The organism is Blautia sp. CGZ-1-C1, from assembly GCF_056504575.1.
Map to the genome: position 1 here is coordinate 1 of NZ_JBWLUT010000003.1, position 41,171 is coordinate 41,171.

A 41,171-nucleotide genomic window follows, 5' to 3' on the forward strand; every position below is an offset into this window, starting at 1 on the left:
CATAACATTACCAACCTGCATGGTTCCGTTGTCTACGGCATGGGCACCACTGTAAATAATGAGTACAGATACTCCGTTCATGATCAGCATCATAATGGGCATCATAAAAGTCATACATCTGTTGACAAACAGGTTTGTTTTTGTCAGATCCAGGTTTGCCTTCTCGAAGCGCTCTTCCTCATGTTTCTCACGGCTGAATGCACGGATAACAGGAATACCTGTAAGGATCTCACGGGATACCAGATTCAGTCTGTCGATCAGGGTCTGCAGGATAGTGAATTTGGGCATTGCCACCTGGAACAGCACAAAGATCACAACCAGGATCAGTGCAACTGCCACCCCAAGGATCCATGTCATAGAAGAATCTGTATTCAATACCTTGATCACGCCACCAATACCAAGGATTGGTGCGTACAGAACAATACGGAACATCATTGCCATAACCTGCTGTACTTGCTGCACATCATTGGTGCTTCGGGTGATCAGGGATGCTGTGGAGAATTTGTGATATTCTCTGCTGGAGAAACTCATAACCTTGCGGTAAATGCTGTTTCTCAGGTCATGACCAAGTCTGCCTGCCACTCTGGCTGAAATAAATGTAACACTGATGGCTGCCAGCATGATTACCAATGCCATAACAAGCATTCTGATACCTGACATCAGGATGTAACGCATCTGGATGGCATCCACATCTGTTCCCAGTGCTTCATATTCTGAAACAACAAAGGAAACACCAGCCTGTGTCACAATAGACTCCGGCATATCTTTCAGCTTCTCATCCACCTGACTCATGATCTGCTGTACTGCTTCTTCCGGCATCTGCGCCAGTGCTGTCAGTGGATCTGTTCCCTCTGGAAGACCCATCTGTGCAACCATTGCCTGCCCCTGCTCACTGTCTTCGGAAAAGGCAGATACCATCATCATTGCCTTGGAGAAATCCTCATTTAAATTCTCTCTGGTTTCTTTGGAAATATCATCATTTAATACCCAGGTATCATCTTTCTGTGTATAATTCTGTGAAACTTCCTTTTTCTGATCCTCATCCATAAAAATCTGAAGATTCTGCAAGGTTGAATCCCGAAGCTTATCCGGCACACTGTCTTCAATACCTTTCTGCTGGATACCTACATTAATGATCTTGGAGGTATAATCCGGCAGGGAAAGATCACAGTACGCCTGCAGAAACAGAAGTGCTATGATCAGGACAATGTATCCCGCTGATTTCTTCAGATATTTCATCAGTTTAATCATTGCTTGATTCCCTCTTTTCCTATTTTTAATGTATGTCTGTGTCAAACTCATAGGTCAGTTCTTTCACAGACAATATTTTTATCTGAACATGCTGATACAGTTTTCTCAATCTGCTCCATCATGTATTTTTCAGTTTCTACCTGTTGACAGGTGTCTCCGAAATATTATCCAGAATCTGCCCAAAAAACCTTCGTAAAAGACATAGCTCCGCTTCGCTGAAGTTGCTGAACATCACTTTCTCCACAGCTTTACTTTCCTGTTGGAGCTCCTCCACGATTTTTTTTCCGTTTTCTGTCAGATATACACGCATGATGCGCTGGTCTTTATCATCACGTCTCCTGCAGACAATGTCTCGCTTTCTCCAGACGCTGGATACTTACATTTACAGTGGGCGGCGTTACACCCATACATTCTGCGATTTTCTTCTGGCTGCAGCCGTTATTTCTGTATACGATCATAATGATCGGCATCTGTCCCTGCTGGATACCAATTTCCCGTATACGCTGCATACATCTCATACCATATTGGCGGTTGATCTCCATAAAAAGCGCAGGCATGCTCTTCTCTTCTCGTTTCTCTTTCTCATTCTTCTCCTCTTCCGGGCACCACATAACTTCACTCCCTTCCGGCCTCTGTCCTCTTTCAGGTCTGACATTGTTTTTTGATTAGCCTGACTAATCATATATAATATACTTTTAGACAAAAAATGCAAGTGTTTTTTGTGCAGTTTATAATTATTTTAGATTTAACTTTGATATTTCTAATTTGTAAACTTCAATTTTATTTTGTCCGGCTAATATTTTATATTTCTTTCTATCTCTGCATGACTTCTTTATAAAATTCTATAAACACATTAATTGCCGGAGACCGCCATTTATTTTTATGAAGCAGCAGCTGTGTCCATACAGTTACCGGGCAGCCGGCAACATCCAGTCTTTTAATCTGTCCGTCTTTCACATATTTCTCCGAAATGAAATCCGGAAGGAAGGAAAGCAGGCTGCTGTTTTTTACCAGTTCACATATCTGGAGCGGATTTCCGATTTCAAGAACCGGACGGATTTCCAGTGATTGGGATGCAAGGATTTCATTCAGTATTTTTCTGTAACTCATGGCTTGTTCTGTTAACACAAACTCATTCTGAGAGATTTCACTTAATTTCCATGAGCAGTCTGTAACAGAATTGTCAGCCGCTGCAATAAAATGAACCTGTTCTTCCTGTTCCGCGCAAATAATAAAATCCGAATCATAAATATGCCTGTCCAGAGTAAAAACCAGATCTGTTTCGTTCTTCCGCAATTTATCAAACATCTGCTCTGTACCGTTTTCTGTTATCTCCACTTTTATTTCCGGATACTGATGATGAAAACGCAGAAAATCATTTTTAAAATATCTGCTGCAGACAGAACTGGACATAGACAACCGGATCTCGCCTTCAATGCTTTCAGCCGAATTCAGCGAATCAAGCATTTTCGCCTGTGACTTCAGAATGTTTCGAGCCTGCTGCAAAACTAAAACTCCCTTTTCTGTAAGATTGATTTTATGATAATAACGGTCAAACAGCCTGACACCAAGTTCCTTTTCCAGTTGTTTAATCTGTGAAGAAACTGTAGACTGTGTATATCCCAGTTCTTTTGCAGCAGCCGAAAATCCGGAATATTCACATACTGCAATAAAAGTTTTTAACACATTTGTATCCATTTCTCGTTCCTTTCCCATATTTTTTTCAATGTTTCCCATCGAAACACAGAAGCGTTATTTTCCTTATATAAACGATATTTTCAATAATATACAACAAAACAATCAATTTTACAAATATTGTTTTTTATCTTATAATATCCCTTATATGAACTTCTGAAGGGAGCGTTATCTTATGAAACGTGAACAGCTTGGAAGCCGGCTTGGCTTCATTATGCTTTCCGCCGGCTGCGCCATTGGCTGCGGAAATGTGTGGAAATTCCCGTGGATGTGCGGGCAAAATGGCGGCGGCAGCTTTATGCTGATCTATCTTCTGTGTCTGGTCATCCTGGGAATCCCGGCTCTTGTGTTGGAATTTTCCATCGGAAGAGCGGCTCAGACAAGTCCCCTTTTCATGTACCGTAAGCTGGAAAAGCCAGGACAGAAATGGGGGATTTTCGGCTGGTTCTGTCTGCTTGGCAACATTGCCCTGATGGCATTTTACACTGTTGTCTGCGGCTGGATCATTTATTATTTTGTACAGTTTCTCAGAGGTAAAAATGGTTCACTGGGATTTTCAGCCATGATCTCCTCTCCCTCTGTGAATGTATTCTTCTTACTGGTCACTGTAGTCATTGCATTTTTCATCCTTTCCTTCAATCTTCAGGGAGGACTGGAGCGTGTGACAAAATATATGATGTCTGCACTGCTGGTGCTGATGCTTGCTCTCGCTGTGCACAGTTTTTTTCTGAAAGGCGCTGGTGAGGGAATGACCTTTTATCTGAAACCGGATTTCTCAAAGATTGATGGTTCGGTGATCGTAGGAGCAATGAACCAGGCATTCTTTACTTTGTCTACAGGTATGGGTGGCATGGCTATCTTTGGCAGCTATATTGGTAAAGAACATTCTCTGATGGGGGAAGCTATCCATGTGATCACACTGGACACACTGGTTGCTTTTCTGGCAGGAGTTATTATTTTCCCTGCATGCTTCACCTTTGATCTGGAAGTAAATGCAGGTCCAAGCCTTCTGTTTGATACAATGGCAGCAGTTTTTAACAACATGTCCGGAGGTCGCATCTGGGGTTCCTTATTCTTCCTGTTCATGGTATTTGCAGCTATGTCAACTGTCCTGGGTGTGTGCGAGAATATCCTGGCAATGATCCGTGAGCTTACCGGCTGGTCCCGTCCAAAAGGCAGCGTGGTCTGCGGCACAGGTGTCTTTCTTCTGGCACTTACCACAGCCCTTGGTTTCAGCGTATTCCACTTCCAACCATTTGCCGAAGGAACTACCTGGCTTGATTTCTGGGATTTCATTGTTTCCAACAATATTTTACCCCTTGGCTCTCTCATCCTTGCACTTTTCTGCTGTAATAAATTCGGATGGGGATGGGATAACTTTATCAGAGAGGCCAATACAGGTAAGGGCTTAAAGGTACAGAGCTGGATGAAACCGCTCTTCCGGTTTGTACTTCCGATTATGATTGCCTTTATCTATGTTTATGGAATGTTCACATTCAACTGGAAATAAAAAAGAAAAATAAGCTCCGTGGATCAAAACTTCTATCCACAGAGCTTATTTTTTATCCAACCATCATTTTTAATTTTAGTGAACCTTCTGATCCAACATTCTTTGGATCAGCTCAATGGTATCCTTCAGTCCATAGTTGGCACTGTTGATACACAAATCATAGTTCTCCGGTTTTCCCCATTTCTCACCGGTATAAAATTCATAATATTTCTTATGCTGCTTATCCATCTGCTTCAGAAAACGTACTGCCTGCTTCAGATTCATATTACGGATATCCATAACATGCTGCACACGAACCTGGAAGGGAGCACTGATAAACAGACTGATATGAGGAATATGATTATTCTTAAGAATCGCATCTGCGCAACGTCCCATGATCACGCAGTCTTCACTCTTTGCCAGTTCACAGATCAGATCACTCATATTGAAAAATACTGCGTCCTGCTTCGGAAGTCCATGATAACGATTGAATTCCCTGAACCAGGTTTTCAGATCTGTGTGTTTTTTCTTTCTGTATTTTATCAAATCCTTCAAAATTACCAGTATCACTGACTGCATTTTTGTCTGCCTGCAGACGCTTCATAACCTGATCAAAGATCTCTGCATCATAATAGTTGATCTGAAGCTGATCTGCCAGTTCAAATCCGATATCATTACCGCCACTTCCCTGTGTACGACTGATACAGATGATCAGATGGTCATTCTCTGAAATCTCGTTCTGGCGTCTTACGATCAGATTATTCAGACTGATACGCTCTTTATCTACAATATCTGTCTGTCCAAATGTATCCGGAAGACTTTCGATCTCTTTCAGAATACTGTCATACTCTATCATAAGGCGTCTTCTCTCGCTCTTATCCCTGATAGTACGGGCCATATTACTGATCAGCGCCAGCTCACTTCTGAGCAGATGTCCGTCCGGCTTGGTATACATCAGTGCTGCCAGATGACGGATAGTTGTTTCTTTCTGTCCTGTAAATGTACGTCCCAGAGAGGAACCCACACATTTATAAACTTCTTCATCCAGGTTATAAATGCGTATTGCAAGTTCTTTACATTTTTCCTGATTATCCTGCATAATGATCCTCCCTCCTTATAAAAAGAATACAAACATATCGATAATAAACACCGGAACCAGAAATGCAACAGACCACAGCATATATCCGAAGAATGACGGCATCTTCACACCATTCTCATCAGAGATTGCCTTTACCATAAAGTTCGGGGCATTTCCGATATAAGTGTTGGCACCCATGAATACTGCACCACAGGAAATGGCAGACAGAATCTTGGTAGGTACAGTTCCCAGTGTAGTTGTGATTCCATTGGTAAATGCCAGCGTTCCTGCTGTTGTAAGGAATACCAGATAAGTAGGTGTGTTATCCAGGAAACTGGAAAGCGCACCGGTTGCCCAGAACATCTCTGCCGGTTCAGTAACTCCCAGATTCGGTCCTACAGCTTTTAGAAGCATCAATGCGGGCTGCATGGTGATAAAAATACCGATGAATAAAACCGCAACCTCCTGGATCGCACCCCAGGTAAAATGGTTTCTGATACGAATCTGCTTATCTGTTGTCTTAAAGGAAAGAAAAGCAGCAAGCAATATGATTACAATTTCAATCAGTGCCGGGAATGTCAGGGTTACTTCTCCAAAAAGATGAATGCCTCTTACATTGCCTGCAGCATCCTGAAATGCGGACATTCCCGGAAGTACACCGCTTAAGATTACCGCGCCAACGATCATCACAAGAAAGATAATATTGTGCAGTCCATCCAGACGGAACTGAGTACCCGGTTTACGGATATCCGGTTTACGTCCATTTGCAATATCCTTTCTGTAGGAACGTTTATCAATCTGATAAAATACAAACAGCAAAATGACCATATTAAAGATCAACACAGGGAACAGATGCAGACTCCAGAAGAATGGAACGCCTCGCATAAATCCCATTAACAGCGGCGGATCTCCGATCGGGGTAAGACATCCACCCATATTGGAAACCATGAAGATAAAGAAGATCATAATATGTCCTTTTCTCTTTCTCCATGAATTCATTTTAATTACCGGACGTACCATCAGCATACTGGCACCCGTAGTGCCGATACAGCTTGCCAGAAGGGTTCCCAGTGCAAGCAGACCTACATTAACACGGGGGGAACCTGCGAAATCACCCTCCATGGTAATATTACCTGATACGCAGAACAGGCCGAATAACAGAATGATGAATGTAAGATAATCATTCACAATACAGTCCAGAACTGTCTCTGCAGTCTTTCCGGCTCCATAAACGAAAGCAAATGGAACGACCATCAGAATGATCCATAAGGCAACAACCAGTGGCTGATGAGACTCCCACCACTCCGCTTTTACCAGAGGCATCACTGCAATACATAACAAAAGCCCTGCAAAGGGAATGCAAAGCCATACAGGTACTGTAGATGGTGCTTTACTGCCCTCTGCCGCAAATACACTCAACGGACAAGCCAGAAGAACTGCAAAAAAAGCACCCAGTACGGTCACCAACTTTTTCAAAACTGCCACCTCCATATTTTATTTTTTCGCTCAATGCAGATATAGCAGTCAGAAAAATGGTTCGACTTGAAACAGGTGTTTCTTCCTATTATAAATGCATTCGATTTTTTACAGATGCAATTATATCATACAGCATGCAAAAATCAATTGTAGGGATATTGAATATTTATACTTTATTTCCTATTTTTTTATGCATTTTTAACATATTATCTGATAAATTTCGTTTATTTTTTAACAAGATAATCTGTTTTTCAGCTATTTTCCACTCCGTCTTATATATTTTTTAAAATTGTACTGATTTTGAAACACATAACCCAATAACAGCTCCACAGTTTATTACTTTTTTCGCAATTAGCGCAGTAAACTTTCTTATATAAGAAAGAATCCTGCTTGCAGGATTCTCCGCCTGCGACGGGTCGCTTCAGCGACATATTTCCTATAACACGAAAAATGCTCCCCGACAGCAATTCCCGCTGTCAGAGAGCATTTCGCATATTTCTTATATGAACTGATTGGTTGCCTCATCATACTCATAGTCGATGGAATGCATCTTCGCCACCAGTTCGTCTTTCTTCAATCCTCTGCATGTACAGAGTGCTTCCAGGGAATCATAGTAATCCCTGAGCTGAGTATTCACATAACTCAGCAGAATCATTGGATCTTTGGGTATCATTTAGTTTCCGTCCTTTACCGTAACAATGAATTCCCCATTCTGAACATCAAGCACCAGAGTATCACCTGCGTGAACATCTCCGGACAAAATCTTTCGTGCCGCAAGAGTCTCCACATATTTCTGCAGATAACGTTTCAGCGGACGTGCACCATATACCGGGTCATAGCCATTCTCGATAACCTGATCCTTGGCTGCTTCTGTCAGTTCCAGGGAAAGTTCCTGGTCTGCAAGACGTTTGTCAAGCTCGCTGACCATCAAATCTACTATCTTACCAATATTAGATTTTGTCAAGGGCTTAAACATAATTATTTCATCCAGACGGTTCAGAAATTCCGGACGGAAATGACCTCTCAGGTCATCCATAACCTGACTCTGTGCCTCAGGTTTGATCTCACCATTCTCATCAATACCATCCAACAGATACGGAGAACCGATGTTGGAGGTCATGATAAGAATTGTATTCTTAAAGTCAACTGTACGTCCCTGAGAATCTGTGATACGGCCATCATCCAGTACCTGCAACAGTACGTTAAACACATCCGGATGTGCTTTCTCAATCTCATCGAAAAGTACAACACTATATGGTTTACGGCGGACTGCCTCAGTAAGCTGACCGCCCTCCTCATATCCTACATATCCCGGAGGCGCTCCGATCAGTCTGGATACAGAATACTTCTCCATGTACTCACTCATATCAATTCTGACCATATTCTGCTCATCATCAAACAGATTCTCTGCTAAAGTCTTGGCAAGCTCTGTCTTACCTACACCTGTAGGACCAAGGAACAGGAAAGAACCGATAGGTTTGGTCGGATCCTTGATGCCGGCTTTGGAACGAAGGATCGCATCTGTAACCCTCTTCACACCTTCATCCTGGCCTACAACTCTCTTATGAAGCTGATCTTCCAGAGTAAGGAGTTTCGCTCTCTCGCCTTCTGTCAGTCTTGTTACAGGAATACCGGTCCATCTGGAAATGATCCTTGCAATCTCATCATCAGTAACTGCCTCATGTACCAGACTTCTGTCACTTTCTTTGACACTCTTTTCTTCGATTTCCAGCTGTTGCTGTAATTTCGGAAGTTCGCCGTACTGTAACTGTGCAGCCTTCTCCAGATCATAGTTCTGTTTTGCTTTCTGAATCTGCTTATTCACATCCTCAATCTGCTCACGAAGCTTCTGTAATTTCTCTACAGAATGCTTCTCATTATCCCACTGTGCTTTCTGTGTATTAAAGGTATCACGAAGCTCTGCCAGCTCCTTCTGAAGTGCTTCCAGACGTTCCTTACTCAGATTATCTGTCTCTTTCTTCAGTGCAGATTCCTCAATCTCCAGCTGCATGATCTTACGGCGCTGTTCATCCAGCTCTGAAGGCATGGAATCCAACTCTGTCTTAATCAGGGCACAGGCCTCATCCACCAGGTCAATGGCCTTATCAGGAAGAAAACGGTCTGTGATATATCTATGTGAAAGTGTAGCTGCTGCAACCAGCGCACTGTCTGTGATCTTAACACCATGGAAGACCTCATATCTCTCCTTCAGACCACGAAGGATGGAAATGGTATCCTCCACTGTAGGTTCATCTACCATAACAGGCTGGAAACGACGTTCCAGAGCGGCATCTTTCTCAATATACTGACGGTACTCATCCAGAGTTGTGGCACCGATACAGTGAAGCTCACCTCTGGCAAGCATAGGTTTCAGCATATTGCTGGCATCCATAGCTCCGTCTGTCTTACCTGCACCAACGATCAGATGTAACTCATCAATGAAAAGAATAATGTTTCCTTCACTCTTCTTTACTTCTTCAAGGACTGCTTTCAGACGTTCCTCAAACTCACCTCTGTATTTGGCACCTGCTACCAGAGCACCCATGTCTAGGGCAAAAATCTTCTTATCCTTCAGACCTTCCGGCACATCCTCTGCCACAATCCTCTGAGCAAGACCTTCGATTGCTGCAGTCTTACCTACACCAGGCTCACCGATAAGTACAGGATTATTCTTGGTCTTACGGGAAAGGATTCTGATGATATTACGGATTTCCTCATCACGTCCGATCACAGGATCCAGCTTCTGGTTACGTGCCTTTTCGACTAAATCCTCACCATATTTATTCAAAGTATCATAAGTAGCTTCCGGATTGTCACTGACTACACGCTGATTGCCTCGTACTGTAGAAAGTGCCTGCAGGAAACGTTCCTTAGTAATACCAAATTCCTGAAACAGCTTCTTCATGCTTGGACTTGGATATCTTAATAAAGCAAGGAAGAGATGCTCTACAGAGACATATTCATCTCCCATTGCCTTGGCTTCATCCTCTGCACTGACCAGAGCCTTGTTCAGATACTGTCCGAAACGAAGTTCACCGCCGGATACCTTAACCTTAGCATCTAGTGCCTGATTCAGAGAATTTCTGAAATAATCTTTATCTATCTCCATCTTCTCGATCAGTTTAAGAATCAGGCTGTCTTCCTGTTCCAACAGAGCATATAAAAGATGCTCCTCTTCAATCTCCTGGTTGCCAAACTGATAAGCAACCTTCTCCAGATCCTGGACAGCCTGTACGGATTTCTGTGTAAATTTACTGATATTCATAGGCTAACCCTCCTCTTATATGAGAAATATCTCTCCCAAAGGAGAAATATGTTGTTTTCTTTGTTCTGCATGTAATATAACACATGTTGTTAGCACTGTCAAGCGTTGAGTGCTAATTATTTTGTGAAGAATTTGTTAACGCTACGAGCCATGCAAAATGGTGAAAAAAACGCCCTGCAAGTTTACTTGCAAGGACGTCTTTTTTTGCTATTTTATAGGGCGACAGCCCTACAGCGAGGGAAATCTTTCCCGAGCTGTGCATGGCGTATCCACTACTTCACAGGGATTTTTCACTTGCTTTCGCACTCAATTTTCTTGATTTGACCACATTTTTACGACAAATCTTTTATCAAATAGAAAGTAGGAAATCTGATATGACAATTGGTGATAAAATAAAAAAAATCCGGACATTCCGGAATATGACACAGGCAGAACTCGGTGCAGTCCTCGGCTGGGGCGATAAAGGTGCAAATCGCCTTGCTCAATACGAAACCAACTACAATGAATGCTTCTGAACTGATGGAAATTTTGTTCTGGATTGATGAATTTAATCCCGGTATGATCAATCTCTTTCAATCAGAGACTTATCCAGGCGAAAAATCAAATTCCAGTGACGATACCTCTATACGCTACCACAATTCCGATAGTTGGCCTGCTCATCCACCTGTTGGCATGTGGTTTAATTATGGGATTCTTAATGATTTTTTGAAAGAATGGACTCTTAGAAAAGAAGAACTGAAATCTGGTAAAATTACCAGAGATGAGTATTTTGAATGGAAAATCAACTGGCCGCAGACTTGTAATGATTGTGGAAAACGTGAACCTTCAAAGCAATGGCGATGCTCAAACGAATAGAATTTAGCGAAACTTAGCAAAACTTAAATTTATTATATTTTTTCTCTTTAACTAATAGAAAAGGCACTGAAAATCCAATATTTCTACGGTTTTCAGTGTCTTTTTTGCATTGTCCATTCAGAAAAATTAATTGTCTAAATAGAAATATATAAACAACCCTATAGGTTCTCTCTTGCCAGACATATTTCTTTCAGCGCTTCCCCAATATCTCCATCTACCCCGATCGACTTTCCGGCAATTGCTGAAGGAATATAGACTTCTCCTTTATTGAAGGTGATATAAACTGCTTCAGGTTCAGAAGCAGCAAGGCTCATGAAAGGCTCTTTGATCATACGGTTTCGCCATCCCACGCCCAATTCCAGGATCGCTAGTCTTTTACCATGATATTTCTTAATAAAGTTCTGATAGTCTTGCATTTTCTTTTGGAACTGTTCGGTCTGAAAGAATGCATTGCTGTTTGCCATATTGACCGTAACTGGCCCTCCACAGCAGGAACAGCAGGGGACCAGTTCTGAGGGGATCTGTCCGTTTTTTTCAGCTTTCGCCATTTTGAGAATTTCATTCTGGTTTTCGTAAGGATCTGTTCCGCATCCATTCTGGCACCGGGACTGGGTGAGACGGCCTTCCATCTCAAAGACTTTATCCCTGTCAAATCCTACAGGCACGAAATGGTCCTCGCCATTGGAGGTCACAATAAAATAATCTTTGGAACCAACCAGACGATACAGATTCTCCATTACAGGACCGGGCTGTTCCAGATAACATTTCCGGCTGATCAGTCTGCTGAAAAATGCCCATTTAGATTCTTCTGTAGGATACTGAAAGAATAATCCCTGCAGTATGTTTCTGATCCCGTATCTGCTGCGGAAATCTCCGAAATCTTTCTGAAACCAGTGATCATCTGCAAAAATATTGTATCCTTCTGAAATAGATAATCCGTTACTGGCGCCGATGAGAAGAGCGTCTGCTTCCTGGATAGCTTTATAAATATTTCTGAAGTTTTCTTCCATAATGTTATTTCTCCTTTTCCAACTGTATCCGAAGTGCTTTTAATATATCTGCCAGATTGCCTTGCAGGTAAAGACTTCTCCCTTTTTTAAATGTTCCGGAGCAGAAGAGGCTTCCTGGTTCAGACAGACGTAAAACACCTGGCTGTTACGGGCCGTCATGTCCCAGAAAGGCAGTCTGATCACCCCCGGTGTCATCTCTCTAATCTTTTCCGGCAAGTACAGCCTTAAGAGCCAGATATAGCTGACCTGTAGGCAGATGCCACATACTGTAAATATATTTTGTATAGTAGGCCCATTGCTGTTCCAGGGATGTCTTTGTGACTATGCTTCTCCATGCTCCTTGTTTTCCTCTTTCTTTACCCTCACTGCCTCCTGCAGCACCAGGGCAATGTCTTCTCTGATAGCCAGCCCCTTCTGTTCTATTTCTCTGGGAAGAATGGCGTCCTTTGGATTAATGGTAATGTAAAACGCCTTAGGCAGGGAGTATGTGAGATTCCAGAAAGGTTCCTGGATAAACATAGGGGTCATTCGTCCTACGCCCAACTCCAGAAAAAGGATCTTCTTCTCTTTATTCTTTTCCAGAAATTCGTTGATCTTCCGGTATTCGTCTTTATACTTGGCACCTTCCAGAAATGTATATCCCCGTACCCAGGGCTCCATCTGGGCTCCGCATTTGGGACAGCGGGGGATCATTTTGGCGGGGATACACAGATTCTCGTCAATAGCTGCATTCATGGCATAGACCATATCCTTGTTGTAATAAATCTGGTCATGACATCGGCGGCTGCACTGATAATAGCGGGAATCACCCTGGATGGCGCTTAATTTTTCTTCGGACACCACACGGGTAAACTGGAAGTCCTGATTGGTGGTCATAATATGATAGTTTTTACCCTCAAGGAGTTCCATGAGATCGTAGTAAGGCTGTCCTGTAGGACACTCATATTCCATATAGCCCATACGTACAAGAAATGCCCAGTGAGCTTCCGGGGAAGGATAATGATAGTAAAATCCGTTAAAGGCTCCGGTAAATCCATATTTTTTATGGAAATCCCCCAGATATTTCTGAAATATCGCATCATTCTGATAGAAAAAATTATAGCCACAGGAAGCGGACATGCCGGCTGCTGCTCCTACCAGAATGGCTTCAGCAGAATTAAGTTTATCTAATAAGGTCCGGGCATTTTTTTGATATGCATTTTCAAAAACAATATTTTTCATTGGCTGCATTGTTGACTTTCCTTTCTTTTATTGTTATTATTAAAATTACATCAAAACTGTACCATGTTAAAATATAAATTACAAGAAGAAAAAGAGCATCTGACCAGTGCCCAGATTGCAAAAAGTGTAAAAACAAATCCTGCCTATATCCGGCAGCTGATGGCCGTGCTGAAAAATGCAAGCCTTATCTCCAATACCCAAGGCCAGGCAAACGCCTGTCTTACCAAACCTGCAGATGAAATTACTATGCTGGATATATACCGGGCAGTGGAGGGAGAAAAGCCTTTGCTTCATCTTGATATTGATACCAACCCAGAGTGTGGAGTATACTGATAATAATAAAGAGACTGTAACATTCATGGAAAACTATGAGTTGTTTCAGTCTCTTGAGGCACCTCTTTTACATCTCAACTTATTCAATCATTTTTTGCGCCGCCCTGTATTTTCCGATCCCCGTACTTCTTCATGATAGAAATAGTCCACGATTACAGGATGGCCTGGCTCTGCGCGGCCATAAGGCAGTTCGTTGTCTACAAAAGGACAGTCGTATTTTTGGGACATCTGTGCTGCCTGGTTTTCCAATGCCCGAAAATAGCTTCGATCTCCCTTGCGATAGATTTCATCATACAGGGTAACAAGGTGGGGATAACATTTCTGAATATAATCCAGGATCTCCTGTTTGAAACCACCGCGGAGATTTAGATTTTCTAACCATACCAGGTCACACTGATCTTTCACACGTTCAAAAATCTTTTCAAAATCTGTGATGCCCGGAAATACTGGGGAAATGAAACAAACCGTGCGTATTCCGGCTTCGTATACCTGCTTCATTGCCTCAAGTCTGCGGCTGATGCTGACAGCTTGATCCATGTCTGCCTGAAATTTTTCATCTAATGTGTTGATCGACCATGAGACAGTGACTTTTCCCATTTCTTTTAGCAAGTCAATATCCCGGAGTACAAGATCCGATTTCGTACAGATAAGGATTTCTGCACCGCTATTTTTTAACTGTTCTAAAATCCTGCGGGTATTTCTTATCTCCTTTTCCTGGGGCAGATACCCATCTGTCACGGAACCAATCACTACCCGTTGGCCTTTATATTTTCTCGGGTTTTTAATTGCCGGCCAGTGTTTTATATCCAGAAATGTTCCCCACGATTCGGTATGCCCGGTGAACCGTTTCATAAAAGAGGCATAGCAGTATTTGCAGCCGTGGGTACATCCTACATAAGGATTGACAGAATATCCCCCTACCGGAAGACTGGATTTAGTCATGATATTTTTTGTTTCTATATCCCGGATCAGAATATTCTTTTCCATTATTTTTTCCATGCGTTCTGTTCCTCCAAAACCTGGATAAATGCCGAGGGCAGATCCTGAATCATTTGATTATCTCCCATAACGGGAAGTAGATCCTCTTTCATAAACACCGGTTTTGAATCATCTACAATCAGAATTTTTTGTCTTTTATTCATATTTTTTTACCTTTATCCTTGTTGATTTTATGATGTTCCAAATCATATCCGATTGACTACCAGTTTCTAACATCTTGCTATTTTCTTCTATTCAGCCTTCCCCTCTGGGAAAATAATTTTAAACACAAAGAAAAAAATCACCATGGAAACTCCACCTGTAATAATTGTCACAAGCATGTTATAGACTGCCGGTGCCACATATGCAGATGCAACTGGCATCCACAGATTATTAAATCCATTACAAATCAGTGAAATTACCACCCATGCAACAAAATACCAGATTGCCTGATATACAGGATTTCCACGGCTTTTAAAAGTAATATTTCTCTGAAGTGGAAAATTGATACACTGTGCAAGAAATGACCCCAATTCATAACTGATAAAATAGCCAAGTCCACCACCGATCAATATATTCCCCGTTGCATCACGCAATACATTATACCCTAGCAAACTCCATGTAAATTTTACTCCAAACAGATTCATGGAAACCTTTGGCCACATAAATTCTGTACCAGCCAGACCAATTCCCAAAATCCCTGGTAAAAATGTAAATACAAGATACTGGAATACTGTCACGCCCATACTGAATATAACAAAATAGAATATCTGATAAAGCCATTTTGCAATAGCAGAATGTTTCTCTTCAAAACATTTCCATATATTTTTTATACGATTCATCTGCACTTCCCTCCGGCTTCTTTTAATAATTTTTCATATTTCTTATTATTTCTTCTGTTTCTGAAATATCCGCCAACTACTTTTTTTACTCCAAGCATAAAGTGACCATTCACAGCATCGACAATTCCATATACCATTTCCATACTGACTGCCCCGCCGGTCATCTTGGCAATCCCCCGGAACGGCATATTGTAAATAAAAAGAATATTAAGATCTGGCTTTCCCTGTGCCTCACTCTTCTTTTTCATTTTTGTGAGACATCTATATATCAGTCTTGCAAGTCGGCTTTTTGCATAATACATCTGACAGATTGCATCATTGATTTCCAGGTTTCCACTCCATCTCCCGTTCGGTATCTCATGGCCAAGAAGTCCACGAAATTCCTCATCTGATATTTTCTGCACAATTCCTGTATAATAATAAGGCATTTTTGCCGGATTATACGGATACCCTTTACTATTTCCTGTTCTCTCAGTCGTACCTGTTAAACGAATATCTGCAACACTGGCTCCTACCATAATCTGATAAGTTCCTGTTTCTATTTCCCACTGTCCCGTTTTTATATTCCAATAACGGAATGTCTTATCATCAAACGGAATCCTGAGCTGTCTGCTTTCTCCTGCCTTTAGATAAACTTTTGCAAAACCTTTCAGTTCTTTTTCCGGTCGGAATACGATTGCATTAGGAAGTCCTACATACATCTGAACAACCTCAGCTCCGTCTCTGTCACCTGTATTAGTAACCGAAACTTTGATTCCATCCTCTTCTATGATAAGATCAGAATATGTAAATTCCGTATAGGAAAGCCCAAAGCCAAATGGATATTGCACCCGGACTTTTGAAGTATCATAATAGCGATATCCCACATAAACACTCTCGCGGTATTCCGATGTTTTCTCATTGCTTGGATAATATCGGAATGCCGGTGTCTGTTCATAAGAGATGGGATATGTTTCTGCCAGTCTTCCTGATGGATTCACTTTTCCGGTCAGAATATCCAATGTTGCAGAAGCGCCTGCCTGTCCATTCAGATAGCCATGCAAAATCGCTTTACAACAGGTGTGCCATGGCATTTCTATCGCAGATCCTGCACTCAGTATTCCAATAATATTTTCATTCACTTTACTGATATCCTGCAGAAGATCGATCTGGTCCTGCGGAATACGCATATGGGTTCTGTCCAGTCCTTCTGATTCACTGATTTCATCAAGACCAAAGCAGAAAATCACAATATCCGCGTTCATAGACAAATTTAGTGCAAACTTTCTATCATTCTCATCTACATCTCCATTTCTCTGATAGCCTCTTGTCATCCCCAAAATATTCAGATCATATTGTTGCAAAATCGATGACATATCTTCTACTTTTGTTGGATTGACCATAGAAGATCCTGCCCCCTGATATCTGGGTGAAAAAGCAAAATCTCCAATAACAGCGATGGATTTTTTTGTATCCAGCGGAAGAATCTGTTTTTCATTTTTCAGAAGAATCATGCTTTCTGCTGCTGCTTTCCTTGCCAGTTGATGATGTGCATTTCTGTCAAAGTTTTTATCTGAAAGCTTCTTCCCTGATGTCAGTTCCATCACTGCATCCACCAGTTCTCCAACTCTTTCATCCAAATCTGCTTCCTTCAGCTTTCCATTTTGGACAGCAGCAATCACTTCTCTTGCAGAATCGTACCCACAGGACGGCATCTCCAGATTTGAGCCGGCAGCAACACCTTTCACATGGTCATTGCTTCCGCCCCAGTCTGTTACTACAATTCCATCAAATCCCCATTCTTTGCGCAAGATATCTGTCAAAAGATGTTTGTCCTCATTAGCATAAATCCCATTAATCTGGTTGTAACTGCTCATGATTGCTTTTGCGTGTCCTTCTTTAACAGCTATCTCAAAACCGGTCAGATAAATTTCTCTTAATGTCCGTTCATCAACAACTGCGTCCATTGCCATTCTCCGAAGTTCCTGACTGTTAACCGCCAGATGCTTCGGGCAGGCATAAACGCCCTTACTCTGTATTCCACGAATATATGACGCCGCCATCTTACCGGAAAGATATGGATCTTCTGAAAAATATTCAAAATTTCTTCCACATAATGGGCTTCTTTTAATATTTAATCCAGGACCAAGCAGGATATTTACATCCATACTTGCAGCTTCCTCTCCAAGAGCCTGTCCAATCTCTTCCCCCAGATCCTGATTCCAGCTGTTTGCTATCGTCGCTGCTGTGGGAAAACAAGTTGCATTCAGGGATGCATTCAGTCCCAGATGGTCTCCTGCTCCTGCCTGTTTTCTGATTCCATGCGGTCCATCTGAAAGAAAGATGGACGGGATGGAAAGCCTGTCAATTTCTCTGGTCTGCCAGACAGTTTTTCCACTGAGTATCGCTGCCTTTTCTTCTATTGTCATCTTTTCAACCAATTTTTGCTGTTTCATAACTGTTTTCCATCCCACTTTCATCTTTATTCAGCATTCTTTCTTTTCTTATATCCTCTGATTACCAGTACTTCCATTCCTGCCATGAAAAGTGCTATTACAATGTCGATACCAATTCCTGCTTTTTTCCAGTTTTCCATACCTGTTTCTTCGTGTTCTCCGTCATAAGCCCAGCTGCTTACAACTGTATACATGACATTTTTGCAGGCATTTCTCATCTGAAGTACAGATGTCGGATGCTCCGGATTGGCTACATTATTCTCTTCTCCGTTGAATGTGGACAACATTACATCTACTCCATTCGCCAAAGCTGCATCTGCATTCATAAATCCATGACCATTGTTTCGGAAGAAGTCTGTAAGTGCCATTCCCCTGAATCCCCATTCCTCTCTGAGAACTGTATTCATAAGGTTACTGCATTCTCCAGTCCATTTATCTCCAAGGAAGCTCCAGGAAACCATAACTGCATTTGCTCCGCCCTGTTTTACAGAAATTTCAAATGGTTTCAGATAGATTTCCCGGATCGCCTGCTCATTTGACCAGACACTTACCATCTTTGCATTTCCTTCATACAGGGCAAAATGTTTGATATAAGAATAAACTCCATATTTCCTTGCACCTTCTACTGCTTTTGCTCCCATATTTCCTGCAAGAACTCCGTCTTCTGAGAAGTATTCATAGTTTCTTGCTCCAAATGCGGTTCTATGAGTATTCATACCTGGTGCATACCAGCCCTCTGCACCCATTTCCTGACTGATCTTGCCCATGCATTCACCCCAGGCCTGTGCAAGTTCCTTATTCCATGTGGAAGCAACCACAACTTCAATTGGAAATCCAATAGAACCAACTCCTGTAAAGTTATTATTAATTGCTGCTGGTCCATCGAAATCAAGTGTAGCCACTTTTCCCACAGAATCCATGGCTGCTGTCTGATAACCAGCCATTGCAATCATATTTGCCATTTCATCAACAGTAAGCTGATCCAGAAGTTTTTCCCAACGAGGATCGTCATAATCAGCATCACGCATATCAGCTAATGTAAGTCCATTATCTGCTCCCGTTGTCGGCATTACATCCTCATCATTGAGATATGTAGTCTTATCAAAGTTGCTGTTCAGATGATATTCAGAAGCATATGGCTCACCCAGCTCTGCAGATGCCGGTGCTGCTGTAGCCTCTTCATAATTTGCAAAATGATCCGCACGTGACAGATATGTTATATCTCCTTTTGCATCTTCAAATACATTTGTTGCTGCAGTATCATCTGATGCTCTTTTATTTTCTCCCTTATATACTACATCAGCATCTGCAGTATAAGTTTTCTGATCCAGCACAGTGTGTGAATCACTGTTAATAGAGATCACGTAATCGCCTTTTTCAAGAACATACGCTTTTGCATTATTCTCATCATAAGAGGCCATATCTTCTATACTGAATGTAACTGTAACGGTCTGAGATTCTCCCGGCTGAAGCAGATCTGTTTTTGCAAACTCGATCAGATTTGCAGAAGATTTCTCAATTCCCCCATTTGTATATGGCGGTTTATAATACACTTCTACTACATCTTTTCCGGCAACATCTCCTGTGTTGGTTACTTCTACATCTACAGAAATCTGTCCGTCTTTTTCCTCCAGTTCACCCATTTTCTGTTCAAATTCCGTATAACTCAGACCATATCCAAATGGATACTGTACAGTCTTATCGTAATCAATCGCACCTTCCTGTGCAGCTGTTTCATAGTACTTGTATCCTACATAAATACCTTCCACATAATTGGTAAATGCCGGAGCATACACCTGCGCAGTTCCTGCGTTCATTCCTTCAACGGCCATATCTGCCAGATTTGTATACTCCGTTTTTTCTGCATTATTCCACCACGGAGCTGTCGTCATATCATAAATAAATGTATCCGGTGTTTTTCCGGAAGGATTGACTTCACCTGAAAATACTTTACCAAGTGCATTAAATCCCACATTTCCCGTTCCGGGGCACCATACAACAGATTTAATCTGAGGATATTCATCTGCGAAACCAAGTTCAAACTGATTTGCTCCATTATAAACCACAATCACATTATCAAAATTTGAGCAAACCATATCCACCATATCTCTCTCAGTTTGTGAAAGCTGTAAATAATGCTCTCCCTCAGGAAAATCATCATATTCATCTGAATTATTATCATATGCTGCTTTTCTTACATCCATAGGAATATCATTATGACCTTCACCCGCTTTTCTGGAAAGAACCACAACTGCCACATCAGAATACTCTTTCGCACTTTTAATAAGCTCATCACTGTAAGTATCTACAGGTGGCTCCGGTAATGTCCAGCTCTGTTTCTGGATAGACATTTCCGGATTATCTGCACCATAATTGTTATAAAAATCAACCAGTTCCTGGTTAATAGAAAATCCGGCATTTTCAAGTCCCTGATTCAGACTGACAATATCATACAGATCATTAATTCCACCGGAACCAGCTCCTCCGTAAGCCGGATTAATAGATTCCCAGCCAAAAATATTCAGTTTTTTTGTTTCATTTAAAGGAAGCAGGCTTTCATTCTTCAGAAGAACAATTCCGTCTTCCATAATTTCTTCTGCTACTTCCGCAGCTTCTTCATTTGTTTCATCGCTTAAAGTTCCATTTCCCGTTGCCAGTCCAATCAACGTAGACATTGGTCCAAAACAGATCATATTCACGCAGACAACAACTGCAAGAACCATTGCAATCGCAGCTTCTCCTCTTATCAGAAATTTTTTGCCCCTGGACATCCTGCGGCATGCGATCATAATTACGATTCCAATTACAAGTGCAGCAATAATACCGATAATATACGGTTTGCATAATTGTAATACCGCCAGAACATCTTCCATTTCAACACTGATCATTCTCTTTTTTCCTCCTTTGACTCTCTCATCTTTTTCAGGTATCATTTCCTGTTGGCATTACTATAACATGGTTATTATTTCGTGCCGTTTTTGGCACAAGATGCAACAAATATGGCACAAAATACTAAAAAAGGTCCACCGGACCTTTTTGTCGTATGCTTGGCAACAAAAATACCCAGAGCATTACAATACTCTGGGTAAAAGAATCTTTAATTCAAACCAGTTCTGCTGTACTCCAAATACTACAGAACCATCATATTTTTCTACAGCTTTACGAATACTCTTCAATCCAAAACCATGGTTTTTACTGTCTTTTTTTGTTGTTGTAATCAGATCTTCTTCATTTTTGGAAATTTCTGCTTCACAATAATTCTCTATCTTGATGAACACAAATCCTTTTTGAGCGGATACTGTCAGATGGATCAGTCTTTTTTCCGAATCTGGAATCAAAATTACATGTTCAATCGCATTATCCAAAGCATTTCCAAATATAGAACATATATCTGTTACATGCATATGATCCAATAATTTTCCATCTGCCACACAGGTAATCTGTATATGATTTTTTCGACAATGGAAAATCTTAGCTGCCAAAATCGTATCAAGTACCTGATTCCCCGTTCTGCTTATATTTTCAAAAGCAGCGATTTCCTTTTCCATGGAATCAATCCATTTTTTTCGTTTCTCTTCATCTGATTCCGCACGAAGTCCCGTTATCTGGTGTTTCAGATCATGGTATTTCATTTGTATGAGATCCAGGCTGTCCTGATAATTTCGGTATTGATCATACTGGCTTTTCAGCATCACGTTCATTACTGAAAGTTCTTTCTCGGCAACATACTCACTGATCCTGCTCTGATAAGCATGCAGGATTGCAATTCCTCCAAAATCGATCAGTGTTCTGATAGAAAAAATATCTGCACGTTCTCTGCTCGCAAATGGTGCATTTTCATTTAAAAAGCTCAGATTACTAAAAGCAAAGATTGCAACAGCCATGATTGCCGCCGCTGCTACTTCCTTTACTGTCATCTGTTCAAGATAATTCTGCTTCAGGAGATCTTTTTCTAAATAAATATTAATAGTAAAGCAGCCTCCAAAAATAACCATCGTGATCAGAATTTCAACCCAGATGCTTTGATTCCCCCATGCCTGTACAATAGATACAATCTGCCACTGCAGCGAAGCTACAAACTCAGCAAGAACAAATGCACGGGCACAGCAATAAGCCGCTCCCAGAGGCTTCATCTTTCCTCGACCATAAGAAATCCATACATCATACCTGCAGCGATCATCATACAGGGAATCCACAAAATTTCAGTTACGCTGCCTGTCAAAGTCAGAAAAATACTCTGCATTGCCAACATGAAAAGACTGCCTATAAGAAAATGTACAGATTTCATGTTTTCTTTTTCCAGGATATAAAGATAAACCAGACATGATCCCCACTCTGCTATTGCCGTATAAATTCTTGGAATATCCTGATATAACATAGTATTCTCCATTTCGCATGAAATCATTCCATATTGAGGTTTTGCAGAAGCAGATTCATGAAGTCTTTTTTTCTGGTTCTGCTGACAGGTATATGTACATTATGGATCACACAATCAGAACCAACAAATCCCTCTACATGATTCATATTTACCAGATATCCCTTTGCACATCAAAAAAATTATGTACCGCAAGTTTTTCTTCGAGTTCTTTCATCGTAATTCTTGAACAGTAATCTCCTCTCGAAGTATGATAAATTACATTATGTCTCTGCCCCTCAATAAAATAGATATCTGCTATATCTATCTTTACAACTCCTTCCCCAATCGGAATCGTAAGAAATTCTTTAACCTCAGAACGCATACGACCAACTGCTTTATCCAGTTTCTGCGAAAAAGAAAAATACTCAACTGGTTTTACTACATAATCCATTGCATCAACTTCGTATCCACGTACTGCATATTGAATCATATTTGTAATAAACATGATAATTACTTTCTGATCCATTTGACGAATTTTTTCTGCTGCTGTCATACCGTCCATGAACCGCATTTGAATATCCATCAGAATAATGTCAAAACCGCCATTGTAATTTTCAGTGATATCTTCTCCATCACCAAATACTGTAACCTTTATTGATCTTCCCCTTTCCGTTTGATATTTCCGGATATACTCTGTTAATTGTTTTACGTAAATTTCTTCATCTTCAACAATTGCAATCTGTATCATCCCATACCCTCCACAAGAATTGCATTCTTTGTAACTGTTCAATCACACAATATAGTCCCAGGTTTTTATTGTTATTTTATAAATAACTTTTGTTCCAGTATATCACTGCATCTCTCTTGCGTCAAGTGGATGTAATATTACAAATTATATCTGTATAATCTGGTTTTCTTTTATCATATATCCACAGTAAATCTCCTCATTCTTTAAATAGAAAGTAGAAATTCTGTTAAGTTTTCAATAGCATCTGGTTTTTCTGATAGTTCTTTCCCCATCAGTCCCTCTCTCATAATACTAGTATCCGCACTAAGAGATACAGCGACTCGACTTGAATTCCATACAGCTTCATACATCATTTCCTGATTCTCTTTTGTTACTTTATTGAGAACGTAATAAAATGGTTTTCTAATACTTTCCGATAATTCCCCGATTTTTTTGGAAAGCTGTAGGGATTCATAGGATGGATCTATAATTATCAATATCAAATCTACACCGTTATCAATTCCACGTCCAAAGTGTTCAATACCAGCCTCCATATCCATTAGCGCAAATTGGTCTTCTGTAAGCCTGAGATTTTGGATAAATTGAGTCATAACAGTTCCCATAGCACAAGAACACCCTTCATTTGCTTGGTGAATTTTTCCACTGCTCATCAGTTTTACACCGTCCTTCAGACTATAATAATCTTCCGGTATATCATCTATAGTCCAGGTTTCCTCAAAAAACTGATGAGTAAATTTTGATAACATCATATCATTTAAAACATTTTGCTTACCACCGAAATAGTCTGTAAAATCTCTGGGAAGCTTCATACCTAGCTGTCGATGTAGACCATAATTAGATTCATCGGAATCAATTACCAAAATTTCTTTTCCTCGTCTGGCTAAAGCCTTAGCCAAAAGACTGGTTACTGTACTTTTTCCACATCCACCTTTTCCGCAAACTGCTATTTTCATCTGTTATCTCCTTTACCCGTAATCTATTATGATTTATAATTCCAGTTTCTCTATAATACCTTTTAAGGCTTCTTACTCCACTTCCTCCAGTTCTGTTCCTTCCGGAAGAATATATCCGCAGTTATCACATACTCCGTCCTCTGCAAGTATCCCGTCTTTCACAAAGGCTTCAATGCCTCCCGGTGCATGACAGCGTGGACAATCTAATTCCTGTATCTTTTTCTGATTTCTTACATCCTGGCAATTGGCAAATTCAATTTTACCCATAGTGATTCCTCCATTTTTATTCCATATCAATTTGTCTTCGCAAAAAAGTTCCTACCATACGGGAAAAATTGCTGATATTACGAATATAGGCAAAGTCTTTTCCATAGATTCTCTTTTCCACGGAGAGCTCTTCTTCATTCCCTACAAAAATACCAATTACGAAAATTCCCTGATTTCTGGCCCGACGCACCTCATATGCAGTATCTTTCACAGCTCCTTCTCCGTCATAGATCTTGGGCTGGCGGGTTCCTGGTCGTTGTATGCTCATATCACAGGGTTTTCCATCACTTAATACGATTAAAATCTTATTTTTTTCCGGTCGCTCCATGAGAGAGGAACAGACTGTTTTCAGTGCAAGCCCATCTCTGTTATTGGCATACGCCCGAAATTGAAAGATTCTTTCATTTGTTTCCCTTGGATCTTCATAATCCCGAAATCTCTGAAGTACTGTATATCCCCAGAAAGCACAGTATCCTGTCACCCGATGAGGAATTCCTGCCTGGCTTAATGCTTCACTGATAATATATCCCTGCGCCGCTACCTGAGCCTGTCTGCCAGCTTGGGAACCACTGGAATCAATCAGGACGTCTATTACAAACTCAGAATCTTCTGCTCTCTTTTTTCTATTAAATAACTTGTCATCGTCTGTTCTTCCAATTTTCCATAACCTTTCAGGAACAAGCTGCCCTGCATCAGATCTGCTGACAGAATCATCCTTTCGGATTATAAATGCCCGTTTCAGTGACTCTGCCAACACAGAAATATTTCTTTTGATGATCCAGTGATTATTTCCATAATAGGCTTTATTTTTTTCAAACTGCAGCTGAGAAAAACGGTATTGATTATTTTTTATGACAGGGTTCTGTAAAATTCCATCTGTAAGATACAGGATACAGTTTTTGTGGATTCCTGTACAAAATTTCCGGTTGATTCTGGCCTGCTCCGATTCACTCAGATACGATTTCCCGTAATTCAGTTCCACATATTCCCGTATCCGTCGCACTGCCTGTGGATTTATATTCTCCGAGCTTTCCGGAACTTCTTCATTTTCCGGAGAGAAATAAAATCTTTTTTTCTTTTTGTTTCTGATATCCAGACTCATCATCTTTTTTTTGAGATTAGAAAGATATTTTTGAATGATGTCTTCCATCTGTTCATCCGTCATGCATTCCTGCCACGCGTCATTGGCTAATGCCATATCCGGTAAATTCAGAATCTTCTCCAGATTTCCATTCCTTTTTTCAAAAGAGGGATCCAGAACATGATTATAAATCTCATCTATCACGTTTATGACATCTTCCGTATTTTCCGCATCCTTCAGAGAAAGAATCTTGTACAATGCAATCTCTGCCTGTGAATCCATTCCCTCATCGTCTGTGTTCTCCAGAACATGCCTTATATACAGAAGCCTAATCCTGTGAATCAGGTCTGTTCCAGCTTTGTCTGATACCTGCTCTTTCTCGGCCTTTTCCAATTCTCTGAACGCCTGTTCTCTGATTTCCTTTGTTCCCAAACGTTCTCGAATGATAAAACGCTCCACAGCAGCATCCATGCATAATCCAGCAAGAGGCAAAAGTATATCTTCTCCAGCAGAAAAATGTAATTTTTTCATCAAATACATGCCAAGTTTCTTCTGATCAAAATATCGTGCAAAGGCACCCTGCTTCACTGCCTCATATAGAACCGTTTGTTTTGAATAAACATATTTTTCTGTGTCCGGTTCAAATTCCATATCATAATCACCACTGACTGTCCAAAAAAGATTTCTGATACGATTGCTGATCTCCAGACGATGTTCTTCCAGTTGTTTCGCCGGCCATCTGACATCCTCCATACAAGTTTACCCCCATATGTCTTTTCCGGTCCAGGAAGATGGGATTCTGGTAGAAACCACATCTTCTATGATCTCTTTTTCAAATACATCAAAACTTTTATTTATGATCCCCATCTGGATTGCATCAATTGGAGAAAGTCCGCTTTTTGTTGCTTTTACAGCAGAAACCAGTCCTCTCAGGTCAAGAGATTTTGTTGAGATTTCTCCATGATAAGCTTTGATCTGCAAATCCAGAAACAGTCCTGCAAAAGCTTTCAGTGCACTTTTTTCCCCATCTGGAAAATGTTGTCTTAATACAAAAAGGACACTATCCTCATCCATTTCAGGCATATCAATTACCATAAACCTTGAAACCAATGCTTCATTTAGCTCTCTGGTACCTGCGTAGCCATAATTCATTGTGCCGATAAATCGTGTTGCCGGATGAAGTAAAATCCTGTTATATCCTGGAATATCGATTCTGCGCCGATGATCCAGTGTGGCATGCAGTACAGAAACCGCATCATTTTTTGCCATATTGATTTCGTCCAGGATTCCAAATCCTCCAAATTCCGCGCATTGGTAGATGGGGCCTTTCCGAAGGCGAACCTCATTATTTATAAAGGTATCCGTTCCAATCAGATCGGCACTGTCTGTATTTACATGAAAAGAAATGTCGTATTCCGGTCTTCCGAATATCCATGCCAGTGTCTCACATAGTACATTTTTCCCTGTAGCTTTCGCACCGGAAAGTAACAGGTTATCTCCCTGAAGAAGCGCTGCTATTGACATTTCCAGAATCTTTTTCCCATAAAACAGGATATCCGGTTTTTCTACCCGTTCCTTTACCTGATCCTCTACCTCATAACGCATGTGAAAATCTCTCAGTTCTCCAATTAGTTCCTGCGCTATCTTCTGGTCTTCTAAATATTTTTCTATTTCTGCCCAATGATTTCTCATGAAGATTTTCCTTTCTTTACAATTAGTTATGCCAAATCAGATAATATTTCTGTTTACTCAATCTTCAAACTTTCAATCCTCCAACTCACAATCCCAACTTCTTTACAATTTCTCCCAGTGCACTTCTTACAGGAGAATCTTTCGGAAGCTGTATGATCGGCTTTCCATCACAGTCATACTGATATACCTGGTCATCATGTGGCACAACCCCTAACAATTCCAGTCCCTGATTTCGAATTTCTTCCAGAGTTCCGGCATCCAGTTTTCCATCCGGAACACGATTCACGATTAATCCAGTTTTCTGTGGTTTAAAGTTTAACTCCTTCATCAGCTTTGCAATACGTCCGGCTGCCTGAACACCTCTTCTGGAACAGTCACTTACAAGAATCGCAACTTCCATCATTGGCAGGATTCCTCTGCTGATATGTTCCATACCTGCTTCGTTATCAACCACAATATATGGATAATGACCTTGCAGTTTCTGAACCTGGGTCTGCACAAGACCATTTACAAAACAATAGCAGCCCTGTCCCTGGGTTCGCCCCATTACCATCAAATCATAATCGTCTTCTTCTGCAATTGCATCGGAAAGACGCATTTCCAGATAAGCCTGTTTTGTCATTCCTGCCGGAATCTGATATCGTGGATCAACTCCTGCACGTTCAATCTCTTCTCTCAGTTCTCCGAGTGTAATCTCCGGTTCAACGCCGAGCACTTCATTCAAATTCGCATTTGCATCTGCATCTACAGCTAAAATCGGATGTTTTCTATTTTCACATAAATATTGAATTAACAATCCACAAAGGGTTGTTTTCCCTACGCCACCTTTTCCTGATACTGCAATTACATGTCCCATGTTTTTCCTCCTAAAATTCTGAACAATCTGTTGACTTTTTCTTTAAACCTCATTATAGTTGTTACTATATAAATTACAATAATCAATCTGTGAGATTTGTATGGTTACTCAACACATCAGAAAAATTGTTGAGAAATCATATGCTACTAACTAATACAGGAGTATATAATGTCAGAAAAAACGCGAAAACAAGATCGCCGTACCCGCTATACCAGGCAGACCATAAAAGATACGTTCTTAGAATTGTTAAATCAGAAAAGTTTCACGAAAATTACAGTTACAGAGATCTGCAAAAATGCTGAAATCAACCGTGGCACTTTTTATCTTCATTACTACGATATCCATGATGTATTATCAGATATTTTTAATGATATGACTCAGGATATGTTAACAACTGTAGATCATTTATTCTGTCTAAATCAAAAAAGCTGTTCCTATCCGTTCTGTCAGAAAATACAGATGGAATCACAATACAGGGCACTGTTTCTGGATGATGCAATTGCCCCTATTCTTCTGGAAAAAATAGCAGAAAATACAAAAGAAGGCTATGTGACCTGGCTTATGTCACACAGCCTCCTGACCTTTGAACAGGCAGAATCGGTTTTTTATTTTCAAATGAATGGCTGCCTTTCCATCAACAGACTGATGCTCCGCAATCACTGTAATGACTGGAAACAGATTCAGACAGTAATCGACAAATTTATCAAAGCCGGGCTGGAAAGTTTTCTGATTCATGATCAGAGAGAAGAAAAGGCTTCCGATAATTTTTGCAGTAAAATTTCTCCAACTGTTACCGCATCTTCTACACTCAGATAATGATCGGCATGATCCTGAAGAAATATTTTGCCAGATGCAGGAAATTCTTCATCTGCAAACCATATCTTTAAAGTTACCGGATATCTTGGCAGAACTGGAAAAACAGCACACAGATCCGCCTTTGTTTCTGTGAATTCTGCACCTAGGTTTTTACATGCTTTCTGAATTTTCTCAGGATCTTTATCCTGCAAAAGCTTTTCCAGTTTCTGCTCTGCAGTCCGGTCAAACTTGGTTCCCCGAATCAATCCATCTTTCAGGTTACCAAAAGTAATGAGCTTCTGTGAACCTTCTGTTCCATCAGCCATATCCAGATAATGCAGCAATGTCAGATAATGCCATTCATCCATATCTGAGTTAATATAAAACTCAGGAAGTTGAATTTCAATCACTTCATGAAAACTCTGTACCTCAAGCATATTTCGACTGCTATGAAAAACAGCCCCACTTTTTGCAGCAATCTCCTCTCCAGAACGATTTTGTAACCGTTTTACTGCTGCCAGCAGCATTTCCTGAAATGCACGATTTTCTGTTTGATTTTTGTATTCCATAACTTCTCCTTTGCGAACATTTTATCGCATCATATAATAATCAATGTTTATGCAAGAATTTGGGTGGTTTCATAAATCTGGCTTTGTCCGGATTCTCTTTCATCCATTCCCGGGCAAAATCCATTACCTCAGTCATAGTTTCATAATCTTTTCCACAAAAACAGCAACTTGGGCATGTTGGACATGGCCATCCCTTATTTTTGAATCTGCATGCGTCTAAATGTCGGTATGCTCTTAATAAATTTGCTTCATATTCTTCTTTAGACTGTGAAGCTTCCCTGTTTTCACGATAATAAAGGTGATACATTTTTTTAGTCATATGTTTTTTGATTCTGGTATATAAATTTCCTTTTAATTTGTCCACAATCAGCATATTATACAATCCTCCGTAAGTTTTATTACTATGTTGACTTTTCCTTTAAATTTCATTATAGTTGTAATTATATTATTTACAATCATCAAAATAAAAAATATGTACAGTTTCTCAACACATTAAAAAGAGCTGTTGAGAACTTGGGATGTTTTTGACAAACCAGAAATATTTTCGCCTCAAAAACGTGAAACCAAAATCATTATATCATACTACAAGGAGTTTCTTATCATGAAATACTCAACGAAATTAAGCGATACTGTTCATGTGATGGTTCTGATTGCTATCAACCAGGAAAAATCTCTCTCCAGCGCCTCAATTGCAGAAAGTGTCCATACAAATCCCGGCTTTGTACGCCAGCTTATGTTAAAACTAAAAAAAGCGAAACTTATGACCAGTGTAGCCGGACATGCCCGTCCTTCTCTTTCAAAACCAGCAGATCAGATTACATTGCTGGATATTTATAAAGCAGTTGAAGGTGATAAACCATTGCTTCATTTAGATACTCATACCAATCCAGAATGTGGCGTTGGCATTAACATTCAGTTATCTTTGCAGGGATTTTATAATGAAATTCAAAAGACTGCCGAAGAAAAAATGAATACGATTACTTTACAGGATATCATAGATATCTACTATCAGCGGATATCTATAGAAAACAACTTACAAAATATCATTTAACAGGAGAACATTTTCATGTACCTTCAGCAAATACGAAATGCCACCATTTTTTTATATTATGGTGGAAAAACATTTTTAATTGATCCTATATTAGCTCCAAAAGGAAGCTGGCCTCCACGAGTCATCAAAGCAATGGCAGATTGAAAATATTTCCAATTAACCTTTCAAAGCCGATATTTTATTCCTGTTTTACTGAAATAAAATATCGGCTTCTATTATTTCAACCTGCTATCCAAATGGATGAATTCTATGAGACATTTTCAAATATCGGTAAGCTGAATGTACAGTTGGAATAGCAACTATTAACGAACCTTGACAACCTAATAACTGCTTAGAACTTTGCCAGAGGGATTTTATACCCTTTTGACAGGTTAATTGAGTGATGTTATAGCTGCATGGATCAATTTTTAGATTCATGGTACAGTTATCAGTTCAGATACTGTTCCGTGAATAATTCAGGTTTAAGTTCTTTTTTTGACATTTTCACGGATTTAATTCTGCTCCACTGGAAAATCCTTCCCTCGCCTTCCTCTGTCAGAGATTCTGTCATATCCCTTTTCATATACTTTCCACAACAAATACAGAAAACAGGAACCCCCTCCTGCACAAACCGTTTTCCCGCCAAGAATCATACCTTCCGTCTGGGATACCGTCTTCGGAAGCATCAGATACAGCTTAAATTCTGCCACAGCCTGATCCACCTTTTCTTTCCAGAACCCAAAGTCAGACCACCTTGACGGAATCCATCCCTCCGGCCAGGTCAGATGTGTAAAAAGAAGCCAGACCACCGTCCCTGCCATTACACTATACAGCAGGTTGCAGAACCAGTACTCTGCATCTTTCACTGTATAGTTCTTTTTTTCTCTGCTTATTTCCGTCCACAGACTGCCAGAAAGAACCGCCGGAAGCAGCAGTAATGCCGCCAGTCCTGCATTTTTCGGTAAAGTCGAGGATACCACAGTTCCCTGAAGTCCGTATTTCATCAGAAATCCGTTCACTGTACTTTCTTCGGTTTCTCCATTTCTCCTTCTGATAAACAAACGATTATAAAAAAGTTCCGTCTCGGTATCATCCGCAGAAGCCGCCCCGAAAACCAGAATTTTCTGCCCCCAGTCCGCAACTTTCCTGACAGTATAAGTACGTCCCTGAAACAGAATCTGACCACCCGGAACCTTATTGCCAAAGAGCTCCCAGGCAGTTGCACCATCAATCACGCAGCCATCCGGATCACCTTCTGTCAGAGCTGCTGCCTGCCAGTCATACCCTGCGGGATTTCCCTTAAGATAAACAGTCATCGCCTGTGCCTGCCGGTTTCCTTCTTTCGCAGAAATCTCCCTCAACCCTGCATCTGCATAAAAACATACATCATAAGGCTTCTCACTTTTTCTTTCCTGCTTCAGGATATTTTCTGCTCCTTTCCTGTCAGGATAAGCTGCGGACAGAAACACCGATACTGCTGTATCATTTCTGATCTGCACATAATTATAGACTCCCAGAAAATAAATATAGAAAATAATCAGCCACACAGTCAGAGTACCGGCTTTCCTTAAAAAGGCACTCTGACTTCTGACACTCATTCCTCCAGCAGCCTGATCCGGCTGCCGCTGCTGATCTCTCTGTCACTGGAAGTCACGATTTTCTGGTCACTTGATAAATCCCCGTTCTCCAGCGCAGCAGTGGAAGAATTTTTATCTTTCACATTCACATACGTTTTTCGCGCTACCAGTACCTCACCCAGGACGGTGTTCTGTGTATCTGTCACATAAACATAGTATCTGCCATTTTCCTCATACAATGCGCTCAGCGGAACACAGACATTAAAAGGACCTGCATCCTGAGAAATTGTAAATTCCGCAGTATCTCCTATGGAAAGAGTTCCCTCCGGTACCTGTACAGAAAGAATGTACTGATTTTCATTACTGCTGTCCTCTTTCACAGACTCCACTTTCGCTCCTGTAATCTCTTTTTCATCCGCACCTTTTAAAATTACCTCTCCGCCACTCTTTATGTATTTCAGATCATCTTTGCTGACCTCTGCCTGAAACCGAAAGGTTCCTTTGGATTCATAAAGGACAACCGCAGCTTCCGCTCCTGTCTGGCTTCCTGTCACTGCACTCAGACTCTTTATCACACCATCACAGGGTGCTTTCACTTTTCCCTTTCGTGCCAGCACTTTCTGCAACGTTTCCAGATCTTTCTGCGCAGTCTCAAGTTCCGCCTGCGTATTCTCCAGCGTGGAATCCGAAGCATCACCGATCTGCGTATCCCGGATTGCCTGCTCTGCTGACTGAAGTTCTCTTCTGCGGCTGAGCATGGCTTCATTGACCGCCTCCTCTTTCGCCCGGATATCATCAATCAATGCCTGCTCCTGAGAATTGTCCTGCGCATTCGAATTGTCGCCGTTTCCTGATGTATTTTTATTCCCTTCGCCATCTGGGCGATCCGTATTTCCGGAATCATCGGAGTTCTCCGGATCGTCTGTATTCCCGAAATCGTCTGTATTTCCCGGATCATCAAACTCGCTGGAATCACTGAACTTCTCCTCATCCGGTATCTTATCCTGTACGTCATTCTGCGCCGCATCCCGCTGTGCGTAATAATCCTGAAGCTTCTGTCTGGCTATGGCTGCCTCATTCTGTGCCGCCTGCACACTGTAATTTCCGCTGGAAACCGCACTGTTATAATTTTCCTGTGCATCTGAAAACTCATTATGTCTCTTCTGCTGATTCACAGACTCTGCACTGATCAGATCATTGATCTTCCCCTGCAGAACATCTATGGCATCCTGTTTTTCCTTTATGGTTTTTTTTAGATATTTTACAGAAAACTTCAGCAGCGCATCCCCTTTTTTCACATTCTGTCCTTCCTGCACATAAACCTGCTCCACCTTCTGTCCCTCCTGGGTAAAAACTGCCCGTTCTCTGGTTCCCATCACTTTACCTGTGCCGGTCACCTCATGCGTGATCACCTGATTCTGAGCTGTTTTTGTCTCTACCTGTGCTACATTCACCGAATCTGCCGCCCTGGACAGAAAAGTAAACAAAAGCATCAGGGCAAAAAATCCTGCCAGAATTTTTATCAGTTTTATTTTCTTCATAGATAAATCCTCTCGTTTCTGTCGCTCTATTCCTTGATTGCCGTGGATATGATCCCTTGTTCCAGATAATCCTGCCCTGCCAGAAAAACGATCACTGCCGGGATCAGAACCAGAACAGATACCGCAAATGCCTTTCCTGTCTGGGAGATATCGATCTGTGGAAGGTACAGAGACAGCGGCCACAGACTTTTGGTCTTCAGAAATGCCATTGGCTGTTCGATCAGATTCCAGTATTCCAGAAATCCCAGAACCAGTGCCGAAATGATACCCGCAGAACCCAGAGGGATTCCGATTCTGATAAAAATAAGCAGCTCACCCGCCCCGTCCAGCCGCGCAGATTCCATCAGTGCCTCCGGAATACTCTCAAAGAAACGATACATGATAAAAACCGGAAACGTGGAAAAGGCCGCCGGAAGAATAATCCCCCACAGATGATCCAGAAGTTTCATCTGATCCAGAACCAGATAATTACTGAGCATCATTACCTGAAAGGGCATCATCATCAATGCCACATAGATCATAAACAGCAGATTTTTTCCCGGAAAACGATATCTGGCAAATCCCCACGCTGCCGGTACTCCCACCAGGATCTGCCCTGCCAGAACTCCGACAGTAATCTTGACGGAATTCCAGAACATCACAAAAAACTCCGGAGAATCCAGCAGGACTTTCACATAGGATCTCAGCGTCGGATAAAGCGGAAGTACTCTCCAGAATACATAACTGACTGCCTGACCGGAAGCAGATCCACTGTCTGCTGTCAGTACCGCCCCCAGAAGATCATTTAATTCCTTCTGCCCCATCAGTGATCCTGTAACTGAAAAAAATACCGGAAATATTGCCACCAGTGCAAGGAGTACAAGGAGCAGGCTTCCTATCTTCCTGATACGGAATATCTGCATAACTTTTCTCATTCTGCCCCGCCTTTCCCCCAGGCTTTCCACAATCCCAGGATCAGCAGAAAAATCACCAGTCCGGTCACCACTGCCGCAGCCGACATCTTATCCAGCGACAGGTCCCTGTACCAGTTGTTAAACAGATGCTGAAGCAGATACATTTTTTCCTGCGGATAATCACCGGCCACCAGATATGCCTCACGGAAAACCTTAAATGCATTGAGTACAGAAAGTACCACGATCGTAAAAAGGGACGGGAGCAGATTCGGGAGTGTGATCTTCGTAAAACATTTCCACTCCCCTGCCCCGTCCACTTTTGCTGCCTCGTAAAGTGCCGCCGGAATGGCAGACAATCCTGCCATCCAGAGCACTACATCATATCCAAGATTTCTCCATATATAACTGATCACCAGTACATAAAAAGAAGCACCTGTATTCATCCAGTCAGTCGTCTGAACAGATAACATATGAAGCAGGTGATTCAATAAGCCCTGATCGTCAAAAAGCAGTCTCCACAGAAGTACCACTGATGCTACAGGGATTGCCATTGGCAGAAGAAAGAAACTTTTCAGAATCTGCGTAAATCTTTTCTGCCCTGCAAGCAGGACTGCTATGATCAGAGACAATACCACCAGCAGCGGCACACACACTCCGAAGAACCGAAGTGTGTTGCCTGCTGCCAGACGAAACGCTTTGTTTGCAAATATCGTCCTGTAGTTCTCTATCCCCACAAATTCTCCATTCACTGCCCCGCAAAAAGATCTGCGGATCACATCCACATACGGGATCAGCCAGAAAATGCAGACACCTGCAAAACTCGGAAGAATAAAAGCCAGACCTTTTTCTGTATTTCTGAAAGCTGCAGATCTTCTGCGATTTCGTTTCCGACTAAACAGCAAATCTGATTTTGCGTTCCGTTTCTCTGTTAAAGATAAGTGTTCTTTTAAATTAATCTTCATTCTCTTAAACTCCCTTACCTTGCAGTATTGGGTAATCAGCAGCAGACAGCCGCTTATTCAGATAAATACAGATTTACTTCCTGCATGATCTCTTTCACAGCATCATCCAGCCCCGTTTCTCCATTGAAGTATTTCTCACCGGATTCCGTTACTGCACTTCGGATGATCTGATTACTCTTTGCAGGTACAGTAAGTGTTTTTCCCAGATCCATGATGTTCTGTATTGCTTCATCTTCCGGAATGATCTCGTCCATCACAAACTGTTTGATATTACCATCTCCCGTATCATAAGAGGTTCCGATCGAGCCAATGGTATCTCCACTGGATTTTCCCATTTTCCAGTAAGCCATATCTTCATAAACCTTGCTATTTACAGCCAGTCCTTCATCATTGCTTGCTCTCTGGGATTCCTCTTCAAACAGGAACTTTACGAACTTCTCTGCCGCTTCTTTTTCAGATGCCTTTGCACTGATTCCCACAATGCTCCTTGGATAGAAACAATTCTCGCTTTGTCCGTTCAGAAGTCTGTAATCCAGATCCGGATCTACTTTTTTTGCAGAATCCAGATACACCAGACCCTCCGGTGAAAGCAGACCGCCTGCCGCCACTGTATTGACTTTTACAAGCAGATCCGTTATCGATCCTGCAATATTTGTATATCCGGAACGATCTGAATTCGCCCAGTCATCACCCATCTGGTAAGCTTTCTTTGTCTCTTCTATCGCATCCTTCTGAGTCTGCCAGATCCTGTTTACCTGCTCCAGATATTCTTTCAGTGCATCTTCTTTGAGGGTTCCGTCCTCGTTCATCCATGCCGGTGTACTATTGTCTATGGTTCCCTGTATCAGCCCGGACGGTGATATGGAAAAAGAGCTGAAAAATTTCAGTTTTCCATAGCTGTCTTTCTGGCTTTCCGCTGCATCAGCCTCTGTTGTCAGATCCGTAATTCCGGCGATGATATCCTTATTTCCCTCTATCATCGGAATGCCGAACTTGACAGGCATGGTATAAATGCTTCCATCCTCTTTTGTATATGCATCTTTGATATTTGGCAGGATATCTTCGTCTTTTAATACCCCGCTTAAATTCTCCAGCATTCCTCTCTCTATATAGGTATCCTCTGAAATTCCATCCAGCAGCAGAACATCCGGTCCTGTTCCGGCCATGATCTCTGTATTGAGCACTTTCAGCGCATCCGTATCTGTGACGGAATCATCTCCTGACATTCCCGCCTCAATATTCACATAAATATCCGGATATTTTTTCTGGAAAAGCACTGCTGCCTGTTTTATGAAGTCACTGTCTTTCAGGGAATAAACTGTCAGCTCTGTATCCGGTGTCGTTGGGGTATCTTTGGAATATACATAGGAATAAATTCTGATATCCTCGCCTGCATTACAGCCCACATAGAAATTTCCATCGCTGTCCTGTCCCCATGCTACAGTTCCTGTATCCGGTGAACTGAGCGAATTCAAGGAACCATCGATTATCTGTTCCACTGTGCTGCCTCCCAGAACATATCTGTAAACACCGGTATGATCAATATAAAAAAGGCTGTTATCCTCATCTCCCTTTAAGAACATAAGCGGAAAACTGCTGGTTGTTGTCCAGTTGACATCCTGCTCATCAGACTGGATCTGCTCTGTAAGCGCGCTGATATTGTCCAGTGGTTTTCCAGTATCCAGATCATATCCGTGAAGAGTCTGATCCTGAATGGTAAACAACATTTTTCCTGCTGTTCCGATAAAATCAACACTGATTCCTTCCTCATATCTTCTCACCAGACTTCCATCTGAAGGATTGATCTCTGCTACGCCATTGCCGGGATCTACGATAAGAACTGTCCCATTCTCTGTGAAACATGCCTGAAATGTATAGGAAGACTGAATCGTATCTCCGGTATCAACTTTCTGTACATTTCCATCAGGGGAAAGATAGAAAAATTCCATTTTCAGGTTGTCATACGCAGAATCCTCTTCCCCACTGTCGGCTGTTGTCTGTGCATTTTCATTGTCCCTGTCAGGAGACAGATCTGCCCCGACAAATATACTTCCATCCGCTGCTGCAGAGACAACGCTGATATATTCTCCCAGATTCTCCTTAAGCCCCAACAGTTCTTCCAGACTTTTTCCATTCGTCCAGGTTTCTCCATTATCTGCAGAATCTGCTGCATAATAACAGTTATCTGCTGTACTGTAATAAACCATGCGCAATGCACCTGAGTCGAGTACTTTGACATCTCTCAGAAACTGGCTATTTTCAGGTACTGTAAGATCATTTTCCAGAAAACGTCCCATTGCTTTTGTGCTCTCATCTTTTGTTTTTTTACCATCTGAATTGTCAGTATTTACATTCACAATATCTGCTGTATCTGCATTTCCTGCCTGATTGCTGCTTCCTGTTTTTCCTTTGCTTCCGGAATTTTTTCCATCTGCACCGCCACATCCGGCAAACAGGCTGCCGGTAAGTGCGATCACTCCGGCAACGGCGATTCCCTGTTTCCATCTTTTTATTTTTCTCATATCAGGATATACCTCCATGTTTTTATTTTCTTTCTGTCCCTCTCAGGATAAATGGATTGTAACAGGCAAATCTCTAAACTTTCTCTAATTTTCCAGCCGATATCCAATTCCCCGGACGGTTTTCAGGTTCAGTGTACTTCTGACACTTTTTAATCTTCGCCTCAGAAAATGAATATAATTATCCAGATTTCCATCCTCCACCTCACTGTCTGCTCCCCAGACACGGTTGAGGATCACCTCTCTCGGAAGTGTCTGACCGGCGTTTCGAAGCATCAGCTCCAGAAGTGCTCCTTCCCGTTTGGAAAGGGTACATTCCTTTCCGTTTCCTTCCAGTCTGCCGCTTTCGGGATCAAAAATAAGATCTCCGAGCGATAATACTGCCGTGTTCTCCCATCTTCCGGGTCTTCGAACCATGCACTGTATTCTTGCCAGAAGTTCTTCGAAGGCAAACGGCTTCACCATATAGTCATCTGCGCCGCCTTTCAGTCCGGTCAGTTTATCCTGTAATTCTCCCAGTGCAGTCAGCATGATCACCGGTGTGGAAACATGATTCTTTCTGGCTTCCTGCAAAACAGTGATGCCATCCATGGACGGGAGCATCCGGTCCAGAATCACCAGATCATGGCTTCGTTCTTTCATATAATAAAGCCCTTCTTCTCCGTCATCGCAGATATCTGTCTCATAGCCTTCTTTTTTGAGCTGAAATCTCATGCTCTCTGCCAGTTCCCTGTCATCCTCTATCAGTAAAATTTTCATCTGTTTTCATCCTCCTGATCTTTCATTATACATGAGTTTTCTCTAAATTGTCTCTATACTCGGTTACAGGAATTTTTTTAGAGATTATTTACAGGTTTTCATGATACAATTACCATACAATCTCATAAAGGAGTAAATATTTCATGTTTCGCAGACTTCATATTCAAATGACTTTTTTCTCTGCTCTGATCATCGGCATCGTCATTTTTATTATGACAACTGCCTGTAATTTCATCGCAGAAAACAGCACACGCCAGAATGCGTGGAATACCTTTCAGAACAACGCCATCTCCTGTATCTCTCATCTGGAAACGCAGAGTATCATCAGCAGTGACTGGATTTTGCAGGCAGAAAAAAATTATGATATTTCCATGGATATCAGAGACAACGGAAATTCTCTTTATCTGAAAAAACTACAGACGGATTCTCTGGATGAAACGATTTTCCGGAAGGCAGAAGAAATCTCTGCTGCTTCCTATGCACTTGATCTTTCCAATCCCGGTGCGGTCAGTAAACTGACAAAACGGATCTTTTTCAGATGAAAGATTTCTATGTTTCCACTGCTCTGATCCCCAAGAGCCACGGAACCGTCAGTATGATCATCCTGTATTCCCTGGATTCTGTAAAACACAAGATTCTGTTACAGAGACTTGCATTCTCCGGCGCAGCTTTTCTGGCAATTCTGGCTCTGAGTATCTGTTCCTGGTTCTTTACCGGAAGAATGATCACTCCCCTGGAAAAAAGCAGGCAGGAACAGACCGAATTTATCGCTGCTGCCTCCCATGAGCTTCGCTCCCCTCTGGCAGTAATCCTGTCCGGAATCTCTGCCATGAAAAAGGCAGATCCGAAAGAGCAGGGACATTTTCTTTCAGTCATAGAAAAAGAAGGGACACGAATGTCCCTCCTGATAAATGATATGCTCTCTCTGTCAAATGCAGATAACCATTCCTGGAAAATGCATCCGGTTTCCTGTGAACTGGATACTTTACTTCTGGATACCTACGAAAAGTATGAACCCCTGATGCAGGACCACCATATGAAATTTTTCATTGAACTTCCGGAAGAGGAAATCCCTCCCTGTCCCTGTGACCCGGAAAGGATCAGTCAGGTGCTTGGAATCCTTCTTGACAATGCCATCAGTTATGTCCCCGAAAACGGGAAAATTATTCTTTCCCTTTCACAGACCAAAACGCACTTTCTTATCTGCGTCAAAGACAACGGACCCGGTATTCCGGATTCTGCCAAGACTTCTGTTTTCCGGCGTTTTTACCGGGCAGATTCTGCCAGAAATAACAGGCAGCATTTTGGTCTGGGACTGTGTATTGCGTATGAGATCATTTCACTTCATAAAGGAACAATCTCTGTACTGGATACCCCGGGCGGTGGTTCTACTTTTCAGATTTCTCTGCCGTTGGCATAACACAGTAATTTTCTGTAACATAAAAACCGGAACGAACATACGGCCTCCCCGCATATTCGTTCCGGTTTTCTAATATTCATTCCTCTGATGGATTCATAGGTCGAGTAGGTGCACCCCTTACGGTCGTACACCCCTCACAGAACTCCAGACGTGCGGCTTTCCCGCATCCGGCTCTTTGCGAAACGAATCGTTCACATTATCATTCGTATATATTGACATATATCCGGGGTCTTACCAGTGGATAGCTGTTATCCAGCATATTTTGAAATTCTACCCAATTATAGCTTTTCTTCTGGCTTCTCCGGTTCAGATAATAGAACAGGCTTCTGATGATGTTATTGGAATGCCGTTAACTTTCTTAATGTTTATTTTTGACTTTCTCCCAAATTCGGGAAAACTTATATTTGTATCAGCTAAAATGTTGATACATAAAAAGCGCAGTCAGGAAAAAGTAAAATTTTATGTACTCTGGCAGCTATCTTTGTTATTTCTCCTGCTCCGGTAACATTTCTTTTTGCTCATTTTGCCCTAAATGCCCTTAATTCCCTGATTCATATTTAACTGTAACTGTTTATAATCTCTTTTTTTAATCCCTATCATATCTTTTGACTCGAACTTATTTAAATATGGTGTTTCAATTCATCTTTCTAGAAATGTACTTTGTCAACTTTTCCGTTAATATCGTTCGATATGCCCATTGTAATTATGAGCTTTTTCAAGAAGAACGAAAGATACTGCTGGAAAGTGTATGACAGTTTTACAGCAGTATCTTTCTGGTATTCAAAAACAAGATACGAACGAATGGGAAAAAACAGGTCAATCCGTATCATGTTGCCAATCTACAACGTATGACGGATATTGTCTTAGCTGAAATTAGCGGTACAGAACGACTTTTTAAAGCTACAACAAAATAGAATATATGGAAATAGGGCTTGCGGAGCATACTATATAGAGTATGACGCAAGCCTTTTGTCCCAACCTATGATCTCTGTCCAAATTTATAAATGATCATAAGAAACTAATTCTTCCATAGGAATACGTGTTTCTGGAATCAGCTGTATCCCGAATCTTCTGCAATACCTTTTCCATAACCGATAGCCAAAATATTGATAGGCTCTAAATTATCCGGTAACTGGAACGCTCTTGATTACATCTGGTTCAAAGCCATACCCATACAGTTCCTAATTCCTGATTCTGTCGCCTGCAACATCATATGATCTGTTA

36 protein-coding genes and 4 pseudogenes are annotated in these 41,171 nt (G+C 41.4%); 8 read left to right on the forward strand and 32 right to left on the reverse strand.

Annotation, left to right across the window (positions count from 1 at the left end):
* The 3 genes from AC058W_RS00060 to AC058W_RS00070 all read right to left on the reverse strand — a co-directional run.
* On the reverse strand, positions 1-1,251 hold a 1,251-nt coding region (locus AC058W_RS00060), incomplete at its 3' end, for an ABC transporter permease (protein WP_479389504.1).
* 329 nt (positions 1,252-1,580) lie between these two features.
* Positions 1,581-1,862 (reverse strand): MarR family winged helix-turn-helix transcriptional regulator, encoded by a 282-nt coding sequence (locus AC058W_RS00065; protein WP_479389505.1) that lies wholly within the window; start codon positions 1,860-1,862, stop codon positions 1,581-1,583.
* A 202-nt stretch (positions 1,863-2,064) separates the two neighbouring features.
* Complete coding sequence (locus tag AC058W_RS00070) at positions 2,065-2,967, reverse strand: LysR family transcriptional regulator (RefSeq protein WP_243009369.1); 903 nt, start codon at positions 2,965-2,967, stop codon at positions 2,065-2,067.
* Positions 2,968-3,121: 154 nt separating this feature from the next.
* Here AC058W_RS00070 and AC058W_RS00075 point away from each other — a divergent pair, with 154 nt between their 5' ends.
* The gene (locus AC058W_RS00075; protein ID WP_118247141.1) at positions 3,122-4,456 is read left to right on the forward strand and encodes a sodium-dependent transporter; all 1,335 of its coding nucleotides are present in this window, start codon (positions 3,122-3,124) and stop codon (positions 4,454-4,456) included.
* Between the two features lie 75 nt (positions 4,457-4,531).
* On the opposite strand, the pseudogene AC058W_RS00080 reads toward AC058W_RS00075, so the two are convergent.
* From AC058W_RS00080 to clpB, 4 genes and pseudogenes are all read right to left on the reverse strand, one after another.
* A pseudogene (locus tag AC058W_RS00080) lies at positions 4,532-5,534 on the reverse strand (cytidylate kinase-like family protein).
* A 15-nt stretch (positions 5,535-5,549) separates the two neighbouring features.
* Complete coding sequence (locus tag AC058W_RS00085; protein ID WP_019162557.1) at positions 5,550-6,989, reverse strand: sodium:proton antiporter; 1,440 nt, start codon at positions 6,987-6,989, stop codon at positions 5,550-5,552.
* A 499-nt stretch (positions 6,990-7,488) separates the two neighbouring features.
* Entirely contained in the window at positions 7,489-7,662 is a 174-nt protein-coding gene (locus tag AC058W_RS00090) for a DUF4250 domain-containing protein (RefSeq protein ID WP_008706656.1), read from the reverse strand.
* Positions 7,663-10,254 (reverse strand): ATP-dependent chaperone ClpB, encoded by a 2,592-nt coding sequence (gene clpB / locus AC058W_RS00095; protein WP_479389506.1) that lies wholly within the window; start codon positions 10,252-10,254, stop codon positions 7,663-7,665.
* A 374-nt stretch (positions 10,255-10,628) separates the two neighbouring features.
* Between clpB and AC058W_RS00100 the strand changes: the two are divergent.
* Positions 10,629-11,109, forward strand: a pseudogene (locus tag AC058W_RS00100) (helix-turn-helix domain-containing protein).
* Between the two features lie 158 nt (positions 11,110-11,267).
* On the opposite strand, the gene AC058W_RS00105 reads toward AC058W_RS00100, so the two are convergent.
* From AC058W_RS00105 to AC058W_RS00115, 3 genes are all read right to left on the reverse strand, one after another.
* Entirely contained in the window at positions 11,268-12,119 is an 852-nt protein-coding gene (locus AC058W_RS00105) for an SIR2 family NAD-dependent protein deacylase (RefSeq protein ID WP_118411592.1), read from the reverse strand.
* Between the two features lie 39 nt (positions 12,120-12,158).
* Positions 12,159-12,335 carry a hypothetical protein gene (locus AC058W_RS00110; RefSeq protein ID WP_479389507.1) on the reverse strand — a complete coding sequence of 59 codons (177 nt, stop codon included), beginning with the start codon at positions 12,333-12,335 and terminating at the stop codon, positions 12,159-12,161.
* A gap of 105 nt (positions 12,336-12,440) precedes the next feature.
* Positions 12,441-13,349: an SIR2 family NAD-dependent protein deacylase gene (locus tag AC058W_RS00115; RefSeq protein WP_479389508.1), complete on the reverse strand. Its 909-nt coding sequence runs from the start codon at positions 13,347-13,349 to the stop codon at positions 12,441-12,443.
* A gap of 54 nt (positions 13,350-13,403) precedes the next feature.
* On the opposite strand from AC058W_RS00115, the gene AC058W_RS00120 reads away from it, so the two are divergent.
* Positions 13,404-13,673, forward strand: coding sequence for an Rrf2 family transcriptional regulator (locus AC058W_RS00120; RefSeq protein ID WP_019162580.1), 270 nt, complete (start codon positions 13,404-13,406; stop codon positions 13,671-13,673).
* A gap of 87 nt (positions 13,674-13,760) precedes the next feature.
* On the opposite strand, the gene AC058W_RS00125 is transcribed toward AC058W_RS00120, so the two are convergent.
* From AC058W_RS00125 to AC058W_RS00185, 13 genes and pseudogenes are all read right to left on the reverse strand, one after another.
* Positions 13,761-14,672, reverse strand: a complete 912-nt coding sequence (locus tag AC058W_RS00125; RefSeq protein ID WP_019162581.1) for a radical SAM mobile pair protein B — start codon at positions 14,670-14,672, stop codon at positions 13,761-13,763.
* Positions 14,660-14,815: a hypothetical protein gene (locus AC058W_RS00130; RefSeq protein ID WP_243166609.1), complete on the reverse strand. Its 156-nt coding sequence runs from the start codon at positions 14,813-14,815 to the stop codon at positions 14,660-14,662. Before AC058W_RS00130 ends, AC058W_RS00125 begins: the two co-directional genes overlap by 13 nt.
* Before the next feature lie 87 nt (positions 14,816-14,902).
* Positions 14,903-15,493 (reverse strand): hypothetical protein, encoded by a 591-nt coding sequence (locus AC058W_RS00135; protein WP_117676335.1) that lies wholly within the window; start codon positions 15,491-15,493, stop codon positions 14,903-14,905.
* Positions 15,490-17,928: a glycoside hydrolase family 3 C-terminal domain-containing protein gene (locus AC058W_RS00140; protein WP_182430620.1), complete on the reverse strand. Its 2,439-nt coding sequence runs from the start codon at positions 17,926-17,928 to the stop codon at positions 15,490-15,492. Before AC058W_RS00140 ends, AC058W_RS00135 begins: the two co-directional genes overlap by 4 nt.
* 26 nt (positions 17,929-17,954) lie before the next feature.
* The gene (locus AC058W_RS00145; RefSeq protein WP_349826184.1) at positions 17,955-20,816 is read right to left on the reverse strand and encodes a glycoside hydrolase family 3 C-terminal domain-containing protein; all 2,862 of its coding nucleotides are present in this window, start codon (positions 20,814-20,816) and stop codon (positions 17,955-17,957) included.
* 183 nt (positions 20,817-20,999) lie between these two features.
* Positions 21,000-22,061 (reverse strand): ATP-binding protein, encoded by a 1,062-nt coding sequence (locus AC058W_RS00150; protein ID WP_479389509.1) that lies wholly within the window; start codon positions 22,059-22,061, stop codon positions 21,000-21,002.
* The gene (locus AC058W_RS00155; RefSeq protein WP_479389510.1) at positions 22,058-22,306 is read right to left on the reverse strand and encodes a hypothetical protein; all 249 of its coding nucleotides are present in this window, start codon (positions 22,304-22,306) and stop codon (positions 22,058-22,060) included. The genes AC058W_RS00150 and AC058W_RS00155 overlap by 4 nt, the downstream gene beginning before the upstream one ends.
* A 23-nt stretch (positions 22,307-22,329) precedes the next feature.
* Positions 22,330-23,033, reverse strand: a pseudogene (locus AC058W_RS00160) (LytR/AlgR family response regulator transcription factor).
* Between the two features lie 203 nt (positions 23,034-23,236).
* On the reverse strand, positions 23,237-23,986 hold the full coding sequence (locus AC058W_RS00165) for an ATP-binding protein (RefSeq protein ID WP_118137647.1): 750 nt from the start codon (positions 23,984-23,986) through the stop codon (positions 23,237-23,239).
* A 72-nt stretch (positions 23,987-24,058) separates the two neighbouring features.
* Positions 24,059-24,253, reverse strand: a complete 195-nt coding sequence (locus AC058W_RS00170) for a hypothetical protein (RefSeq protein WP_479389511.1) — start codon at positions 24,251-24,253, stop codon at positions 24,059-24,061.
* A gap of 16 nt (positions 24,254-24,269) precedes the next feature.
* Positions 24,270-26,087, reverse strand: a complete 1,818-nt coding sequence (locus tag AC058W_RS00175) for a cobaltochelatase CobT-related protein (protein WP_479389512.1) — start codon at positions 26,085-26,087, stop codon at positions 24,270-24,272.
* Between the two features lie 6 nt (positions 26,088-26,093).
* Positions 26,094-27,026, reverse strand: coding sequence for an AAA family ATPase (locus AC058W_RS00180; RefSeq protein WP_019162591.1), 933 nt, complete (start codon positions 27,024-27,026; stop codon positions 26,094-26,096).
* 85 nt (positions 27,027-27,111) lie between these two features.
* Positions 27,112-27,882: an ATP-binding protein gene (locus AC058W_RS00185; protein ID WP_479389513.1), complete on the reverse strand. Its 771-nt coding sequence runs from the start codon at positions 27,880-27,882 to the stop codon at positions 27,112-27,114.
* 168 nt (positions 27,883-28,050) lie between these two features.
* On the opposite strand from AC058W_RS00185, the gene AC058W_RS00190 reads away from it, so the two are divergent.
* On the forward strand, positions 28,051-28,698 hold the full coding sequence (locus AC058W_RS00190) for a TetR/AcrR family transcriptional regulator (RefSeq protein ID WP_019162593.1): 648 nt from the start codon (positions 28,051-28,053) through the stop codon (positions 28,696-28,698).
* Here the strand turns inward: AC058W_RS00190 and AC058W_RS00195 are convergent.
* Both AC058W_RS00195 and AC058W_RS00200 read right to left on the reverse strand, forming a co-directional pair.
* Entirely contained in the window at positions 28,620-29,246 is a 627-nt protein-coding gene (locus AC058W_RS00195; protein ID WP_019162594.1) for a DUF3786 domain-containing protein, read from the reverse strand. The two genes, AC058W_RS00190 and AC058W_RS00195, sit on opposite strands and share 79 nt — an antisense overlap.
* Before the next feature lie 40 nt (positions 29,247-29,286).
* Complete coding sequence (locus AC058W_RS00200) at positions 29,287-29,619, reverse strand: nitrous oxide-stimulated promoter family protein (RefSeq protein WP_015542172.1); 333 nt, start codon at positions 29,617-29,619, stop codon at positions 29,287-29,289.
* 228 nt (positions 29,620-29,847) lie between these two features.
* Here AC058W_RS00200 and AC058W_RS00205 point away from each other — a divergent pair, with 228 nt between their 5' ends.
* Together AC058W_RS00205 and AC058W_RS00210 are read left to right on the forward strand one after the other, a co-directional pair.
* Positions 29,848-30,297 (forward strand): Rrf2 family transcriptional regulator, encoded by a 450-nt coding sequence (locus AC058W_RS00205; RefSeq protein WP_117676341.1) that lies wholly within the window; start codon positions 29,848-29,850, stop codon positions 30,295-30,297.
* Between the two features lie 15 nt (positions 30,298-30,312).
* A complete protein-coding gene (locus tag AC058W_RS00210) occupies positions 30,313-30,441 on the forward strand; it encodes a hypothetical protein (RefSeq protein WP_278277962.1) in 129 nt (42 codons plus the stop codon).
* Between the two features lie 347 nt (positions 30,442-30,788).
* On the opposite strand, the gene AC058W_RS00215 is transcribed toward AC058W_RS00210, so the two are convergent.
* The 6 genes from AC058W_RS00215 to AC058W_RS00240 form a co-directional block, all read right to left on the reverse strand.
* Entirely contained in the window at positions 30,789-31,874 is a 1,086-nt protein-coding gene (locus AC058W_RS00215; RefSeq protein ID WP_117676342.1) for a hypothetical protein, read from the reverse strand.
* Positions 31,871-33,394: an HlyD family efflux transporter periplasmic adaptor subunit gene (locus AC058W_RS00220; RefSeq protein WP_055199610.1), complete on the reverse strand. Its 1,524-nt coding sequence runs from the start codon at positions 33,392-33,394 to the stop codon at positions 31,871-31,873. Before AC058W_RS00220 ends, AC058W_RS00215 begins: the two co-directional genes overlap by 4 nt.
* Before the next feature lie 26 nt (positions 33,395-33,420).
* Complete coding sequence (locus tag AC058W_RS00225) at positions 33,421-34,308, reverse strand: carbohydrate ABC transporter permease (RefSeq protein ID WP_242859357.1); 888 nt, start codon at positions 34,306-34,308, stop codon at positions 33,421-33,423.
* Complete coding sequence (locus AC058W_RS00230; RefSeq protein WP_186994757.1) at positions 34,305-35,249, reverse strand: carbohydrate ABC transporter permease; 945 nt, start codon at positions 35,247-35,249, stop codon at positions 34,305-34,307. The genes AC058W_RS00225 and AC058W_RS00230 overlap by 4 nt, the downstream gene beginning before the upstream one ends.
* A 53-nt stretch (positions 35,250-35,302) precedes the next feature.
* Positions 35,303-37,771, reverse strand: coding sequence for an extracellular solute-binding protein (locus tag AC058W_RS00235; RefSeq protein WP_479389514.1), 2,469 nt, complete (start codon positions 37,769-37,771; stop codon positions 35,303-35,305).
* 84 nt (positions 37,772-37,855) lie between these two features.
* Positions 37,856-38,527 (reverse strand): response regulator transcription factor, encoded by a 672-nt coding sequence (locus tag AC058W_RS00240; RefSeq protein ID WP_227311431.1) that lies wholly within the window; start codon positions 38,525-38,527, stop codon positions 37,856-37,858.
* A gap of 143 nt (positions 38,528-38,670) precedes the next feature.
* Between AC058W_RS00240 and AC058W_RS00245 the strand changes: the two genes are divergently transcribed.
* Together AC058W_RS00245 and AC058W_RS00250 are read left to right on the forward strand one after the other, a co-directional pair.
* Positions 38,671-39,069, forward strand: a complete 399-nt coding sequence (locus tag AC058W_RS00245) for a hypothetical protein (protein ID WP_479389515.1) — start codon at positions 38,671-38,673, stop codon at positions 39,067-39,069.
* On the forward strand, positions 39,066-39,947 hold the full coding sequence (locus AC058W_RS00250) for a sensor histidine kinase (protein WP_479389516.1): 882 nt from the start codon (positions 39,066-39,068) through the stop codon (positions 39,945-39,947). Before AC058W_RS00245 ends, AC058W_RS00250 begins: the two co-directional genes overlap by 4 nt.
* A gap of 998 nt (positions 39,948-40,945) precedes the next feature.
* Here AC058W_RS00250 and AC058W_RS00255 read toward each other — a convergent pair.
* Positions 40,946-41,171, reverse strand: a pseudogene (locus AC058W_RS00255) (nitroreductase family protein); the annotation flags it as partial.

Bases quoted from the DNA above. Each gene is read 5' to 3' on its own strand.
- AC058W_RS00065 (WP_479389505.1), bottom strand. From the start codon at position 1,862: ATGTGGTGCCCGGAAGAGGAGAAGAATGAGAAAGAGAAACGAGAAGAG.
- AC058W_RS00070 (WP_243009369.1), bottom strand. From the start codon at position 2,967: ATGGGAAAGGAACGAGAAATGGATACAAATGTGTTAAAAACTTTTATT.
- AC058W_RS00075 (WP_118247141.1), top strand. From the start codon at position 3,122: ATGAAACGTGAACAGCTTGGAAGCCGGCTTGGCTTCATTATGCTTTCC.
- AC058W_RS00090 (WP_008706656.1), bottom strand. From the start codon at position 7,662: ATGATACCCAAAGATCCAATGATTCTGCTGAGTTATGTGAATACTCAG.
- clpB (WP_479389506.1), bottom strand. From the start codon at position 10,254: ATGAATATCAGTAAATTTACACAGAAATCCGTACAGGCTGTCCAGGAT.
- AC058W_RS00105 (WP_118411592.1), bottom strand. From the start codon at position 12,119: ATGGAAGAAAACTTCAGAAATATTTATAAAGCTATCCAGGAAGCAGAC.
- AC058W_RS00115 (WP_479389508.1), bottom strand. From the start codon at position 13,349: ATGCAGCCAATGAAAAATATTGTTTTTGAAAATGCATATCAAAAAAAT.
- AC058W_RS00120 (WP_019162580.1), top strand. From the start codon at position 13,404: ATGTTAAAATATAAATTACAAGAAGAAAAAGAGCATCTGACCAGTGCC.
- AC058W_RS00125 (WP_019162581.1), bottom strand. From the start codon at position 14,672: ATGGAAAAAATAATGGAAAAGAATATTCTGATCCGGGATATAGAAACA.
- AC058W_RS00130 (WP_243166609.1), bottom strand. From the start codon at position 14,815: ATGAATAAAAGACAAAAAATTCTGATTGTAGATGATTCAAAACCGGTG.
- AC058W_RS00135 (WP_117676335.1), bottom strand. From the start codon at position 15,493: ATGAATCGTATAAAAAATATATGGAAATGTTTTGAAGAGAAACATTCT.
- AC058W_RS00140 (WP_182430620.1), bottom strand. From the start codon at position 17,928: ATGAAACAGCAAAAATTGGTTGAAAAGATGACAATAGAAGAAAAGGCA.
- AC058W_RS00145 (WP_349826184.1), bottom strand. From the start codon at position 20,816: ATGATCAGTGTTGAAATGGAAGATGTTCTGGCGGTATTACAATTATGC.
- AC058W_RS00150 (WP_479389509.1), bottom strand. From the start codon at position 22,061: ATGAAGCCTCTGGGAGCGGCTTATTGCTGTGCCCGTGCATTTGTTCTT.
- AC058W_RS00155 (WP_479389510.1), bottom strand. From the start codon at position 22,306: ATGTTATATCAGGATATTCCAAGAATTTATACGGCAATAGCAGAGTGG.
- AC058W_RS00165 (WP_118137647.1), bottom strand. From the start codon at position 23,986: ATGAAAATAGCAGTTTGCGGAAAAGGTGGATGTGGAAAAAGTACAGTA.
- AC058W_RS00170 (WP_479389511.1), bottom strand. From the start codon at position 24,253: ATGGGTAAAATTGAATTTGCCAATTGCCAGGATGTAAGAAATCAGAAA.
- AC058W_RS00175 (WP_479389512.1), bottom strand. From the start codon at position 26,087: ATGGAGGATGTCAGATGGCCGGCGAAACAACTGGAAGAACATCGTCTG.
- AC058W_RS00180 (WP_019162591.1), bottom strand. From the start codon at position 27,026: ATGAGAAATCATTGGGCAGAAATAGAAAAATATTTAGAAGACCAGAAG.
- AC058W_RS00185 (WP_479389513.1), bottom strand. From the start codon at position 27,882: ATGGGACATGTAATTGCAGTATCAGGAAAAGGTGGCGTAGGGAAAACA.
- AC058W_RS00190 (WP_019162593.1), top strand. From the start codon at position 28,051: ATGTCAGAAAAAACGCGAAAACAAGATCGCCGTACCCGCTATACCAGG.
- AC058W_RS00195 (WP_019162594.1), bottom strand. From the start codon at position 29,246: ATGGAATACAAAAATCAAACAGAAAATCGTGCATTTCAGGAAATGCTG.
- AC058W_RS00200 (WP_015542172.1), bottom strand. From the start codon at position 29,619: ATGCTGATTGTGGACAAATTAAAAGGAAATTTATATACCAGAATCAAA.
- AC058W_RS00205 (WP_117676341.1), top strand. From the start codon at position 29,848: ATGAAATACTCAACGAAATTAAGCGATACTGTTCATGTGATGGTTCTG.
- AC058W_RS00210 (WP_278277962.1), top strand. From the start codon at position 30,313: ATGTACCTTCAGCAAATACGAAATGCCACCATTTTTTTATATTATGGT.
- AC058W_RS00215 (WP_117676342.1), bottom strand. From the start codon at position 31,874: ATGAGTGTCAGAAGTCAGAGTGCCTTTTTAAGGAAAGCCGGTACTCTG.
- AC058W_RS00220 (WP_055199610.1), bottom strand. From the start codon at position 33,394: ATGAAGAAAATAAAACTGATAAAAATTCTGGCAGGATTTTTTGCCCTG.
- AC058W_RS00225 (WP_242859357.1), bottom strand. From the start codon at position 34,308: ATGAGAAAAGTTATGCAGATATTCCGTATCAGGAAGATAGGAAGCCTG.
- AC058W_RS00230 (WP_186994757.1), bottom strand. From the start codon at position 35,249: ATGAAGATTAATTTAAAAGAACACTTATCTTTAACAGAGAAACGGAAC.
- AC058W_RS00235 (WP_479389514.1), bottom strand. From the start codon at position 37,771: ATGAGAAAAATAAAAAGATGGAAACAGGGAATCGCCGTTGCCGGAGTG.
- AC058W_RS00240 (WP_227311431.1), bottom strand. From the start codon at position 38,527: ATGAAAATTTTACTGATAGAGGATGACAGGGAACTGGCAGAGAGCATG.
- AC058W_RS00245 (WP_479389515.1), top strand. From the start codon at position 38,671: ATGTTTCGCAGACTTCATATTCAAATGACTTTTTTCTCTGCTCTGATC.
- AC058W_RS00250 (WP_479389516.1), top strand. From the start codon at position 39,066: ATGAAAGATTTCTATGTTTCCACTGCTCTGATCCCCAAGAGCCACGGA.